Source organism: Rhizorhapis suberifaciens (genome assembly GCF_014200045.1).
Lineage (GTDB): Bacteria > Pseudomonadota > Alphaproteobacteria > Sphingomonadales > Sphingomonadaceae > Rhizorhapis > Rhizorhapis suberifaciens.
This window is the reverse complement of sequence record NZ_JACHOV010000006.1, coordinates 114922-171542: the sequence shown is the minus strand read 5'-3', so window position 1 is coordinate 171542 and position 56621 is coordinate 114922. Positions and strand designations below refer to the sequence as shown.

General features: G+C 59.0%; 54 protein-coding genes, 1 tRNA gene and 1 pseudogene (2 of these 56 only partly in view). 19 read left to right on the top strand and 37 right to left on the bottom strand.

The genetic code is table 11. The annotated features are described in order from the left end of the window. The 3 genes in view from sdhA to sdhC are tightly spaced (each overlapping or abutting the next) and all read right to left on the bottom strand, a layout consistent with a single transcriptional unit that may run on beyond the window. Nucleotides 1-1483: the 5' portion of a succinate dehydrogenase flavoprotein subunit gene (gene sdhA / locus HNQ99_RS09365; protein WP_184475386.1), read on the bottom strand. It extends 320 nt beyond the left edge of the window; the window shows 1483 of its 1803 coding nt (coding positions 1-1483); its start codon is at nucleotides 1481-1483; its stop codon lies beyond the left edge, outside the window. Then, on the bottom strand, nucleotides 1483-1872 hold the full coding sequence (sdhD, locus tag HNQ99_RS09360; RefSeq protein ID WP_184475385.1) for a succinate dehydrogenase, hydrophobic membrane anchor protein: 390 nt from the start codon (nucleotides 1870-1872) through the stop codon (nucleotides 1483-1485). Before sdhD ends, sdhA begins: the two co-directional genes overlap by 1 nt. Continuing rightward, a complete protein-coding gene (sdhC, locus tag HNQ99_RS09355) occupies nucleotides 1872-2267 on the bottom strand; it encodes a succinate dehydrogenase, cytochrome b556 subunit (RefSeq protein ID WP_184475384.1) in 396 nt (131 codons plus the stop codon). Before sdhC ends, sdhD begins: the two co-directional genes overlap by 1 nt. Before the next feature lie 238 nt (nucleotides 2268-2505). Between sdhC and HNQ99_RS09350 the strand changes: the two genes are divergently transcribed. The 4 genes from HNQ99_RS09350 (at nucleotide 2506) to HNQ99_RS09335 (ending at nucleotide 7051) form a co-directional block, all read left to right on the top strand. Continuing rightward, the gene (locus HNQ99_RS09350) at nucleotides 2506-3843 is read left to right on the top strand and encodes a methyl-accepting chemotaxis protein (RefSeq protein WP_246414838.1); all 1338 of its coding nucleotides are present in this window, start codon (nucleotides 2506-2508) and stop codon (nucleotides 3841-3843) included. Between the two features lie 40 nt (nucleotides 3844-3883). Next, entirely contained in the window at nucleotides 3884-4888 is a 1005-nt protein-coding gene (locus HNQ99_RS09345) for a 50S ribosomal protein L11 methyltransferase (protein WP_184475383.1), read from the top strand. A 325-nt stretch (nucleotides 4889-5213) separates the two neighbouring features. Continuing rightward, nucleotides 5214-5471, top strand: a complete 258-nt coding sequence (locus HNQ99_RS09340) for a hypothetical protein (protein WP_184475382.1) — start codon at nucleotides 5214-5216, stop codon at nucleotides 5469-5471. A 5-nt stretch (nucleotides 5472-5476) separates the two neighbouring features. After that, nucleotides 5477-7051, top strand: a complete 1575-nt coding sequence (locus HNQ99_RS09335; RefSeq protein WP_246414836.1) for a L,D-transpeptidase family protein — start codon at nucleotides 5477-5479, stop codon at nucleotides 7049-7051. 68 nt (nucleotides 7052-7119) lie between these two features. On the opposite strand, the gene HNQ99_RS09330 is transcribed toward HNQ99_RS09335, so the two are convergent. Continuing rightward, nucleotides 7120-7638, bottom strand: coding sequence for a DUF892 family protein (locus HNQ99_RS09330; protein WP_184475380.1), 519 nt, complete (start codon nucleotides 7636-7638; stop codon nucleotides 7120-7122). Nucleotides 7639-7829: 191 nt separating this feature from the next. On the opposite strand from HNQ99_RS09330, the gene HNQ99_RS09325 reads away from it, so the two are divergent. Continuing rightward, nucleotides 7830-8372: a DUF4142 domain-containing protein gene (locus HNQ99_RS09325; protein WP_184475379.1), complete on the top strand. Its 543-nt coding sequence runs from the start codon at nucleotides 7830-7832 to the stop codon at nucleotides 8370-8372. A 46-nt stretch (nucleotides 8373-8418) separates the two neighbouring features. Then, nucleotides 8419-8637 carry a KTSC domain-containing protein gene (locus HNQ99_RS09320; protein ID WP_322790350.1) on the top strand — a complete coding sequence of 73 codons (219 nt, stop codon included), beginning with the start codon at nucleotides 8419-8421 and terminating at the stop codon, nucleotides 8635-8637. Nucleotides 8638-8658: 21 nt separating this feature from the next. Here the strand turns inward: HNQ99_RS09320 and HNQ99_RS09315 are convergent, their stop codons facing one another. Next, complete coding sequence (locus HNQ99_RS09315) at nucleotides 8659-9045, bottom strand: group III truncated hemoglobin (protein ID WP_184475377.1); 387 nt, start codon at nucleotides 9043-9045, stop codon at nucleotides 8659-8661. Between the two features lie 140 nt (nucleotides 9046-9185). On the opposite strand from HNQ99_RS09315, the gene moaA reads away from it, so the two are divergent. The 3 genes from moaA to HNQ99_RS09300 all read left to right on the top strand — a co-directional run bounded on the left by moaA (nucleotide 9186) and on the right by HNQ99_RS09300 (nucleotide 11098). Then, a complete protein-coding gene (gene moaA, locus HNQ99_RS09310; protein ID WP_246414833.1) occupies nucleotides 9186-10187 on the top strand; it encodes a GTP 3',8-cyclase MoaA in 1002 nt (333 codons plus the stop codon). Continuing rightward, nucleotides 10184-10960, top strand: coding sequence for an NAD kinase (locus HNQ99_RS09305; protein WP_184475375.1), 777 nt, complete (start codon nucleotides 10184-10186; stop codon nucleotides 10958-10960). The genes moaA and HNQ99_RS09305 overlap by 4 nt, the downstream gene beginning before the upstream one ends. A gap of 63 nt (nucleotides 10961-11023) precedes the next feature. Beyond that, nucleotides 11024-11098 (top strand) — tRNA-Asn (locus tag HNQ99_RS09300). Between the two features lie 125 nt (nucleotides 11099-11223). On the opposite strand, the pseudogene HNQ99_RS16965 reads toward HNQ99_RS09300, so the two are convergent. Continuing rightward, a pseudogene (locus HNQ99_RS16965) lies at nucleotides 11224-11577 on the bottom strand (tyrosine-type recombinase/integrase); the annotation flags it as partial. Here HNQ99_RS16965 and HNQ99_RS16455 point away from each other — a divergent pair. After that, nucleotides 11545-11781 (top strand): hypothetical protein, encoded by a 237-nt coding sequence (locus tag HNQ99_RS16455; RefSeq protein WP_221232641.1) that lies wholly within the window; start codon nucleotides 11545-11547, stop codon nucleotides 11779-11781. The pseudogene HNQ99_RS16965 and the gene HNQ99_RS16455 overlap by 33 nt on opposite strands. A gap of 134 nt (nucleotides 11782-11915) precedes the next feature. Here the strand turns inward: HNQ99_RS16455 and HNQ99_RS09285 are convergent, their stop codons facing one another. From HNQ99_RS09285 to HNQ99_RS09260, 6 genes are all read right to left on the bottom strand, one after another. Then, nucleotides 11916-12932, bottom strand: coding sequence for an NADP-dependent oxidoreductase (locus HNQ99_RS09285; RefSeq protein ID WP_184475374.1), 1017 nt, complete (start codon nucleotides 12930-12932; stop codon nucleotides 11916-11918). Continuing rightward, nucleotides 12925-14214, bottom strand: a complete 1290-nt coding sequence (locus HNQ99_RS09280) for a CaiB/BaiF CoA transferase family protein (RefSeq protein WP_184475373.1) — start codon at nucleotides 14212-14214, stop codon at nucleotides 12925-12927. Before HNQ99_RS09280 ends, HNQ99_RS09285 begins: the two co-directional genes overlap by 8 nt. Before the next feature lie 3 nt (nucleotides 14215-14217). Beyond that, the gene (locus HNQ99_RS09275) at nucleotides 14218-14997 is read right to left on the bottom strand and encodes an enoyl-CoA hydratase/isomerase family protein (protein ID WP_221232640.1); all 780 of its coding nucleotides are present in this window, start codon (nucleotides 14995-14997) and stop codon (nucleotides 14218-14220) included. Nucleotides 14998-15120: 123 nt separating this feature from the next. Beyond that, the gene (locus tag HNQ99_RS09270) at nucleotides 15121-15603 is read right to left on the bottom strand and encodes a tautomerase family protein (protein WP_184475372.1); all 483 of its coding nucleotides are present in this window, start codon (nucleotides 15601-15603) and stop codon (nucleotides 15121-15123) included. A 202-nt stretch (nucleotides 15604-15805) separates the two neighbouring features. Further along, entirely contained in the window at nucleotides 15806-16789 is a 984-nt protein-coding gene (locus HNQ99_RS09265) for an alpha/beta fold hydrolase (protein ID WP_184475371.1), read from the bottom strand. Nucleotides 16790-17183: 394 nt separating this feature from the next. Further along, nucleotides 17184-17903: a GntR family transcriptional regulator gene (locus HNQ99_RS09260; protein ID WP_246414865.1), complete on the bottom strand. Its 720-nt coding sequence runs from the start codon at nucleotides 17901-17903 to the stop codon at nucleotides 17184-17186. 135 nt (nucleotides 17904-18038) lie between these two features. Here HNQ99_RS09260 and HNQ99_RS09255 point away from each other — a divergent pair, with 135 nt between their 5' ends. From HNQ99_RS09255 to HNQ99_RS09240, 4 genes are all read left to right on the top strand, one after another. Continuing rightward, nucleotides 18039-18971 (top strand): BKACE family enzyme, encoded by a 933-nt coding sequence (locus HNQ99_RS09255; RefSeq protein WP_184475369.1) that lies wholly within the window; start codon nucleotides 18039-18041, stop codon nucleotides 18969-18971. Between the two features lie 10 nt (nucleotides 18972-18981). Continuing rightward, nucleotides 18982-19275: a muconolactone Delta-isomerase gene (locus HNQ99_RS09250; protein WP_184475368.1), complete on the top strand. Its 294-nt coding sequence runs from the start codon at nucleotides 18982-18984 to the stop codon at nucleotides 19273-19275. 461 nt (nucleotides 19276-19736) lie between these two features. After that, nucleotides 19737-22049: a TonB-dependent receptor gene (locus HNQ99_RS09245; protein WP_184475367.1), complete on the top strand. Its 2313-nt coding sequence runs from the start codon at nucleotides 19737-19739 to the stop codon at nucleotides 22047-22049. A 337-nt stretch (nucleotides 22050-22386) separates the two neighbouring features. Further along, nucleotides 22387-23223 carry a fumarylacetoacetate hydrolase family protein gene (locus HNQ99_RS09240; RefSeq protein WP_184475366.1) on the top strand — a complete coding sequence of 279 codons (837 nt, stop codon included), beginning with the start codon at nucleotides 22387-22389 and terminating at the stop codon, nucleotides 23221-23223. Nucleotides 23224-23748: 525 nt separating this feature from the next. Here HNQ99_RS09240 and HNQ99_RS09235 read toward each other — a convergent pair. From HNQ99_RS09235 to HNQ99_RS09130, 22 genes are all read right to left on the bottom strand, one after another. Next, nucleotides 23749-24378 (bottom strand): HD domain-containing protein, encoded by a 630-nt coding sequence (locus HNQ99_RS09235; RefSeq protein WP_184475365.1) that lies wholly within the window; start codon nucleotides 24376-24378, stop codon nucleotides 23749-23751. 340 nt (nucleotides 24379-24718) lie between these two features. Then, nucleotides 24719-25699, bottom strand: coding sequence for an acrylyl-CoA reductase (NADPH) (gene acuI, locus HNQ99_RS09230; RefSeq protein WP_184475364.1), 981 nt, complete (start codon nucleotides 25697-25699; stop codon nucleotides 24719-24721). Next, nucleotides 25699-27396 (bottom strand): GMC family oxidoreductase, encoded by a 1698-nt coding sequence (locus tag HNQ99_RS09225; protein WP_184475363.1) that lies wholly within the window; start codon nucleotides 27394-27396, stop codon nucleotides 25699-25701. Before HNQ99_RS09225 ends, acuI begins: the two co-directional genes overlap by 1 nt. A gap of 36 nt (nucleotides 27397-27432) precedes the next feature. Then, entirely contained in the window at nucleotides 27433-28323 is an 891-nt protein-coding gene (locus HNQ99_RS09220; RefSeq protein WP_246414831.1) for an enoyl-CoA hydratase, read from the bottom strand. Next, on the bottom strand, nucleotides 28323-29600 hold the full coding sequence (locus HNQ99_RS09215; protein ID WP_184475362.1) for a CaiB/BaiF CoA transferase family protein: 1278 nt from the start codon (nucleotides 29598-29600) through the stop codon (nucleotides 28323-28325). Before HNQ99_RS09215 ends, HNQ99_RS09220 begins: the two co-directional genes overlap by 1 nt. Before the next feature lie 25 nt (nucleotides 29601-29625). After that, the gene (locus HNQ99_RS09210; RefSeq protein ID WP_322790349.1) at nucleotides 29626-31152 is read right to left on the bottom strand and encodes a CoA-acylating methylmalonate-semialdehyde dehydrogenase; all 1527 of its coding nucleotides are present in this window, start codon (nucleotides 31150-31152) and stop codon (nucleotides 29626-29628) included. A gap of 113 nt (nucleotides 31153-31265) precedes the next feature. Further along, the gene (locus HNQ99_RS09205; RefSeq protein WP_184475360.1) at nucleotides 31266-31661 is read right to left on the bottom strand and encodes a DUF779 domain-containing protein; all 396 of its coding nucleotides are present in this window, start codon (nucleotides 31659-31661) and stop codon (nucleotides 31266-31268) included. Between the two features lie 132 nt (nucleotides 31662-31793). Then, entirely contained in the window at nucleotides 31794-33317 is a 1524-nt protein-coding gene (adh, locus tag HNQ99_RS09200; RefSeq protein ID WP_184475359.1) for an aldehyde dehydrogenase, read from the bottom strand. A gap of 138 nt (nucleotides 33318-33455) precedes the next feature. Further along, nucleotides 33456-34400: a GAF domain-containing protein gene (locus HNQ99_RS09195; RefSeq protein ID WP_246414830.1), complete on the bottom strand. Its 945-nt coding sequence runs from the start codon at nucleotides 34398-34400 to the stop codon at nucleotides 33456-33458. A gap of 109 nt (nucleotides 34401-34509) precedes the next feature. After that, the gene (locus HNQ99_RS09190; RefSeq protein ID WP_184475357.1) at nucleotides 34510-35310 is read right to left on the bottom strand and encodes an aldolase/citrate lyase family protein; all 801 of its coding nucleotides are present in this window, start codon (nucleotides 35308-35310) and stop codon (nucleotides 34510-34512) included. 46 nt (nucleotides 35311-35356) lie between these two features. Then, nucleotides 35357-36214: an SMP-30/gluconolactonase/LRE family protein gene (locus HNQ99_RS09185; protein ID WP_184475356.1), complete on the bottom strand. Its 858-nt coding sequence runs from the start codon at nucleotides 36212-36214 to the stop codon at nucleotides 35357-35359. After that, entirely contained in the window at nucleotides 36214-38031 is a 1818-nt protein-coding gene (locus HNQ99_RS09180; RefSeq protein ID WP_184475355.1) for an IlvD/Edd family dehydratase, read from the bottom strand. Before HNQ99_RS09180 ends, HNQ99_RS09185 begins: the two co-directional genes overlap by 1 nt. A 124-nt stretch (nucleotides 38032-38155) precedes the next feature. Beyond that, on the bottom strand, nucleotides 38156-38911 hold the full coding sequence (locus HNQ99_RS09175; RefSeq protein WP_184475354.1) for an SDR family oxidoreductase: 756 nt from the start codon (nucleotides 38909-38911) through the stop codon (nucleotides 38156-38158). Between the two features lie 290 nt (nucleotides 38912-39201). Next, entirely contained in the window at nucleotides 39202-39603 is a 402-nt protein-coding gene (locus HNQ99_RS09170; RefSeq protein ID WP_221232638.1) for a winged helix-turn-helix transcriptional regulator, read from the bottom strand. Between the two features lie 287 nt (nucleotides 39604-39890). Continuing rightward, nucleotides 39891-40733 (bottom strand): alpha/beta fold hydrolase, encoded by an 843-nt coding sequence (locus HNQ99_RS09165; RefSeq protein ID WP_184475352.1) that lies wholly within the window; start codon nucleotides 40731-40733, stop codon nucleotides 39891-39893. 606 nt (nucleotides 40734-41339) lie between these two features. Further along, complete coding sequence (locus tag HNQ99_RS09160; RefSeq protein WP_184475351.1) at nucleotides 41340-41570, bottom strand: type IV toxin-antitoxin system AbiEi family antitoxin domain-containing protein; 231 nt, start codon at nucleotides 41568-41570, stop codon at nucleotides 41340-41342. 129 nt (nucleotides 41571-41699) lie between these two features. Continuing rightward, entirely contained in the window at nucleotides 41700-42644 is a 945-nt protein-coding gene (locus HNQ99_RS09155; protein WP_184475350.1) for an acetyl-CoA carboxylase carboxyltransferase subunit alpha, read from the bottom strand. 11 nt (nucleotides 42645-42655) lie between these two features. Continuing rightward, a complete protein-coding gene (locus tag HNQ99_RS09150) occupies nucleotides 42656-43552 on the bottom strand; it encodes a tyrosine recombinase (protein ID WP_184475349.1) in 897 nt (298 codons plus the stop codon). A gap of 36 nt (nucleotides 43553-43588) precedes the next feature. Then, entirely contained in the window at nucleotides 43589-46255 is a 2667-nt protein-coding gene (ppdK, locus tag HNQ99_RS09145; RefSeq protein ID WP_184475348.1) for a pyruvate, phosphate dikinase, read from the bottom strand. A gap of 93 nt (nucleotides 46256-46348) precedes the next feature. Further along, entirely contained in the window at nucleotides 46349-48673 is a 2325-nt protein-coding gene (glyS, locus tag HNQ99_RS09140) for a glycine--tRNA ligase subunit beta (RefSeq protein WP_184475347.1), read from the bottom strand. After that, nucleotides 48666-49178, bottom strand: coding sequence for an endonuclease domain-containing protein (locus HNQ99_RS09135; RefSeq protein WP_246414827.1), 513 nt, complete (start codon nucleotides 49176-49178; stop codon nucleotides 48666-48668). Before HNQ99_RS09135 ends, glyS begins: the two co-directional genes overlap by 8 nt. Continuing rightward, nucleotides 49148-50026, bottom strand: a complete 879-nt coding sequence (locus tag HNQ99_RS09130) for a glycine--tRNA ligase subunit alpha (protein ID WP_221232649.1) — start codon at nucleotides 50024-50026, stop codon at nucleotides 49148-49150. Before HNQ99_RS09130 ends, HNQ99_RS09135 begins: the two co-directional genes overlap by 31 nt. 155 nt (nucleotides 50027-50181) lie before the next feature. On the opposite strand from HNQ99_RS09130, the gene HNQ99_RS09125 reads away from it, so the two are divergent. From HNQ99_RS09125 to HNQ99_RS09105, 5 genes are all read left to right on the top strand, one after another. Further along, the gene (locus tag HNQ99_RS09125) at nucleotides 50182-51096 is read left to right on the top strand and encodes a TraB/GumN family protein (RefSeq protein WP_184475345.1); all 915 of its coding nucleotides are present in this window, start codon (nucleotides 50182-50184) and stop codon (nucleotides 51094-51096) included. Nucleotides 51097-51321: 225 nt separating this feature from the next. Further along, nucleotides 51322-51945 (top strand): 50S ribosomal protein L25/general stress protein Ctc, encoded by a 624-nt coding sequence (locus tag HNQ99_RS09120; RefSeq protein WP_184475344.1) that lies wholly within the window; start codon nucleotides 51322-51324, stop codon nucleotides 51943-51945. A gap of 35 nt (nucleotides 51946-51980) precedes the next feature. Continuing rightward, nucleotides 51981-52553 carry an aminoacyl-tRNA hydrolase gene (gene pth, locus HNQ99_RS09115; RefSeq protein WP_184475343.1) on the top strand — a complete coding sequence of 191 codons (573 nt, stop codon included), beginning with the start codon at nucleotides 51981-51983 and terminating at the stop codon, nucleotides 52551-52553. Nucleotides 52554-52690: 137 nt separating this feature from the next. Continuing rightward, the gene (ychF, locus tag HNQ99_RS09110; protein ID WP_184475342.1) at nucleotides 52691-53791 is read left to right on the top strand and encodes a redox-regulated ATPase YchF; all 1101 of its coding nucleotides are present in this window, start codon (nucleotides 52691-52693) and stop codon (nucleotides 53789-53791) included. 2 nt (nucleotides 53792-53793) lie between these two features. Next, nucleotides 53794-54243, top strand: coding sequence for a MaoC family dehydratase (locus tag HNQ99_RS09105; RefSeq protein WP_184475341.1), 450 nt, complete (start codon nucleotides 53794-53796; stop codon nucleotides 54241-54243). Nucleotides 54244-54403: 160 nt separating this feature from the next. Here HNQ99_RS09105 and HNQ99_RS09100 read toward each other — a convergent pair whose 3' ends face one another. The 3 genes in view from HNQ99_RS09100 to HNQ99_RS09090 are tightly spaced (at most 8 nt apart) and all read right to left on the bottom strand, a layout consistent with a single transcriptional unit that may run on beyond the window. After that, nucleotides 54404-54676 carry a DUF1467 family protein gene (locus tag HNQ99_RS09100; protein ID WP_184475340.1) on the bottom strand — a complete coding sequence of 91 codons (273 nt, stop codon included), beginning with the start codon at nucleotides 54674-54676 and terminating at the stop codon, nucleotides 54404-54406. Nucleotides 54677-54684: 8 nt separating this feature from the next. Further along, nucleotides 54685-56325, bottom strand: a complete 1641-nt coding sequence (locus tag HNQ99_RS09095) for a ribonuclease J (RefSeq protein ID WP_184475339.1) — start codon at nucleotides 56323-56325, stop codon at nucleotides 54685-54687. A gap of 1 nt (nucleotide 56326) precedes the next feature. Then, a protein-coding gene (locus HNQ99_RS09090; protein ID WP_184475338.1) for a type III pantothenate kinase crosses the window boundary here: on the bottom strand, nucleotides 56327-56621 show its 3' end. 485 nt of this gene lie beyond the right edge of the window; only the last 295 of its 780 coding nucleotides appear in the window; the start codon falls outside the window, past its right edge — the gene reads right to left on this strand; it ends in the stop codon at nucleotides 56327-56329.

Sequence of the window (56621 nt, the reverse complement as noted above, 5' to 3'; positions counted from 1 at the left end):
CGTAGACCTTGTCCATTTTCTCAATGCCCTCGGCCATCAACTCTTCGGTGCGGAAAACGGCGCAATGGGCCTGCATCGTCTTCTGCATTTCCAAGCGGATCTGCGCTGTAGGCGAACCGCCCTTGGCATTGCGGAAATGATCAAGACGGGTAAGCGCCAGATCGGCCGCATCCTGGGGGAGCGGCTTGTGCGCCGAACCGGGCTTCGTGATTTCCGCGATTCGGTGTCCTGTCGCGCGGCCAAAGACAACAAGGTCAATAAGCGAGTTGGAGCCAAGGCGGTTTGCGCCGTGGACCGAAACGCAGGCCGCTTCGCCGACCGCGAAAAGGCCGGGAACAACGCTGTCCGGGTTCCCGTCCTTCAGCGTGACGACCTCACCATGATAGTTGGTGGGGATGCCACCCATATTATAATGCACCGTCGGAACCACTGGCAGCGGCTGCCGCGTCAAGTCGACGCCGGCGAAAATCTTGCCGGTTTCGGTAATGCCCGGCAGGCGTTCGGCCAGGATATTCGGGTCGATATGGTCAAGGTGAAGATAGATATGGTCCTTCTCCTTGCCCACGCCTCGACCCTGACGGATTTCCATCGCCATCGAGCGCGACACAACGTCTCGCGAAGCTAGATCCTTAGCCGACGGCGCATAGCGTTCCATGAAACGCTCACCTTCAGAGTTGGTGAGATAGCCGCCTTCACCGCGCGCACCTTCAGTGATGAGCACGCCCGCGCCGTAAATGCCGGTCGGGTGGAACTGCACGAATTCCATGTCCTGCAACGGCAAACCAGCGCGCAACACCATGCCGCCGCCGTCGCCGGTGCAAGTATGGGCGCTGGTCGCAGAAAAATAGCAACGGCCATACCCACCGGTTGCCAGCACAACATTATGCGCCCGGAAACGGTGAATGGAGCCGTCTTCCATGCACAAAGCGATGACGCCCCGGCACTCGCCATTTTCCATGATCAGGTCGAGGGCGAAATACTCAATGAAGAAGTCGGCGTCATATTTCAGCGACTGCTGATAAAGGGCGTGCAACATGGCATGCCCGGTGCGGTCTGCAGCGGCGCAGGTGCGCTGCGCTGCTGGGCCCGCGCCCATATTTTGCATCATGCCGCCAAAAGGCCGCTGGTAAATTTTGCCCTCTTCAGTGCGGCTGAAGGGAACGCCTGCATGTTCCAGTTCGTAAACGGCGGCGGGCGCTTCCCGGCAGAGATATTCGATGGCGTCCTGATCGCCCAGCCAGTCGGACCCCTTCACGGTGTCATACATGTGCCAGGTCCAATGATCGGGTCCCATGTTCCCCAGCGAGGCCGCGATACCGCCCTGTGCAGCGACCGTGTGGCTGCGGGTCGGGAATACCTTTGTAATACAAGCGGTCTTAAGGCCGCTTTCAGCAATGCCCATGGTCGCCCGCAGCCCGGAACCGCCTGCGCCTACAACAACCGCATCATAGGTGTGATCGATGATCTTGTATGCTTCGAACATCAGGCGACGCCCCCGGAAAACGCGATTTTGGCTACAGCAAAGATGCCGAGCGCGGCACCTCCGACAGCGTAAAAATTGAGGAGAAGGATAGCGCCGAACTTCAGCCCATCATCATGAACATAATCCTCGATCAGAACCTGCAGCCCCAAGCGCAAATGATAGAAAATGCTGATCAGCATCAATATCATCGGCACCGCGACAAGCGGTTGTCCAAGCCAGCCGGCGACTGTTTCATAATCCAGTCCGGGAAGGCGCACCGCACTCACGATTAGCCAAGTAATAAGGACGAGATTGCCGACAGCAGTAACCCGCTGGTTAATCCAGTGATGCGATCCCGCCCGCGCGGAACCCAGACCGCGAACGCGGCCCAGCCTGGTGCCAGTGCCCATCAAATGCTCCCCGAAAGAATATATAGCCAGATCAGCGCGGTGACGATGACCGCCGCAAACGGAATCGCAAGAGCCCAGCTCTTGTTGGTTTTAAGTTCGTAGCCCGCGCCCGTGTCGAGAACGAAATGGCGAAGGCCGGACATGAGATGCTGGAAAAAGGCCCAGGTAAGGCCGACCATCACGATATAGCCGGGAATAGAGGTCGCGCAGGAGACAAACTGCGCATAAGCCTCTTTGCCCGAAGCTGCAGCGAACAGCCACCAAACCAACCCCATTGCGCCGACAATGGCCATTCCGTCGCCCGTCATACGGTGGAGAATTGAAACCAGCATGTGCGGGCCCCATTTCCAGATGCTTAAATGCGGCGAAAGCGGGCGGCTGTGCGGTCGCGCCATCATGTTACCCCTTGTCCTGTCTCGATTCCGCGCCCGTTTAGCGCAAACTCCGCTACATGCAAATGGTCCCGGAAAATGATCCTCGACGCCATCAGTCATCGACTGATCCTCTATCGGTTAAAGATCGACTTGAAATGCTCGCCCCTGGGAAAGGGTTGGTTAACCATCCGCGCGTATAGCAAAGGGAGATGTCCACGCGCGACGGACAGCAGGCCAAATTTCAGAAGGCAGCCAGACCATGACTAACCGGTTGAAATCCGACGTTTCGATGCGGGAACGGATGAAGGACTTCGATCCTAACGGTAACCTGCGTGAACAGGCTCGGGAGATATTCAATCTGCTTGAGCAGAACGGCACGCTTCTCTCTAATGATTGCTTCTGGCAGCAGTTTCTCGAACAGTCCGGGCTGAAATACACTGTTCCGCCACAAGAATTGGAAGCAGCCATAAAAGGCGGCGGCGACTATGTACGGAAGAAATACACCGAATTCGGCAGTGAGGAATGGGCTGAAATGGCCCGGAACTATGCCCGCACATCACAGAAACTCAACGTTTCCCTGCGGACGGTATTGGCTTGCCTTTCGGTTGCACATGAGACCACGTTGCAGCAGATATGCGAGCGCGTTCACGACGACCCAGCCCTTAGAAGTCGATTGATTGCCGCCTTGATGCGTATCGCCGTGATTGAAGCCGAAATCATGTGTTCAGCCCTTGCCGACGACCGGGCGGAACAGGAATTGCATGAGCGCAAGCACAATAGCGCGCTTTTCCAACAGAAGATCATGGGTGAGATCGACGGCGCTTCCAGTCTTGGGGAAGGACTGCGGGAACAGGCGAAAGACGCCTCGGCCGCAACCAGGGGCATGCTGGGCAAGGCTTCCGAGGTTGCCGCCGCCGCGGAACAATCGGCGCTCGCCATGCGGGAGGCGGCTCAAACGTCGGCAGGCCTGATCCGCGCCATCGAAGACACCCGAACCGAGGTGGAGAGCGCTGCCGAAGTCGCGGCACGGGCCTCCAATCAGGCAAGCGAAGCTGTTGAAATGTCCGCTACGCTTTCGGAACATGCGCAATCGATTGAATCGATCCTTGGTCTCATCAGGGATATAGCCGGCCAGACGAACCTGCTCGCCCTCAATGCCACAATTGAAGCTGCGCGGGCGGGCGATGCCGGGCGTGGCTTCGCCGTCGTCGCTCAAGAAGTAAAAAGTCTCGCCAACCAAACTGCGCGCGCGACGGACGATATTGCGTCCAAGATCAGCACCATCCAGTTCGCGACCGCGCAATCCGTCGATACTAATGAGCGTATCCGTGAAACCGTTGATGAGGTTCAAGCGTCGGCCAATCGCATCAGGCAGGCCATGGATGCTCAGGCTCAAACGGTCACGATGATCACCGCGGCCGTCGATGAGACGGCCCTCGCAGCCGACTCGATGTCGGCGACAGTTGCGGCTATCCGACAGGACACCGACGTGGTCGCTTCGGAGATCGATGAACTGGAACGCGGGTTCAGCAGTGTCGAGGGCAAGCTTTCTACTCTGCGCGAGGCCTCTGCCGAGTTCAGCAGGCGCGTGGCCTGATCAAATTTGACTCAGGCGGCCACTGGGTTAATCGAGCGGCATGATCAACGCTGCTCAGACACCCCGACGTCCCGAAAGCTGGAAACTCAGCCTGCCCTGCACCAGGGCAGAGGCCGAAGCGCTGACGCTGGCCATGGATCCGCTGGCGGAACTCGATCCAACGCCAGTGCTGATGACGAGTGAGCCTGACGAAAATTATCCCGATCAGTGGCTGTTGGAAGCATATTTTGAAGGTCGACCGGCAACGCACGCAGTCAAACAGGTACGTGCGCTGGTTCCGAGTTCTGCGGCTATCAAGCCGAAACTCGAAAAGCTGCCCGACGATGATTGGGTAACGCTCAGCCAGCAAGGGCTGGAACCCGTAACTGCAGGCCGCTTCTTCGTACACAATATGCCGGACGATCAGGTTCCCGCCGGCAAGAGGGCTTTTTGGATCGGCGCGGGCCAGGCCTTTGGCACCGGACAGCATGAAACGACCGAGGGCTGCTTATTGATGCTGGATCGGTTAAAACAGCTGGGCGAGCGCCACGACAATATCTGCGATATCGGCACGGGCACAGGCATACTCGCCTTTGCCGCGCTTCACCTGTGGCCCCGCACTTACGCGACTGCCTCCGATATAGATCCGGTTGCTGTAGCGGTGACTGCGGAGAATGCCGCTGCGAATGCCATAACCCTGGGTATGGGGCCCGGCAAGTTGATCCTGGTGGCAGCCGCCGGGACCGATCACTCAACCATTGAACGCCGGGCGCCCTATGATTTGATCATCGCCAATATACTGGCCGGCCCGCTGATAGAACTCGCCCCTGCCCTCGCGGCCATTCTTGTCGAAGGGGGCACGCTGGTCCTTTCAGGTTTGCTTCAGTCACAAGCTGACCGGGTCCTATCCGCCTATCGACAGCAGGGGCTGCGCCTGGCCGACAGGATCGACAATGGCCAATGGCCTACCCTCCGCCTCCGCAAAAGGCCTAATGTCGGGTGGAAGCGGCCACGGCGTCTTATCCCCGGCCGCGATGGGCAAGCCCCTGGATTTGGCAGCTGGTAACACCAATATGTACTAGGGTGCAGCCATCGCAATTCCGCGGGGCTTCATCGTAGAAGCCGGCGTCCCAAATTGACACGATAGGACGACCTGCGCTCACCCCAGGTTGGGACAAGCCGGACGGCTTTTCGCCTTATCCGGAAAAAAAAAGCGTTAAAAAACATGATGCCGATCGTTCTTTCAGCCTTCTCGAATCGCCTCCCCAATTTCGACCGATCCTCGTTTTTCAAATGCTGTTTCAACAGTGGAACGATTTTGAGGGTACTTCGTTCGGTCATTTGCGAAGCATGGGCTGCCGGAGCCCAGCCGCAATCTCCAGGAGAGGGATATGAAATACAGGTATCTGGCGATCTTGATGGCAGGCACGCTCAGCTTGGGCGCCTGTGCAACCAACCAGGAAGAAGAAGTTGTTCCCTCCCCGCCGGTAGGACCGGGCGCCATCGCAGGGTCGGTAGCTGCCGATCGGGATGGCGACGGAATCGCCGACGGTTACTATTCTACGGACGGCATGTACCATGCCTTCCAGGCTCCCCCATGCCCACCGCCTCCGCCTCCGCCCCCGAGCCCGTCTGGCGAACGAGGCTGACGAGGATGATCGGACAGGCGCGGCCTGATAGCCGCGCCCGTTTCCGTCAGTCCTTTCCTCGAGGAGTTTTCGCCTGGCTTTTGGCCTTTGCCACAGCTTTTCTTCTCACACCATCGGCCGCCCTGGCTCAGGCGTCTGCGGATGCGGTGGCTGCTCAAATCAAAGCATCGGCAGACGGCAAACTTCGGGCTTTCTACAGAACACGCGGCTACTGGCCGCTTTGGATCAGAGATGGCAAGGTCGGCCCCGAAGCCGATCGTCTCATAGAGCTGATATCGACCGCGAAGCTGGATGGTCTTGATCCTGGCCATTATGAGCTGAAGGACCTTCGTAAAGCCATCGACGCCGCGCAAAGCGGCACGCCCGTTCTGCTGGCGAAGGCGGAAATGGAGCTTTCTCAAACGCTGGGCGACTATGTGCGCGACATGCGGGGGCCCTCCACGGTAAAAATCGCTTATCTGGATCAGGAACTTGTGCCTGTGCGCCCCACTCAGGCGGACGTGCTGCGGGCCGCCGCGCTCGCGCCGTCCTTTCACGATTATGTCGAGGAAGCGGCATGGATGAGCCCGATATATGTGCGCTTGAGAGATGCTCTCGCCAATTACCCAAATCAGTGGGGAAGGCTCCCGCAAGTCATGATTCCGGTCGGTTCAAAATTGCTGACGGGAAGCAAGGACACTCGTGTACGGCTGTTGCGTCGTAGGCTGGGCCTGCCCGATGGTACAAAGTTCGACAAGGTCGTCGCCACGAAGGTGCGCGACTTTCAAAGTGATCATGGGCTTCAGGCCGATGGAATAGCAGGAGACGGGACGATTGCGGCCCTCAACAAGGGTCCAGCATATTATATCGGGCTGCTGCGCCTTAATCTGGAACGAGCAAAACTTTTGCCCAGCCCCTATACTCGCCATATCGTGGTCAATGCCGCCGCGGCCCAGCTATGGACCTATGAAAAAGGAAAGCAGCAGGACAGTATGCGCGTGATTGTCGGCAAGCCGGCTGAGCAGACCCCCATGCTGGCGGGAATGATGCGCTACGCAACGCTCAATCCCTATTGGAATGTGCCCTCCGACCTGGTCCAGCACAAAATCGCGCCAAAGGTGCTCGGCGGAGCGTCATTCAGCAAGATGAAATATCAGGCTTTGGCCGACTGGAGCAGCAATCCGCAAATTCTTAATGCCTCTTCCATCGACTGGACTGCGGTGGCCCAAGGCCGACAAAATCTTCGCGTGCGTCAGCTTCCGGGCAAGACCAATGCAATGGGACGCGTCAAATTCATGTTTCCCAACGATCTGGGGATCTATCTGCATGACACACCCGACAAGGCGTTATTCAAGGAAAAGCAACGCTGGTTCAGTTCCGGCTGTGTCAGGTTGGAGGATGCACCCAGGCTAGGAAAATGGCTTTTCGGAAAACCGATACAGGCCGCATCCGATGAACCGGAACAGCATGTGCCGCTTCCCGAAGCCGTGCCGGTATATCTTACTTATCTGACGGCCACACCTACAGATGACGGCATTGCCTTTTTGCCAGATGCTTATGGCCGTGATGCTGAACAGATGCGGCGCTTTGCCGGACGGTAGCATATCCGCTGAGCTTGCCACGGTCCCTGTCGACCAGAAACCGGGGGCAAGCTCAGATTGACTTGACTTCAGGGCGCTGCCGAACTCGACGCCCTTTCTTCGCGGCGCAGATATTCTTCCGTCAGGGTAGGAAGCTGTTGTTCGATCCAGCGATGGAACTCCAATTTCTCGTTCAGCAGCCTTTCACAGACTGTGGCCACTTGGTTCGCTCCGCACGCCTCCGCCGCCGCAATAAGTATTCGATAGGATGATATTTCCATCTCGGCATAGGTTGAGATCGCCAGCGCGGCCTTGATCACTTCGTCGCCAACGACCAGACCGCTTAGTGTTTGTCCTATGGCGGTAACTTTTCCCGTCACCTGCTTGATCAAGGAAGTATTTTCGCCCATGCCGGACAGGCACTGCTCCAGTTGATCCGCTTGCCTGCCGCTTTGTTCCGCATGCTGGCGAAGACCGGCACTAAACTGCGGATAACGTTCCAGCCGGTCGGCGGTGCCCGACAACATGGTCTTGGCTTGCTTTTCGGCGGCATGGGCGTCTCTTAGCCACTCAATAAGATGTTCCTGCATTTTTTCCGTCGATTGCATCGTCACTCACTCCTTATGAAATTCGCTGGTGCCGCGGCGCTGATGCGCGCCTCGTCGAAACAACTCGCGAGCTCCGGAAAATCCGCAGGACGCCTGTTAACTTAGGTTGGGAAAGGCGGCGTTTCTAATTCTCCGTCGGAACCGCATCGATGGCCTCAAGGTTCCCGGGACATTCAAGCAGGAGAGGAAATGTGAAACGATCCATTCTACTCGCGGGCGCCATAGTAATGGCCTGCCCCATGTTCGCCCCGCCTGCGCTGGCTAGCGGAACCAGGGCGGCTGACAGCGCGGCCAAATTGCCAACGACCGCTGCCGCTTATGTAAAGCTCGCGGCGGCCGGGGATTTGTTCGAGATTCAATCGTCGCAGCTTGCACTTAAGAAGGCGCGAAGTGCAGAAGTCCGCCAATTCGCTCAGATGTTAATCGACGATCACAACAAGGCGTCGCAGGCACTGAAGACGGCCGCCGAAAAAGCAAAAGTTGCGGTTCCGGTCCCTCAACTCGACGCCGGAAAAAAGACCCAGATACAGGCCTTGACCCACGCATCGGCACAGGCTTTCGACGATCTGTACCTAGCGCAACAGGTTCGAGCGCATGAAAAAGCCTTGGCTCTGCATCAGACCTTTGCAAGGAACGGCGACAAGCCTACACTGAAGACGAACGCCCAAACCGCCACGACCATGATTGAGAAGCATCTCACGACGGCAAAGCGGTTGGCTGCGGCAGGCGGATGAGGAAATCGCCGGTCCGCCGGAAGGGCACGCAAAACCTCCAAGCCCAATGATCTCTGGACTGCTGGAAATGCCATCAACGGCGATAAGATCCATGGTATACCACCCCGCCGAACACAGTCTCGACATAGAGTTCGTGACCGGGCGGCTCTATCGCTATGCCGATGTACCGGCGAGGGTGGCGGAGGGAATGCGAACCGCGCGCTCGAAAGGCGGATATTTCAACCGCTGCATCCGTGATCATTTCCGCTATCGCCGATTGAATTGACAGGTCGCTCGGCAGGATTGGCTATAAGCGAAAGAAGAGGCCGAGTTTCAGGCTTTCCGCGATGCGAGCGGCCTTTTCCTGAAGCGCGGAGGCAACTTGAGCGGGCAGTAAATCGTCGGTAGTCTCATTCCAAAGTCCCAACCAGCGTTCGAAAAGTTCGGGGGTAATCTGTTCCCCATGCTTCAGATGGGCGGCCATAGGGTTGCCCTTGTACCGACCGCTGGTAAGCATCACCGATGACCAGAATGCCGTCAGCTTTTTCAGATGCTCCGGCCAATCATCTATGGCTGCGTTGAAAACGGGGCCGAGTTCCGCGTCCGCCCGTATCCGCTGGTAAAAATGGTTAACCACCATTTCCAACGCGGCTTCATCTATGTGGTTACTCACTGGAAGTGCCTCATCACTCATGGTGATGCATCTATGACAAGAATTTCAGGATGCAAGGCCCCGCCCCTCGTCGTCAAAATCCCGGCGACCCATCAAATTCCGCGTCGGCAGTTGCGCTCAGCCTGTCCATCGCTTAGCTAGATAATATGGCAAACCCGGATATGAGTTTCTCCCCTGCCATGGCGGATCGCTTCGGCCGCCGCATCGAATATTTGCGGATATCGGTGACGGATCGCTGTGACCTGCGTTGCCGCTACTGCATGTCGGAAAAAATGACTTTCCTACCGCGCGATCAGATTTTGACGCTGGAGGAAATTGCCATCATTGCCGATCGGTTCATCGCGCGAGGGGTGAAGAAAATCCGTCTTTCCGGTGGCGAACCGCTGGTGAGACGCGATTTTGGAGAGTTGGCTCAGCGGATCGGGCGTCATGTCAAGGCGGGCACGCTGCAGGAATTGACGCTCACCACCAACGGAACCCAGTTGGCGGAACATGCCGAAATGCTGGTTGAAGCAGGCATGAAGCGGATCAATGTCAGCCTCGACACACTCGATCCTGAACTTTTCAAACGGATCACCCGGCGCGGCGACATCGGCAAAGTGCTGGAAGGCATTGAAGCGGCGACAAGAGTGGGCCTCAAAGTCAAGATCAACATGGTCGCGCTGAAGGGTCTCAACGATCAGGAATTCCTGTCGATGCTGAACTGGTGCAACGCAGGCAGGCACGACCTTACGTTGATAGAAACCATGCCGCTGGGCATGATCGATGAGGACCGCACCGACCGATATCTTCCTTTGTCCAAGGCGCTTGAACAGATCGAAGCCAGGCACGCGGTAACGCCGATCCCCTATCGGACCGGGGGACCTTCCCGCTATTTCGCCGTGGAAGGCATGACCGCGCGCCTTGGCCTCATCACGCCGCTGAGTGACAATTTTTGCGCCGGATGCAACCGAATGCGGCTGACATGTGAGGGCAAAATTTACATGTGCCTGGGTCATGAAGATCATGTGGATCTAAAGGCAGCATTCCGCGAAGGCGGAGTGGACGCGATTGACGCGCTGCTTGACAAGGCGCTGCGCCTCAAACCGCTCGCGCATGAATTCGCCATAGGTGCCGGTGAAAAGCCCGCAGTGTCTCGTCACATGAGTGTCACGGGCGGATGAGCAACGGACAGCGCCGAGCGTTGCTGGCCTCGCCAGCCGATAATGCGCGTGAAGCCGAGGCATTGTTACGCCAGCAATATGATTTCGTCCCCCTCGAAGAAGCCGATATGGTCATCGCACTCGGGGGCGACGGCTTCATGTTGCAGACGCTACATCACATGCTGGAGGCGCACCGCACTTTGCCGGTGTTCGGAATGAACCGGGGCACCGTCGGCTTCCTCATGAACGAATGGCGCCGGGACGCTCTGGAAGAGCGGCTTGCACGGACCAAAGCTTTCAAGGTCAGCCCTCTGCGCATGACGGTGGATACCGTTGATGGCGAGCAGTTCTCGATACCCGCGATCAACGAAGTATCTCTGCTGCGCGAAACCAGGCAGACGGCAAAGCTGGCGGTGCAAGTCAACGGACGCACCATGCTGACCGAGCTGGTATGCGATGGCGTGCTTGTGGCAACGCCGGCGGGATCAACGGCCTACAATTTGTCGGCCCAAGGACCGATATTGCCGTTGGGATCGGGGATGATCGCATTGACCCCTATCAGCCCCTTCCGTCCCCGCCGTTGGCGCGGGGCCATATTGCCTGAAAAGATGGTAGTGCGGTTCGAAGTTTTAGAGCCGGTCAAACGTCCAGTAAGCGCCGTCGCGGACCAGCGCGAAGTACGCGATGTAGCGCGCGTGGAAGTGGCAATAGACCGCACGTCCCCTCTCACTCTACTTTTCGACCCCGAGCACGCGCTGGATGACCGGATAGCGATGGAACAATTTATCTCCTGACCCCTTGCCATCTTCCAAATCCCGCTGCTATAGGCGCGCTTCGCTTGTTGAAAGACGAGCTGCTCCCCGGTAGCTCAGCGGTAGAGCAACCGGCTGTTAACCGGTTGGTCGATGGTTCGAATCCGTCCCGGGGAGCCACTATTTCCATGTCCAGCCCGTGTCCAGCCCGGACACATAGGTAACAGAATGTACCTAAGACATGGGTGACAACCTCGCGCCAAAGCGGTAATCGCATAGTCTGCGAGCTTCTTCTGATTGGCCGCCGCGGTGTATGTCGCGAGCGTCTTGTCGTTGGTCTGACCGGATAGCGCCTTCATCGGCATGTTGGCCATTTCGAGTTCGTCCATACGGCGCAAAGTCGCCTTGCGCAGGCCATGTGCGGTGCAGTGCGGCAGACCCGCTGCCCGACACGCCTTCTTGAACCAATTGCCGAAGCTCTCTTTGGTGAACGGGCCGCCCTTCTTCGTGATGAGAAAACAGAACGGGCTCGTATCGGCCGATGGCATGGCGATGATCGCCTCAAGTAGCTGCGGCGCCAAGGGAATGAGCCTTTCCCAAGGCGGCGCGGGCAGCACACGGCCTAAATGCACAAGTCGGCGCACGAATTCCCGTCGCATGTCGACGAGTTTGAAGCGGTCGGCCTCGAAAAGGCACCCAGCGTCGTGGTGCGCCCACCGCGCGTCGCGCTCGCCCCGGATCGGTCTGGGCCACTGCCGACGATCGTTATGGCGCCGGGCATGTCGGGCGTGAAGGAAGGCTCGATCATGCAATATGCCGCCTTCTACGCGAGCGGCGCTTCCAGGGCGAGCCGGCCGCGATGATCAAGGTCGTGTCGGACGATCCGACGGAGCCATGCGCGATGGCGGGCAAAGCCGCGTTCGACTATTTTTCCGAACAGGGCCGGATCGCACCCGCCTGGCAGAACAGCATGACTCAGCGATCGATGGATCTTGCTCTAACGAAGCTTGACAAGCAGCTTACCAAAGTTGCTGCCTTTGAGCATGCCGATGAACGCATCGGGAGCCTGCGCGAGGCCTGCCACGACATCCTCGCGATAGCGGATGGCGCCATTCGCAATTCCGGCGCCGACCTCTTCCAGAAATGCCGGATAATATTCCATCAGGTCAGAATTGATGAAGCCGCGAAAGGTTATGCTCTTGATCAGAATATCGCGCATGAAAGCAAGGAATTGGTCCGGTGCGCCGGCAGACTGCCCTGAATAATGGGCGACCAGGCCACACACCGGCACGCGGGCAAATTGATTGAGCAGCGGCAAAACGGCTGCGAGCACGCGGCCGCCGACATTCTCAAAATAGACGTCGATCCCATCGGGGCAAGCCGCGCTCAACCGGGCCTCGAAATCCTCGGCATAATGGTCAAGAGCTACGTCGAAGCCGAAATCATCCAGAAGCGATTGACATTTCGCCGGCCCGCCGGCGATGCCGACCGTCCGCGCGCCGGCTGCCTTGGCGAGCTGGCCAACCATGGACCCAACTGGTCCGCTGGCGGCGGCGACAACCAGCGTCTCACCCGCCTTGGGCCTGCCGATTTCCTTGAGGCCGGAATAGGCGGTGAACCCTGGCATGCCCAATGCGCCAAGATAAGTCGATGCCGGGGCGACCTGCGTGTCTATTTTGCGGGCCTGCGCGGCGGGAACGGCCGCATGGGTCGCCCAGCCGGTGTGGGCCGCGACCATGTCGCCTTCGGCGAAACCTGGTGCATTTGAACGAAGCACCATGCCCACTGCTTCGCCGGTCATAGTCTGGTCTATCTGGACCGACGGAGCATAGGATTTCCTGTCGTCCATCCGACCGCGCATATAGGGATCGAGCGAAAGATAGTCCCCTCGCACAAGGATTTCTCCATCGCCGGGGACCGGCATCGGCATCGGCTCAAGTCGGAAATTGTCCGTTGTGGCCTCGCCCGTTGGTCGAGAGGCTAGCACGATCCGCTGGGGCTGGGCTTCAGGCATCAGTTTGTTTCCTCTCTACAGCGTCGCTATCCTGCGCCCTCTGCAACCTCTCGGCGGCGGCATTGTCGCCGAGAATTGGATCGGCGACGAGCGCACCCGATTGTTCCAGCGCGTCGATCTCGGCGTCGCTGAGTTGATATTCCCGAAAGACCTGCCGATTGTCCTCGCCGCGAAAGGCCGGTCGGCCAAGCGGCTCCAGATGGTCTCGCGAGAAGCGCCATGGCCGCCCCGGCAAGCGATAGGTTCCGCCATGCCGGTCAGGCACCTCCTGGACCGCCCCCCAATAGTCTGCCCAATCCGTGTCGGCAAGTTCGGTCATGGAACGCAGCTCTCCCATGGCGATCTTGCCTTCGTCGAACTGGGCGTCGAGTGTCGCCATGTCCGGGAAGGTATAAATCCAATCCTGGACGATCTGGTGCAGCAAATCCTTATTTTGCAGGCGCGCGCTTGCCGTCGAGAAGCGGGGATCATCCTCGAGATCCGGTCTGCGCATCGCGTGCACGTACCAGGGGAACGTCGCCGAACCCACAAGACTCGCTGCCACGGTGAAGGTCTCACCGCCCGGGCCGGTGAAGAAGGGGGTATCTGTGGCCCCAAGGATCGCGGGTTCGGGCCCCAGGTCGAAATGGTTCAGGTCAACATGAGCGCGTTCGTTCATCGCCAACAGCGTCGCGGCCATCGACACATCAATTGCCTGGCCAATGCCGGTTACGGATCTGCGGTGAAGCGCCGCCAGGATCGCGATGGCGGCCGCCGTGCCGGCGTACACATCCGCATGGCTCAAGCTGTCACTTCGCGGTTCGGCTAGAGCGTCACCATAATGCCGGACGCTGTGGTGGGTAAGACCGACCTCAGCATGGACAGCAGGGGCATAAGCCATGCGGCTGCGCCAGGGGCCCGCTTGGCCGTAGCCAGTGATCGAAGCGTAGATCAGCCTGGGATTGCGTGCCGCCAGGATTTCATAATCGAGATCGAAGAAACCGAGCGTTCCCGCTCTAAAATTTTCCACCACGATATCGGCCTGGTCGCAGAGCTTAAGGACAAGGTCCCGCGCGCCCGGTACGTTGAGATCAATGCTGACATTGCGCTTGCCCGCATTCTGCTGGGCATAATAGCCTGACATGCCCGGTGCCTGGGGAAAGGCAAAGCGCGAAACGTCGGGATTGGGCGGCTCGATCTTGATGACATCCGCGCCCAGGTCAAGCAGCGTTCGGGCGCACAACGGCCCCGCCAGGACGCGCGAAAAATCGACAATCTTTATACCTTCGAGGGGACCGGCCATGGCTCAGCGGCCCACGAACTTGGCGGCGCCAGGACCGGCTTCGTTGAACGCCTTGAGGCCGATCTTGACGTCCTCGGACGTCCAGATGCCCGATTGCACCTCTTCCATCGCGGCATCTGCGGCCGCGACGCCTTCGTTGACCGCGATCTGCGCGAGTTTCTTGGTTGCAGCGTGCGCCACAGTCGATCCGTGGGCAATCTCGTCGGCGATCGTGAACGCAGTCTTTTCAAGCTGCTCATCCGGCACAACCAGATTGATGAGATTCCAGCGCTCCAGCGTCGCCGGATCATATCGGCGCGCCAGGATTGATAGCTCCTTGGCGCGCAGTGCGCCGGCGCGCTGCACCTGGCGTTGCACACCACCCATTAGCGGGTGGAGGCCAAGCGTCGCTTCGACCGATCCAATCTTCGCCGAACTGGCTGCGACGATATAATCACACATCAACGCCAGTTCAAAACCGCCGCCTAGAACCGCGCCGTGCAGCGCGGCGACGATCGGAATGGGAAAGCTCTCCCATTTCTGCATGAAGCCGAGCAAATCAGGGAGTGCTTCGGCCTTTCCGGTTGCAACACGTTGCTCGAACATATTGAGATCCGCGCCTGCAGAAAAATGACGCAGAGAGCTTCGCAGAAGAATGGCGCCGGTATTGGCCTGGTCAACGCGGTCGAGCGCATCACCAAGCGCCGCGATGAGATCGAACCCCAACAGGTTGTATGGCCTGAACGCCATCGTCATCACGGCAACTCTACCGCGCTGCTCAAGCATAACATGTTCTGTCGTCACGATCTCACTCCGCCGCTCTGCCAATCATCAGGATCATTGCCTGAGATAAGGAAACAAAAATATGGACCATGCCTCGCCCGACTGCCAATCAGAAGCAGGGTCTTATCAAGCAACGAAAAGACGTTACTGATTATCATGAACGCCAGGTGTGAACGTCATCACTAGCGGCAGTTTTTCTTCAAATGTGTAGGGGCTTGCCTTGTTCTCATCAATCCAGCGCTTCTCCCCGACAGACTGGAATGGCGGCGGGATTTCACCCTGGAGAGTCCAGAGGTCGAACGGTGTTTCATCCACGGAAACTTCCCATTCGAAACCCTTGGCCCGGAGGAAGGGCGCCAGGGAGGCTTCGATCGTCCTCATCCACCACTCCCGCATGATGGCACCTGGCAGCGTTCTAGCGATGTGGTCGATATGCACTCGAACGAAATTCTCATTCCGCTTGCCACCGACGAACATGTTTCCGGCCGACACTTCCTCGAACATGCACACTACATAAAATCTGGGAATCGGAACGTTGGCATAAATAGAAGTAACTATTTCGGAAAAAGCCTGCTTTTCCTCTTCCGAGTAAGCGCTCGCAGGATGATAAATTCTCCAAAACGGCATTTTTTCTCTCCCTCTTTGTATCTTGCAAGTTTTGAAACTAAAGCAGTTTCGAGATTAATATGGCCGACGGGTGCGCACTTTGAACTTGCGCTTGGGAGTCGGATCAATCGGCAATCTCCCGCGTGATGGGGCACGGGCGAATTTGCTGATCATCGCGACCCTAGCGTGGCCAAACATATCGATCAAGCTCAAAAAGTCGATATTATTGCACTAATGGCGATGCGAGCTGATCGGCGCCGACGCTCGGCCTCCAGGCAATTTTCCGAAGAAAGTCGAGCAAGGCCCCATTCAACAGTTCAGGGGCCTCAAGCTGTGGCCAATGCCCCACTCCGTCCAGCATCAGGAACCCCGTGAGTCCGGGGAGCGCCTCGCGCAATGACTGCTCCGATACATTGAGCAACTTGTTAAGACCGTCAGCGCCACCCATGACAAAGAAGGATGGCTGTTTTACGAGTGCGCGGGAAAAGGGTCTTGATGCAATCGAATAGAAAGTGTCGAGCGCTCGATAATAGTTCAACCCGCCATGAAATCCGGTCCGACTGAAACTGGCAATGAGGTCGGGCAGATGTTCCGGGTCGTTTTCGATCACCATATCGGGCGCTGGACGGAACGGATTCTTGGCAGGATCAAAGGGATCCCAGCGTTCACCCTCAGGAGCCAGGCCCGACGTCCAGTAATATGCCCTTGGAAGGACCGTGGCCACCTCAGCCCAGTCCTGCTCGGCTTCCGGACGCATCCAGTCGAACATGTAGAAGCTGTCCATGCCGGCAGCGCGGAGTTGATCGAGAAAGCTGGGTCCGCCCATCGGCATGAACGGCACGCTGATTCCGAAAACGGCCGAAAACAAGTCAGGGCGCATCAGGGAAGCAGTCCAGACAGCATTCGCGCCATGATCATGGCCTACGAGAATGGCCTTTTTTATCTCGAGATGATGGAGAACCGCCACCAGGTCGCCGACAATTGCAAGCGGCGTGTATGCTTCTGCCTCCGCTGGTGCATCGCTTTCTCCAAAGCCGCGCATATCGAGTGCGACCGCACGATAGCCAGCCTGCGCCACCGCCTCCATTTGAGAACGCCAGAGCGACCAAATGGAAGGAAAGCCATGGCAAAACAGCACGACCGGGCCTTCACCCTGCTCGACAACGTGCAGCTTGACGCCATCATTATCGATATAATGACTCTTCATCGATTTTTCTCCCGATTTTTGCTCCTTCTACAGCCCGCGCTCTGATTTGCAATACGGCTACAATATTATCGGCCCCGGGTAGCGGCAGGCGCGCGCCAGAGTACTGTTGGACGACAGGCCTAAAGTTCTGGGTTTCGAGCAGACGCGCAAAGCCTCGAGCGTCGGTCCTGCCTCGATCTCGCGGGTACGTTTTCACTCATCGGGTGACGCACCCTTGATATCGCGCTCAATGCCGAAGAGTTCGGCGATCCGCACCGCTGCCTCCGCCCAGCGCGAGTTCGGCTACCTTAAGATCAACCGCGCCTCGCGACCCGCTACGAGGCGCTGCTGCGGTATTTCGACGAGCTGGATTGCCGGTGTGTCGGCCTGGGCTTGAGGCGGCCCATTACGGCATCTAGTCCTCTACCGAACTGCGCTGCCTGTTGGAACGCGCCACGCTCTTCGTTCGAATATTAGCTTTAAAGAGACCGTGCCTGAGCAGAACCTCTGCTGTGAACAGAATATGTTCGGTCATCAGCCCGACGGCACGATCTGCATCACGGGCGATGAAGGCATCCGCCATGCGGCGATGTTCGTCATCCAGATCGCGATCAGGGCCGGAAGCAGCTGCGGCAAACCAACGATAGCGATCGCCTTGCGCCGCGAGGGCCTCTCTGATGCGTAACAACCAAGGATTGTCGCACGCAGACACAAATGCGCGGTGGAGTTGGTCGTGAGCCTCTGCCCACTGGCCGGTGACTCTCCCATCTTCCCCGTAATGTTGGGTGCGCGTGAGGCCGTGGAGTGCTGCAACGATAGATTGCTCCCATGCAAGGTCGCCTGAATGGATCGCGCGCCGGATGCACATTTCCTCTATTGGTATCCGCACTTCGGTCAAATGCCGCAGATCAGCCTCCGTTAGTGGCGAGGCGCGAAACCCCTTCTGGGGCTCGGCGATGACTAATCCCTCTGCCGTCAACCTCGCCAAGGCTTCGCGTACCGCGCTCATATTCACATCCAACGATGCGACCAGATCAGTGATCTTAAGCTTAGCTCCGGGAGCGACGCGACCAAAAAGAAGTTCTGCACGCAGGCGTTGATACGCGTCGTGAGTGAGACTGGGAAGGGCTGGCATCGGTTCGGGAGGCATGGAAAATGGCTAACGCCTAACCCAAAAAATATCAAGTGACTATCTAATGTCGATATTAACTTGACCTATCGATATTATATCTGCCATCTCACTTTTCCCGTCAATCGACGGAAAGGAGTTATGATGAAGAACAAGGTTGTGATCACCTGCGCCATCACGGGTTCGGTGCACACCCCCACCATGTCCGACGCGTTGCCAATAACCCCAGATGCAATCGCGCAGCAGGCCATTGGGGCGGCGGAAGCAGGGGCAGCGATTCTTCATCTTCATGCGCGCGATCCCGGTGATGGTCGCCCGAGCGCGGACCCCAAACTGTTCATGTCCTTCCTGCCAAGGATCAAACAGGCAACAGATGCGATTTGCAACCTGACCACCGGTGGAAGCGTCAAGATGACTTTGAATGAGCGTCTCGCCGGACCATTGATCGCGTCACCCGAAATGTGTTCGCTGAACATGGGAACGATGAACTTTGCACTACATCCGATGGCTGACCGGTACAAGAACTGGAAATATGATTGGGAAGAATCCTATCTTCGGGAATCTGACGACGCGATTTTCCGCAACACATTCCGCGATATTGAAAAGATCTATAGGGCGCTGGGTGAAGAACATGGCACCAAATTCGAGCACGAATGCTATGATGTCGGCCATCTCTATAATCTAGCTCATTGCGTGGATAAGGGCTTGTTCAAGCCACCTTTTTTCCTCCAGTTCATTTTCGGCATTCTGGGCGGCATCGGCCCTGATCCAGAAAATCTCATGTTCATGAAGAACACCGCCGACCGCTTGTTCGGCGACCAGTATATCTGGTCGGTGCTCGGCGCGGGACGTTCACAGATGTCGCTCGCCACCCATTCAGCGCTGATGGGCGGCAATCTCCGCGTTGGCCTGGAAGACAGTCTGGGCATAGGCAGGGGGCGCCTGGCCTCGAGCAATGCTGAGCAGGTCGCGAAGATCGTACGGATTGTAGAGGAATTCGGCCTTTCGCCTGCGACGCCTGCGGAGGCGCGCGAGCTTCTGGGTCTCAAAGGCGCTGATCTGGTGCAGTTCTAGAGGGCTCGCCATGTATTACTACTTTGAATTCCATGTGACAGTGCCGCAAGGCGTACCGCCTGAACAATTTCAGATGCTGCGGGATGAAGAGCGGAAAGTTGTGCATGCGTTGCAGGAGACGGGCGAAATGCAGCATCTCTGGCGAGTGGCGGGACAATTTGCAAGCATGGGCATACTCGATGTCACTGATCACGAGCGCTTGCACGCGGTCATTTCGGGATTGCCGCTGTTCCCCTACATGAGTGTCCGCCTAGTACCGCTCGCTCGCCATCAGGCGGCGCTGGATCGCACCTCCGACGCGTAAAGGCGGAGAGGGGGATTCTCACGAAGCCGCAATGTGCGTGAAGCGTTGGGCCGCTCTTGCGGAGGCTTTGGCGCCAAGGCCTGTGTGGTCTCCGATGGCTCCGGCCCCGCGATCGCCTTTGCCTTAGTTTCGGGGCAGGCGCACTAACTGCCAATTGTGCCCCCACCCGCTTGCCCGCCGACCGCCGTGACTCTGTGGGTGGTCGGCGGCAAGCCAGTCCTAAGCTCGTCGAAGTTGGCTACATCGCACAGGGGTTCCTTCCTCGGGGTCTCCAGCTTGCAGGGCCCTCAACAACCAAATCCAGCTTGACAGGAACATTGCTGCGAAATAAATTATCGATAATTCTTCATATATCGACAAAACGACATTATCATGCGACAGAAGAGGGGATACCAATGACCAATCTTGTTCTTTACAGGCGCACCCATAAAAATCGGTGCAAGGCGCTGCATCGTGTCCGCATGGCGGCGCTTGCCGGCGCCTCAGCCGCTATTTTGGTTGCCCCTGCAGCTTTCGCCGCCCCTGCCGACACGGCAGAGTCCGCCCCGGCGCCGCAGGAACAATCACTGGCGGACATCATCGTCACTGCCCAAAAGCGTCAGGAAAGCGCTAATACAGTACCCATGTCGATCTCCGCGGCGACCGGCGAGCAGCTTGCTGCAAGAGGTGTCAGCGAAGTTCGCGACCTTGTGAAGGTCGTCCCCGGGTTTACCTATGCCGATTCCTCGAACGGCTTGCCCGTCTTCACGCTTCGCGGCGTCGGCTTCATTGACAACGCGCTCGGCGGTCGGCCCACGGTCAGCACCTACATCGACGAGGCCCCGATCCCCTTCCCGGTTCAGACACGAGGAACGAATCTCGATCTCGAGCGCGTCGAAGTGCTCAAGGGGCCTCAGGGAACGTTATTTGGCCAGAACGCGACCGGCGGCGCGATAAATTTCATTGCCGCAAAGCCCACATCGAGCTTCGAGGCCGGTGCGGACGTCAGCTACGGCCGGTTCAACGCGTTCGACGTGAGCGGCTTTGTCAGCGGGCCTATCACCGACACTCTGCTTGCCAGAGTTGCTCTTCAGCACGAGGGCGCCGATGGATGGCAGAAGAGTCACACCCACGGCGGCAAGCTCGGGCGTACGGATTTCACCAACGGCCGTCTGCTCCTGGACTGGTCGCCTTCCGATGCATTCAGGGCGCAGCTCAACCTCAATGCCTGGGCGGACCGATCGGACATGCCGGTGGGCCAGTATGTTGCCTTTTCGCCAGGCAATCCTTCTACGGTGCCATTCATACCTGATCTCGTCGCCTATCCGCTGGCGCCGCACACTCCGCGCGCGGCAGACTGGAACCCGGAAGAAGACTATGCGCGCAGCAATGAGTTCTATCAGGCGAATCTTCGACTGGACTATGATCTTTCCGATCAATTGACGATCACGTCACTTACATCTTTCAGCCAGACCGATATCAATCAATATATTGATCTGGACGGAACGGCCCTTCAAAACAACGCCCAGCGGGCGATCGGAGACATTACTACGATCTCGCAGGAAATACGTATTGCAGGACAATTTAGTCGTGGCCAGTTCGTCCTCGGCGCCACCTATGCGCATGACAAGGTTCTTGATGACAACTATACTACGCCTTCGTACAGCACCTTGGGATTCACCTTTGTGCCATTCGGCCTGCCGCAGTTCACAAATTTTCACGGCGTTAACTATCAACGCGTAACCACGAAAGCTGTTTTCGGTAACGTCGATTTCGAGGTGACGGACACAATCAAGCTCAGCGCCGGCGCGCGCTACACCGACAGCCGCAACAAGTTCGAGGGCTGTACGTTCGACTCCGGCGATGGCAATGGCGCATCGGTGTTCGGGCCGTTGTGGGACCTTCTGCGCGGCTCGTCGATTCCCATAGCGCCCGGCGGATGTCTGACGGTGGACGCAAACCTGACGCCCACAGTGGTCCATGACAATTTGAACGAAGACAATGTGTCCTGGCGCGCTGGTGTCGAATGGAAGCCTGCCTCGCGTACGCTTTTCTATGCGAACGTCAGCAAGGGATACAAGGCGGGTGGCTTCCCGTCGCTGGGCGCCACCTCGACCGCGCAGTTCCGGCCGGCGAAGCAGGAATCTCTGCTGGCCTATGAAGCCGGCTTCAAGACACTGCTCCTGGATCGTACGTTGCAGCTAAACGGAGCGGCCTATTATTACCGCTATACGGACAAGCAGATCCTCGGTCGTGTCCCAAGCATACTCGGTCCACTGCTCGCATTGGTGAACGTTCCGAAGGGCGATGTTCGTGGTGCCGAGTTGCAGTTAACCTGGGCGCCGCTGCGTGGCCTGACGATCAACACGGGGCTCTCGTATATTAAATCTCGCATCCTGGACGGGTTCACGAACTATGATCCTGTCGGGACGCTGAGAAGTTTCGATGGCGAAGCCTTTCCCAACACGCCCAAGTGGCAGCTGGTTTCTGACGTGAGTTACAAGACAAGCCTGAGCGACCGTTTCGACGGCTTTATTGGTGGCAACGTCAACCACCAGAGCCGCACGAACAGTGCATTTGGGGAGCTCGCAAATTTTGCTGTAAAGGCATATACGGTTGTCGACCTGAGGGCCGGTATAGAAACGAAGGATGGTGATTGGCGGATCTCGGCCTGGGGTCGAAATATCGGCAATACCTATTATTGGAATGCGGCCAATCTCGCCGTTGATACCGTGGTACGTTACGTCGGAAAGCCAGCGACGTACGGCGTTTCCGTTGCCTATCGGTTCAAATGAATTAGAGGAGTGCCCGCTGAGGGATTCGCGATTGAAAAAGCGTCCATCTTCGAGGCGCTGTTGTGCGATCCGCGTTTGGAGTACCTGTCGTCGGAATGTCGGTATGGGCGAGGCCGGCGCTTAGTGCGCTGGCTCCGCCCGATCCACCTGCGCGGCGTAGCAACCACAGCGCCAGCTCCTCTCCTGCTGCCCTGCTCTTTGTGGACGGCGCTGCCTGCATTTCCGGGCGCATCCGGACCTGTGGCATCTCGGTCGGGCGGCCATTCTGATGGTGATGTCCGCCCGTCCTCGCTTATATCTTTGCTTCGGCACCGGTGCTCGGGAATGAAATATTACAATGCGTTTCGCGAATTTCGACAATAGAGCGGCCTTGATTGTGGAAGGTGGCGTTGTGGATGTCGAGGAGGCGAGCGGTGGTCAATTTTCGGCTGATCCCGCGGGGGCCTTCCAGAATTGGAAGAAGTTTTCTGCTTGGGCAAAGGACATCCCGCAGGCGCCGGCAAAGGCATTGGATTATTCGCTTCTTGGTTGTCCGTCGCCAAGTCCTGCCCAAATTTTCGCAATTGGTCTCAATTATCTCGATCATGCCATGGAGTCTGGCGTCACGGAAACACCGAACTCCCCGGTTGTTTTCACGAAGTTCCGGACGTGCATCACAGGGCCTGAAACGCGGTTGAAATTGCCTTCTGCGAATGTCGATTGGGAAGTTGAATTGGTCGCGGTGATCGGGAAAGAGGCCATTGCAGTCGGTGTTGATGACGCATTGGGGCATGTTGCCGGCCTGTCCGTTGGCCAGGATTATTCCGAGCGCGTCGTCCAGGCTGCGGGCGCTATGCCGCAGTTTTCATTGGCCAAATCATTTCCTGGTTTCGGCCCAGTCGGTCCTTGGCTGGTTTCGCTCGATGAAATTGGAAATCCTGACGATTTGGCGATCCGTTGCGAGATCAACGGCGAGACGATGCAATCGTCCCGGACGTCGAGTCTAATTTTTTCTCTTTCTGAACTCGTCAGTCGGCTGTCACAGGTCTGCACCTTGCTCCCGGGCGACATCATATTCACGGGCACCCCCAGCGGGGTCGGCGGGGCTCGGAACCCGAAAATCTTTCTGAGACCGGGCGATGAAGTCATCAGCACCGTCGAGGGAATAGGATCGCTTCGCCAGATTTGCGAATAACCGGGAAGGGTAAGCTTCTCGGATGACTTGCCGAACGGCATCCGCTTCGGGCGATCTGAACGCGCAATGTCTCGATCAGCAGGTCGCGTGCGGTAAGCTCGGCGCGGGCATCTGCGAGAGCGGCGTCGCGCTCCACCAGAAGTGCTTCCAGCAAACAAACTGCGATCTGTTCCCCGATGAGGTGCGTCCGGGGCGCATACAGGATCCTGACCGTTGCGGTTGGCGCGAATCCCCAAGGTTCACCGCATCATTGGACGTGGCTATGACGTTGCCTTCGCCCAGTCCGTGGCCGTCGGTGCGACACGGGCGCACGGCGCGCACAAGGCCTGCTGCGGATCTGGGCCGCCGGCGGCAACGCAGCTGCAGACGATGCAATGTTCGACATAGCGATGCCGCTGTTCGACACGGAAGACGTGAAAGTCGCGCTGCCCGCTTCGGTCGAGGCGTTCCTCGAGCAGAGGCCCCGCCCGACCTTTTCGTTCACCGGCCACTGATCTCGAGGTGGCGCCCCCCCTAGCCCGCAACTCAGTCGGGCATCATCGCCGCGATCGCAGTATTGCCAAGCTTCATCGTGACGCGCTCGACCATCGGCCGGAAAGCCTCGAGGGGCATAGCCTCGCGTCCCGCGCAGAACGCGAGCGCATCGAAGCTATCGCAAAACTCAAGCGTGCGCTCGAAATGCGGATGCCCACGCCATTGCTCCCGCATCTCCCTTGGAACGCCAATGTGCGGACCCATATGGTACATTTGGAAGAAGCTGTGGTGATACAGCATCCAGTAGTTCGCCTCTGAGATGAACGGCTTCAGAAGCTCGGCGCCAACTTCGGCGTGATTGTCGAATACCAGACTCTCGGCGAAATCATGCAAAAGGGCGCAAACAACGTATTCCTCATCCTTGCCTGCTTGGAAGGCAAGCGTCGCCGTCTGGAGTGCGTGCTCTAATCGAGAGACCGGAAATCCCGTCATACCGTATTGATCAGACATCTCGAGCATCGCGAGGATGCGCACGGCGCGCCCAGCCTGGTACGTTGCGAGGTGCGGCTCCAGGATCTTATAATCCTCGGTTCTGCCGTTCGGCATCGAAAAGTCTGGTCGGGTAATTCGACCAAACTCGGCCTCGACTGCCTCTCTGGTTTTCGCATCGCTCCAAGGCATTATTCCTCTCCTTTTTGCTGGCAGACTAGAACTGCAAGTTATGTGCATATACACTTAATAAGGCTGCTGCAAGCACTTCGTCTGTCCCATCCGGGTGGTCCGGGCTTGATGTTTTGGCGGCCACGCCAGGTCGGAGACCGTCGTTTTGCTATATCCGTAATGTGAGAAATGTATAACCGCCACCCCGATGATCTGAAGACGAACCGTGTGGTCCCTCGGTCCGCGATCACCGACAGCCTCATCGTGGGATGCTGCTATATTCATGTTGGCCACAATCTTCCGGCCCTCCGCTTTGGACATGGCGTTGGCCAGAAAAACGCCTCCCGTTTCGACCAGATATTCAATGGCTCATGGAAATCACGACCCGCCCTCGAATTCGACCTTCCAGAATCTCATGGCCAAGCTGGATAACGTCCTCGATGCCGGCCGTCGTAGTCATGGCGGCGAGTTTCTCATGGTCAAGCTCTCGGGCCAGACGTCTCCAGGCTTCCAGGCGAAGTGCTTTCGGCGCCATGACGGAGTCGATACCGAGCAGACTTACACCACGTAAGATGAACGGCGCCACCGACGAGGGCAGATCCATCCCGCCAGCCAGGCCGCAGGCTGCGACGGCACCGCGATACTTTGTGCTCGCAAGGACGCTTGCAAGCGTCGTGGATCCGACCGAGTCAACGCCCGCGGCCCAACGCTCCTTGGCGAGTGGCTGGCCTGATCCGGCCAGTTCCGCACGATCCAGGATTTCGGTCGCGCCGAGTTCCTTGAGATAGTCCGTTGCACTTGCCCGGCCCGTGGAGGCGATGACATGCCAGCCCGCTCTTGCGAGCAGAGCAATAGCGATCGAGCCGAGACCGCCCGCCGCTCCGGTAACGATAACCGGACCATAGCTTGGTGTGACGCCCTGATGCTCGATCGCCATCAAGGCGAGCATCGCGGTGTAGCCTGCGGTGCCGATAGCCATGGCTTGGGCGCCGCTTATGCCTTCGGGCAGTGGAATCAGCCATTCGCCTTTCACGCGCGCCCGCTCTGCAAAGGCGCCGAGATGAGTCTCGCCTGTACCCCAGCCATTGAGTAGGACGGCATCGCCAACCTTATACTCGGGATTTGAGGATGTTTCGACCACTCCGGCAAGATCAATGCCCGGGATCATCGGAAAGCGGCGGACCACTGGCAACTTGCCCGTAATTGCCAGGCCGTCCTTGTAGTTGAGGCTTGAGTGGGTCACGCGGACCGTGACGTCGCCATCCATGAGGTCGGCCTCATCGAACTCCCTGAGAAGAGCGCTCTGCCCCGCATCATTTTTTTCGATTACGATAGCTCTCATTACGATTTCTCCGTTTCCAGTTGCCGGCGCATCGCGCCTTCAGGCATGACGGTCGTGGCAGGGCCTGGCGACCTACGATCCTCGATCACCATGCGCGCGCCTTTGTCAGCTATCATGATGGTCGGCGTATTGGTGTTTCCCGAGGTAATGGTCGGCATGATGGAGGCATCGATGATCCGTAGTCCTTCGAGACCGATTACGCGCAGGCGCTTGTCGACCACCGCCATCGGATCGGAAGGGAGGCCCATCCTTGCCGTGCCAACAGGATGGAAGATGGTGGTGCCGATATCGCCGGCGGCCTTGGCCAACGAGGTTTCGTCGTCGCCGATTTCGGGCCCGGGAAGATATTCTTCCGGTCGATATGGGCGCAGCGCTTCCTGACGCATAAGACGGCGTGTAACGCGAATGGCGTCGGCGGCCACGCGGCGATCTTCGTCGGTCGAAAGATAGTTTGGGGCTATGATCGGCTTCGCTGCGGGATCGCGCGAACGCAGCCGCACAACGCCGCGCGAGGTTGGGCGCAGATTACAGGCCGAAACGGTGATCGCCGGGAAGCGGTGGAGCGGGTCACCGAACTTGTCGAGCGACAAGGGCTGGACGTGGAACTGGATGTTCGCACGTTCGTGCTCGGAAGAGGAGGTCGTGAAAATCCCGAGCTGCGACGGCGCCATGGTGAGAGGTCCGCGCTGAAAGAAGGCATATTCCAGGCCCATGAGGGCGCGTCGGACCAACGAATGATAGGTCTCGTTCAGCGTCTTGATGCCGTGGACCTTGTAAATCGCACGCTGCTGCAGATGGTCCTGAAGGTTACGCCCGACGCCTGGTTTGTGGAGTACGGTGTCGATGCCGCATTCGGACAGCCACTCTGAGGGTCCCACGCCTGACAGCTGCAGGAGCTGGGCGGACCCGAGCGCCCCTGCCGACAGAATGACCTCCCCCTTCGTCCGCACCTCGACGGCCTGTCCTTGCTCACGGAAGCGGACGCCTACTGCGCGTCGGCCATCAAACAGCACCCGATCCACGCTAACACCGGTCCTGAGGTGCAGGTTCTGGCGCTTCAATGCGGGCTTCAGGAATCCGCGCGCCGATGACCAGCGTACGCCCCGTTTCTGATTGACGTGGAAATAGCCCACACCGCTGTTATTGCCGGTGTTGAAATCCTTCGTCGCAGGAATATCCATCTCCGTCGCAGCCTGCGCCACGGCATCAAGCACGGCCCATTTGAGCCGAGGCTCCTCGACGCGCCATTCGCCGCTCACGCCATGGTGCTCGGTCTCGCCAAGAAAATGATTGTCGAGCCGGCGAAAGACCGGCGCCACATCCTCCCAGCCCCACCCTGCGAGGCCGAGTTCACGCCAGTGATCATAATCCTCAGCTTGCCCGCGCATAGAGATCATCGCGTTGATGGCTGATGAACCGCCGATCACCTTCCCACGGGGATATTTCAGGCTGCGCCCGTTGAGCCCGGCCTCATTCTCGGTCTCGAACATCCAGTCCGAACGGGGGTTGCCGATGGCAAAAAGATAGCCAACAGGAACATGAAACCAGATCCAATCGTCCCGTCCGCCTGCTTCCAGCAGCAACACCCGTATGTTCGGATCAGCCGAGAGGCGGTTCGCAACCACGCAGCCTGCGGACCCCGCACCGACCACGATGTAATCATATTCTTCGTGGAGAAGCTTGACGTCTTCGGTCACCGCAGACTTCCTATCTGATAGCGCTAATGGCGGAGGTCATCGGTTGCGGAAGACAGGCGCGCGCTTGTTGACAAAGGCGTTCATGCCTTCTTTCTGGCCCTCCGTGGCGAAAGCCGCCTGGAAGAGCAGCCGTTCGTGGCGCAACCCTTCGGACAACGGGCTCTCGAATGCCCTATTCACCGCCTCTTTTGCCATTTTAACGGCCGGGGCGTTGTAGGCGGCGATCGTATGAGCGGCCTCCAGCGCGATCTGGAGCAGGTCCGTCGCCGGAACGACGCGGGCAACCAGGCCGATAGCCTTGGCCTCTTGTGCGCCAATGGTGCGGCCAGTGAGCACCATGTCCATCGTCATGGATTTGCCGACGGCGCGGGCGAGGCGCTGGGAACCACCAATGCCGGGCAGAATGCCGAGCTTGATTTCGGGCTGGCCGAACTGGGCGTCTTCCGCGGCGATGATGAAGTCGCATAGAAGCGCGAGCTCGCAGCCGCCGCCGAGCGCGAAGCCGCCGACGGCCGCAATAATGGGCTTGCCAATCAGCGGGACCTCATCCCAGGCGGCGAGGAAGTCATCCGCGTAGAATTCGGCGAAGGTCTTTTCGGCCATCTCGGCAATGTCGGCACCCGCCGCGAATGCCCGAGGCGAACCGGTGATCACGATGGCGCCGATCCGCTCGTCCGCGTCGAAGGCATTCAAGGCGGCCAGCACCTCGTCCGCCAGCTGGCGATTGAGCGCGTTAAGGCTGCGCGGACGATTGAGCGTGATGAGGCCGACACGGTCGCGGCGCTCGACCAGGATGGTCTCCGGCTTTTCCGATTTCCCGGCGGGCTTCGCCTCCGCGCTGGAGGTGGGGGACGGTGCGCGCATCGAGGTTATTTTCGCGGACATGCTATTTCCTTCCGGGATCTCTGGTGGATTGGCGTCGCTCATCACTCGGCTGCCTCAAGCGGAGGTACGCCGTAGATGTCGAGGGTCGCGGGTACGAGTTCATCGCCTTCATTTGCTGGGCTCCCGTAGGCCCAGTCGTCGCCAAGAAGCTCTCTGAGAATGGCTTCACGATGCTGGTTCAATCCGGGTGCCGCAATAGGGGTGCCGATGTCGTTCTCGGCATCGCCAATCCGGATCGGATTGCCGGCCGTTCGCACGGGACGGCCCGACTGCCCCGTGACCTGGATAATCATGTTGCGCGCGCCAAGCTGGGGGTGGTCGAACAGCTTGTCGATCGTGTTGATGGCTGAGCAAGGCACGCCCGCCTCGTTGAGCCTGTCGATCCAGTGCGCCACGGGCTTGCCGACGGTAATGGCCTCGATCGCCTTCACCATCGCCGGCCGATTCCGGCAGCGCAGATCGTTGGTGATGAATTGCGGGTCGAGCGCGAGTTGCGGCGCATCGAGCGCGTCCGCCATGAGCATGAACAACGTGTCGTTGCCCGTTGCGATGATGAACCTGGCGTCGCTCGCCTGGAAGCTCTCGAAGGGCGCGAGCGACGGGTGGCTGTCACCCGTGCGACCAGGCACCACTCCTTCGACGTCATAGCGCGCCAGCGCCGTCTCCATCAGGGCCGCCTGGCAGTCGAGCATGCCTATATCGACACGGCTTCCCTGGGCGTCGCGTGTCCGCTTGTACAGCGACGAGACAATGCCGACGGTGGCGAACAAGGCCGCGCCTAGATCGCCAAAGCTGGTGCCGACGCGGGCGGGCGGGCTATCAGGCCAGCCCGTTACGCTCATCACCCCGCCCATCGCCTGAACCACCATGTCGTAGCCAGGCAGATCACTGAACGGCCCGGTATGGCCAAAGCCGGAAATGGACGCATAGACAATGTGCGGGTGGGTCTTGGCGAGGCGCTCGGCCCCATAGCCCAATCGGTCCATCACGCCTGGACGGAAGTTCTCGACGACAACGTCGGAGACATCGAGCAGGCGCTCGAGCAGTTCCCGATCGCGGGGCGACTTGATGTCGAGGACGATGCTCTCCTTGCCGCGATTGAAGCACATGAAGTAAGCGGACTCGCCACCTTCGACGAAGGGGCCAAAGGCACGGGTATCATCACCCGTGCCGAACTTCTCGATCTTGATCACGCGAGCGCCAAGGTCGGCCAGGATCATGGTGCAGTAGGGACCCGCCAACACGCGGGAGAAGTCGAGCACGGTGATGCCGTCTAGTGGGCCTTTCTTGTGGGCCTCGCCTTCGCTGTTGGCGTCCATCTTGGTTTCTCCTGTGGTTGGGCGCCTAACGGGCAACCGGCATGGCGAACTCGGCTCCTTTGCCGATGCCGTCGGGCCAGCGCTGCATGATCGACTTCTGGCGGGTGTAGAAGCGCACCCCCTCTTCGCCATATGCGTGCATCCCACCGAAAAGGCTCTTCTTCCAGCCGCCGAATCCGTGCCAGGCCATAGGAACGGGGATCGGCACGTTAATGCCGACCATGCCGACCTGGATGCGCCGCCCGAACTCGCGGGCCGCGCCACCGTCGCGGGTGAAAAGACTCACTCCGTTTCCAAATTCATGTGCATTGATAAGGCGGACGGCGTCGTCGAGAGAGTCTACGCGAACGCACGCAAGCACTGGGCCGAAAATCTCTTCGCGGTAAATCTTCATGCCGGGCGTGACATGGTCGAAAAGAGTGGCCCCCAGGAAAAACCCGTTCTCGCGGCCCTCCACACTGAAGCGGCGACCGTCAACCAGAAGCGAAGCGCCTTCCGCCACGCCGGCATCGATGTAACCGGAGATACGCTGACGGGCCGCGGGCGTCACGATAGGCCCCATTTCGACGCCAGGTTCCAAACCATCGTTGACGACGAGCCGCTCGGCGCGCGCCTTCAGTTCCGTGACGATCCTGTCGGCCACGTCTCCCACGAGCACAGCCACCGAGATCGCCATGCACCGCTCGCCCGCCGAGCCGTACGCCGCCCCGATCAGGGCGTCGACCGACTTGTCGATATCTGCGTCGGGCATCACCACGAGGTGGTTCTTCGCTCCGCCCAGCGCCTGCACGCGCTTACCCGTCCGAGCGCCCGTCTCATAGACATAGTTGGCGATGGGTGTCGAGCCGACAAAGGAGACGGCCTGGACATCAGGGTGCTCCAGCAGCGCGTCTACGGCTTCCTTGTCGCCCTGCACCACATTGAAGACCCCTTCGGGCAGACCTGCCTCGCGAAAGAGTTCGGCGACCATCAGCGCGGGCGTGGGATCGATTGGACTCGGCTTCAATATGAAGCTGTTGCCGGCCGCGATCGCCACCGGATACATCCACGCAGGCACCATGACGGGGAAGTTGAAGGGTGTGATGCCCGCCACCACGCCCAGCGGCTGGCGCAGAGTCCAATTGTCGATTCCCGTCGATGCCTGATCGCTGAAGTCGCCCTTCAGGAGGTGTGGAATGCCGCAGGCAAATTCGATCACATCGATGGCGCGATCCACCTCGCCCTGCGCATCCGAGAATATCTTGCCATGCTCAGCCGTGATAGCGCGAGCCAACTCGTCCCGGCGCTGGTTCACGAGGCCAAGAAAGCGGTTCATGATCCGCGCCCGGCGGATGGGAGGGGTATCGGCCCATTCGGGAAAGGCGGCGAGCGCTGAGGCAACGGCCGTATCGATGTCCGCACGCGATGACAGCTGCACGCGCGCCGTCACGATTCCGGCTGCAGGATTGAAGACGTCCTGGGTCCGCCCGTCCGGTGCCAGGTTATGCTCACCAGAGATGAAGTTGCCTATGGTCTGGAGCGGCGCCGGAGACTGTGTTTCAGATCCATTCACAACCCGCTCCCGCTGCTGAAAAAGTGACAAAACGCCCTCCTCAAATAATTCTACCCTATCGCGTCTTCCCGGCCTGCCTCGGAGGCGGACATCCGCAGTCCTCGACACGACCATCAACGTTCAGGCGTAAAGCCCCCGGCGGCCAGGGCCGCATATTCGGACTGGCTAAAGACCCGGCCGCGCGAAAGAAATCGAACCTCGCGGCCGTTCTCCAGGCTGAACATGCCGCCGCGTCCCGGAACAACATCCAGGATGAGCTGGGTGTGTTTCCACGCCTCGCCCTGCGCACGCCCGATGTAAACCGACGTTCCGGCGACCTCGCCGAGCAGGATGTCATTGTCGCCGATGCGAAAGTCCCCGAGCGGATAGCACATCGGCGATGACCCGTCGCAGCAGCCCCCGGATTGATGAAACAGCAACGCGCCATATTCACGCTTCAACTCTTCGATCAGCGCCAGCGCCTTGTCCGTCGCAATCACCCGCCGGCTGTCGAATATCTCTTCAGCCACGATAGCATTCCTTCACTTTGAGCCTGTCGATCCACCTGCATAAGGCGGCCGTCGTGCGATATGGCCGGAATGGAAGCGGGGGCTTTGCACCAAGACAGAGAATCTCGAACGCTCAGCCCCCGCATGATCCCGTCAGAAGAAGCCGAGCTTCTTCGGACTATAGCTGACAAGCATATTCTTGGTCTGCTGATAATGATCGAGCATCATCTTGTGGGTCTCGCGACCGATACCCGACTGCTTGTATCCGCCAAAGGCGGCGTGCGCGGGATAGGTATGATAGCAGTTCGTCCACACCCGGCCCGCCTGAATCGCGCGTCCGAAACGATAGCAGGTATTGGTCTCGCGGCTCCATATCCCGGCGCCCAGCCCATAAAGCGTGTCGTTGGCGATCGAAAGAGCCTCTTCCTCGTCCTTGAAGGTCGTGACCGAAACCACAGGCCCAAAGATTTCTTCCTGAAAGATCCGCATCTTGTTGTGGCCGCGGAAGACAGTGGGTTTCACATAATAACCGCCTGCCAGTTCACCCGGAAGGCTGGCCGCCTCTCCGCCAATCAGCAGTTCCGCGCCTTCCTGCTTGCCGATGTCGAAGTAGCTCAGGATCTTCTCGCGCTGTTCGGACGAAGCCTGCGCTCCGATCATGGTCGCAGGATCGAGGGGATTGCCCTGAACGATCTCGCCGACGCGCTTCAACGCGCGTTCCATGAATCGGTCATAGATTTTCTCGTGGATCAGCGCGCGGCTCGGGCAGGTGCAAACTTCACCCTGGTTAAGCGCGAACATTACGAAGCCCTCGATCGCTTTGTCGAAGAAATCGTCGTCCGCCCGCGCCACGTCCTCAAAGAAGATGTTCGGCGACTTCCCACCCAGTTCGAGCGTCACCGGAATGAGGTTCTCGCTCGCATATTGCATGATGAGGCGGCCGGTCGTGGTTTCGCCGGTAAACGCGATCTTGGAAATCCGGCTGGACGAGGCGAGCGGCTTGCCTGCCTCCAGGCCAAAGCCGTTGACGATATTCACCACGCCGGGAGGCAGAAGATCGGCGACAATCTCCATCCAGACCATGATCGAAGCTGGCGTCTGTTCCGCCGGCTTGAGAACAACGCAATTTCCGGCAGCGAGCGCGGGAGCAAGCTTCCACATCGCCATCAGCAATGGGAAGTTCCACGGTATGATCTGGCCGACCACGCCAAGCGGTTCGTGGAAATGATAGGCCACGGTGTCATGATCGATTTCGCTGAGCGAACCCTCCTGCGCGCGAATGGCCCCTGCAAAGTAGCGGAAATGATCGATGGCCAGCGGCATGTCGGCCGCCATCGTTTCCCGGATTGGCTTTCCGTTGTCCCAGGTCTCGGCGGTGGCCAGCTTTTCGATATTCTCCTGCATGCGATCGGCGATCCGGTTGAGGATCTGCGCGCGTTCTGCAGGCGAGGTGCGGCCCCAGGCGTCCTTAGCAAGGTGCGCCGCATCAAGCGCAAGCTCTATATCCGCGGCATCGGATCGCGCGATCTGGCCAACAACCTTGCCCGTGATCGGCGAGACGTTCTCGAAATAGCGGCCTGCCTTGGGAGCGACCCACTGGCCGCCGATGAAATTGTCATATCGCGCAGCGAACGGCGCTTTCAGCATTGGCGATGACTCTGCGACGAGCATATCCATTATCGCTATCCTTCTATTATCGAATGAGCCACATTGGCGACTTTAGAAGGTGCGTTTTATCAAGACCGCGTCGAGGTAAGAAGGGGCGGGACCCTGCAAGGCGGTCGTTGTGTCTCAGCATTGAGACACTATTCCAAACTATTGACGCAAGCCTGCATGTCGCATCCGCCGATAGAAAGTCGCGCGGGACACTCCAAGCTGTTGGGCTGCTTGCGTCGCGTTGCCCCCAGCCTTCGCCAACGCCTGGCGAATGACCCTCTGCTGACTATCCTCGAACGAAAGACTCTGGTTTAGTCCGATCACCTGAACGACCGGTTGGGGGCGAGCAATCATCTGGTCAGTTATGTCAAGGCGTAGACGCGCAGCTCGTGACGCGCCAATGACCAGATCGTCAGCATCAACCGCCAGTAATTCCGTACCAATGCTGGCCTCCGCCAGAAAGATTACGCGAGAATCATCGAAATGCCGACAGAAATAGTCCCGCTCGATGCGACGCGCCGCTTCTCGTACAATGCCCCCGATCATCTCTGCCATGGCGGAACCGTGATCCAGCCGGCAGCTTGTTACGTCGATGGCGCCCACGAGGCGTCCCGTCGGGTCAAAGATCGGTGCATCAATACAGCTGATGTCGATATTGCGTTGATAGAAATGCTGACCCTTGTGGATGATCACCGGTCTGGCTTCCAGAAGGCATGTGCCGATTCCGTTGGTCCCTTCGATAGCCTCGGACCATTGCGAGCCCTCGACCAAGCCGGAGGAAGCAAAATGATCAGCGTCGCCTGCCGCGACGCGGCCCTCGAGAATGATGCCATCCGCGTTGGTCAGAGCAACACCGCAGCCTGATCGACCGACCGACCTTGAAATTTCGTCGAGAACCGGGCGGGCGGCCAAGAGGAAGGAGGAGTGCAAATCGCGCAATTCATGCAGCTTGCGCTCGCCGATGAGTTCGCGCGGCCGCGTGGCGGCGGGATCAAGACCATGATGCAGCGCCGAGCGGAACCAGGAGGCCTTTACCGACGAAAGGGCAGCTGCGTTCGGTGTCTGCAATGTATCCAGAACGATATCGACGTGATTCGCCGCCATGCCCATCATTTTCTCTCCGACCGAACACTATGACATATTGGTGATATGTGTCCCAATAATCTTTCCGGAACCCAAGCCAAAATCGACCAGTGCCCCCACAAATACTAGATCAATATGTTGCTTGTGATGTTGTTAGGTCCGCCGCGCCGCCGCGCCCATAGCGCGCGCTTAGCGTGCGAAGAGCTCTGCTGAGTTCTGCGACGTCAGCACCGACAGCGACAAAGGTCGCCCCCTGATCAATGAAATTCTTGTTCAGTTTTTCGTCGAACGTCAAAATTCCGGCGGGTCTGTTTGCCATCCGGATCTTCTTGATCGCGTTGCCGATTGCAGAGAGCACAATTTCACTATCAAAAGCACCCCCCATATCCGCCGCCAAATCCGCTGGGCCGATAAATATGCCGTCGATGCCTTTAACGCGGGATATGCGTTCAATGTCGGCCAAAGCGCGCTTGGTTTCCACTTGAATCAGCAAGCATATTTCACTTTCGGCGATATCGACATAATTGGAAATAGCGCCGAATTGGGAGGCCCTGGCGGTCATCGCCCCCATTCCGCGGTCGCCCTTGGGCGGATATCGAACGGATCTGACGAGTTCTTCGGCCTCCTCCGCCGAGTTCACCATGGGGATAAGGAGCGTGCGAGCCCCGATGTCCAGCATCTGCTTGATCATCCATTTTTCACCTACGGGCAGCCTGACGACAGCCTCGGCATCAGATGATTCCAGGACCTGGAGTTGAGCAAGGATGCTTTTGAGGTCGTTGGGTCCGTGCTCCCCATCAATGACCAGCCAGTCAAATCCAGCGTGTCCCGCGACATCCGCCAAATAGGGCTCGCCCGTCGAAAGCCACAGGCCGATTTGAATTTGCCCCTGCTTCAGGCCGGCTTTGAATCTGTTCGGCTTGTGCACCATGCTTTATGCTCCATCTTTTCTCAGGCACATATCAGGACGTCGCACGTTATCCGCCGAACTTGAGCGTAGGCAGTCCCCGGCAACCGGGATCGACCTCGAACAGCGCTCCGCCATGCTCTTCCGATACATTTTCGGCGGCGGAGGTGACGAACATGCGATCCAGATCCGCTCCTGCGAACACCATACTGGTGATCTGCGAGGCTGGAAGCCTGATCGCTCGCTCGCGGCGTCCATCGGGATCGAAGCGACTGACCTGTCCGGTTCCCCAATGCGCTACCCAAAGGCATCCATCGGCGTCGAATGTCATGCCATCGGGAAGCCCCCAATCCTCATCGAAAATGATGTGGGGCTTACGTGGTCCGAGGCTACCATCACTATGGATGTCGATGCGGTAGATTATCCGTTCCATGGTGTCTGTGTGGAACATCATGGCGTCGGCGCGATCGATCGCAGGGCCATTGGGGATGGTATAAGGGCCGTCAACCCTGGCACAATTACGATCGGGGTCGAGGCGGTAAAGAGAGCCACTGGCACCGGCGCCCCGCCAATCGAAGGGCATGGTCCCGCACCAGATCCGCCCATGGGAATCCGCTTTAGCATCGTTCATGCGATTGCCGGGCTTGTCCGGCTCTGGATCGTGGAACGGCCTGAGGTCGAAGGGATCGAGATCGAGATCGGCAAACCCGCTGGCGAGCCCGACGAGGAGCCCCGGATGATTTGCGCGCTCTATCACCCATCCGATTGCTTCGGGCATATTCCAGCCCGTCACGGTTCCGTCCTCGAGAGATAGTCGATTGAGGCGCTTGCCGAGAATGTCGGTCCAAAAAACGGCGTTACGTTCTTCGGACCAGATTGGTCCCTCGCCCAATACAGAATGTCCGCTGCCGGGCACGACTGTAACCATCAGTGATTCTCCCGTGGCAATCCTTTTTCGGCGATGCGTTGATATTTGACCGCAAGTTCGATCACCGCGCCGCCGTCGAATTGTCCGACGGTCTGCCTATGGATCTCCTGCCATGGCGTCTGCGAGGCGACCACTTGGTAAGGGGTTGCGTCCTGCGCCGCCCGGCGGCGTTCGAGTTCCTCGTCCGAAATGAGCATGTCGACGCGTTTGCTTTTCAAGTCGACACGAATGCGATCGCCAGTCTCCAGTAGCGCAAGCCCGCCGCCCACGGCAGCTTCGGGCGCCGCATTCAGGATCGATGGACTGCCGCTTGTGCCCGACTGGCGCCCGTCCCCTATGCACGGCAGGGCATGGACACCCGCCTGGATCAACGCCGCCGGAGGCCCCATGTTGACCACCTCCGCTCCGCCTGGATAGCCAATTGGACCCGCGCCGCGCATGATCAGAATGGTGCGAGCATCAACATTGGTTGCAGGATCGTTGATCCGGGCATGATAGTCCTCCGGGCCATCGAAGACGAGCGCAGTGCCGACAAAGGCGTCCGGATCGTCGGCGTCGCTGAGGTAGCGCCCTCTGAATTCCTCGGAGATGACCGAAAGCTTCATCACCGCTGCGTCGAATACATTGCCGGACAGCACAGTAAGCCCGGCGTCCATCTTGAGCGGCTGATCTATTGGCCGGATCACATCGGTATCATAGACCTCCGCGGCCGCGATATTTTCGCCGATGGTACGGCCGTTGACGGTCAGCACGCTTTCGTCGATCAGCCCGACGGAGCGCAGCTGACCCATGACCGCCGGCACCCCACCGGCACGATAAAAGTCTTCGCCAAGATACTCGCCTGCCGGCTGGAGATTGACGATCAGCGGCACCTTGGCGCCATATTCCTCCCAGTCCGCCAGCGTCAGTTCGACACCTATGTGCCGGGCAATCGCGTTCAGATGGATGGGTGCATTGGTCGATCCGCCAATCGCTGAATTGACGCGGATTGCGTTCAGGAATGCAGCCCGTGTCAGAATATCCGAGGGTTTGCGATCGGCGTGGACCATGTCAACGATCGTGCGCCCGGTTTCCCACGCGCATTGTTGACGATCTCGATGCGGTGCGGGAATTGCGGCGGAGCCGGGAAGCGACATGCCGAGTGCCTCGCAAAGCGAGTTCATCGTCGTCGCTGTGCCCATCGTGTTGCAATATCCCGTCGACGGCGCGGAGGACGCCACCAGTTCGACAAACCCTTTGTAGTCGATCTTGCCCTGCGCCAGCGCCTCGCGCGCCTGCCAGGCGACCGTGCCCGAGCCGGTGCGCCGCCCCTTGAAATTACCGTTCAGCATCGGCCCGACCGAAAGCGCGATCGCCGGGATATTCATCGTGGCCGCCGCCATCAGGCATGCGGGAGTCGTCTTGTCACAGCCTATGGTGAGCACGACGCCATCAATGGGATAGCCGTGGAGTACTTCGACCAGGCCAAGATAGGCAAGGTTCCGATCTATACCGGGCGTCGGGCGCCTGCCCGTTTCCTGAATCGGATGGATCGGGAATTCGAGCGGAATGCCCCCTGCTTCGCGAATGCCTTGTTTAACGCGATCCGCCAGAACGACATGATGCCGGTTGCAGGGGACGAGATCGCTTCCCGACTGGGCAATCCCGATGATCGGGCGATCCGACTGCAGCTCCTCAAGGCTCAATCCGAAATTCAGATAGCGCTCGATATAAAGCGCTGTCATTTCCGGGTTGGAGGGATTGTCGAACCATGCCCGCGAACGCAGGTTGCTCAGATGTCGCGGTCGATAATGATCATCCCCGGATGGATGTGTCATTGTGCGGGCCTTTGATTTGGCAACGGCAAGGCCGTCGGGTAGTAATGCGGCGGCAAATGTTGAAGTTTAGCTGACGGGTTCAGCCCAGAGGCTGACCTGCGGACAGGTAAGCGCTTCAGATCCATCAGGAGAAGATCATGCCGCCATCCATGATCACAGTCTGGCCGCTCATGTAATCGGACTCGGGCGATGCAAAGAAGGATGCGAGCTTTGCTACGTCTTCAGGCTGCTGCGCGCGACCAAGCGGAATTGTCGGGACAATATGATCGAACAGATCGCGAGCAGTATCCCAGAGCGGGGTATCAACGACGCCGGGCGCGTAGGCGTTGGCGGTGATGCCATACTTCGCAAAGGCCTGCGCTGCGGCCTGGGTAAGGCCGCGCACGGCCCATTTGCTACACGCATAAGCCGGCAAAATATCCGTCGCGCGAAAGGCATTCTGGGAGGCCGCAGCGATCAGCTTTCCGCCATGACCCTCGGCGATCATTTGGCGCGCAGCCGCCTGCCAGGTCAGGAACACCCCTTTGGTGTTGACGGCGAAGGCCTGGTCCCAGGATTCCGCCGTGATATCGAGGAAGTTCTCGATACGGGCAATCCCGGCATTCGCTACGGCCACGTCGATCCGGCCGAGCCCTTCGACCGTCGCCGCGACCATTCCGGCCACGGCCTGCGGATCCGTTACGTCGGCAACCACGGCGACGGCCTGCCGTCCAAGCGCCCTGATTTCCCCCACGCATTCCTCAACGCAGCCGATCGCCGATGGGATGTCATTGACTGCGACATCAAAGCCATCCTGCGCAAGCCGGAGAGCGATAGCCCGACCGATCCCACGAGAACCCCCGGTCACAAGGGCGACTCGGTTCGTTGAAGGTGCAGACATTTTAACTCCCCATCACATGCCCGGCCCCATTCTGGGCCCTCCATATGTGGAGTAAATTAGTGGGTTTGAAAACACAACCATTAAAATTGATATATTGCGATGCTATGGATGTTTCGATCTTCGCACCAGCTTCTAGATTGCCTTGCACAATACGCGAACCACCCGCCGTTCGTCCCGAGCGAAGTCGAGGGACCATGCCGAGCTCATCGAGGCTTCTCGGCTACGCTCGAAGGGGTGTCTCGACTTCGCTCGACACGGACGGAATATGATCACATCTAATGCAGCCCGCTCTAAACGCCGTCCTCGACAACGCACGGCGCTATGCTGTCTGCCGAGAGGCGCGCTCCACATCCTTTGCAACGCACTTCAGCCTCCAATTCAGCCCCACAGCCATGCCGGAAACGCGCGATATGCTCCGGATCGCTTCTCATGAAGCGATCGCCCCATTCGCGAATGGCATGCATGATACCACATAGCTGCTCGCCTGCGTCAGTAAGGTGATATTCATAGCGCGCCGGCCGCTCCTGATAAAGCTCGCGGCGAACGACGCCGCCCGCCTCAAGAGACTTCAAGCGAGCGGCCAATATGTCGCGTGGCGCTCCTGTGTTGAATGCGATATCGTCAAACCTCAACTGGCCAAAGCTTATCTCGCGAAGGGCCACCATCGCCCATTTCTGCCCGAGCAACTTCATGGCTGCGTCGATCGAACAGTCTCGGGGCTGGGGAATGCGTGGGTTTCTCATGTCGGCAACATAAGTTTTCCGTGAAGCGCTTGCAACGGTCTTGGCAACCGCCTCGCCAAGGCAACAACGCCGCGGTCCAAATATCTGCCGAGTCTGAGGCTGAAGCCAGTATCCGGCTGAAGTCGGAGGGTTTGCTCCTCATCGGGGACTCCAAATGGTAGCGCCGTGGTCAGGGACTGGACCACGGTGCGGTGGTCCAGATTGCCGCAGCAACTTCTGTACGCGGAGCTTTCGGTTCATTTCAGAAAATCAAGAATGATCTTTCCAAAGTCTTCGTAGTGCGGGAAGAGAAATCCATGACCTCCGTCTCCGTAGATGACCGTGGTCACATTCTTCATGCGCTTGGCCATTGCGAACGAGTGTTCCGATGGCACCATTACGTCGTGCGCGCCATTGGCCACGAGGACAGGCACTTGGATTTCCTCAAGGCGGTCCCATGCTGCGTCTTCACCCCCCATGAATTTCATGCAGGCTCCTAGCTGACGACCCCATGCTTCGGCCGTCACGTCCGCCTGCGACTCGAGCAAGCGGGTATCCAGCCGGCGAAGTGATTCCAGTCCGAGACGGCGTCCTTCTTCATGTTCCCCGAAAAACAGAAAGATATAATCTTCATCGGTACTAGTCGGCGACGTCATCACGTCGAACACACGCTGGTTTGGCTCCTGCGGATCAGGGAGACCGCCTGGCGTGCTGCCCAGGACGAGGGCACGCCGCACGGCGGCAGGATAGTTTAGCGTCGTGAGCAGCGCCGTCATACCGCCCATCGACCAACCGAGGAGGTCGACCTGTTCAATGCCCAGAGCGTTCAGAAAGTCCATGACGCCATCCGCTGCACCCGCGATCGTGTCGGGAACCTCTCCCGTGCTCGCGCCCACGCCGGCATTGTCGAAAATGATTACACGCCTCTCGGAAGCGAGAACTTCCAGGAAAGCCGGGTCCCAATGATCCAATGTCCCCCTGAAGCGCTGCAGGAGAAGGAGCGGCGGCGCCGAATTATTGGCGCCAAAATCGCGGTAGGCGAAAGTTGCCGATTTACCTTTGATCTTGAGCGTCTCGACTGTGTCTGAAACATAGTTCATTCAAGCATCCTTCCGCGCAGCGGGTTTGAGTTTCCAACCCGCTAAAAAGCACAAGTCCATTACCCTGTCAATCAACGCGCCAAGTCGGGATTGCATCGCCCGGCAAAGCGGAACCAGACGGCCTATTGCTCTACAATACCTTTATATGGGGCAACTGGGCTTCTACGCTCCGGTGGCCTGTTTATCCGGCGTACCGGCCGCGGGGTGTGACGGCGCTGCGCACAACCGTTCGTGGCAATCCTGTGGTATGGCGCAGTCGCGCTTTCGGGCGATGACGACCCCCAGGTCAAACTACTGTCGTTCATAATCAATGGTGAGAGCGATAGCGCGACGATTACGGGCCACGTTGAGGATGGCGGTGGCGTCGTGTCGGCGCGGCATTCCCAGAGCGTCTCGGCGTCGCGCCAGCGGATCCCGAAGAAGCATCGCTCTTCTGGCTCGAGGAGAATGGCGATCGTGCCTATCCGGCTTTTCAGTTGTCCAAGGAAGGTCGCCCGGCACGGAAATCCGAACGGTATCAGCGCACCGATTTTGCGCCATAGCCTCTACTTGCGCGATCTGCGCGACGCGGTCTTGCCAACGCGTGGAACACGAATCAGGCTCAAGTTATGCCGCATCGCGCGCGGCGGCGCGATAGAGTCCGTGACTGACCTTGATGAGCAGACCCTCATCGCACATCCGGGTCAGGTAGCAGCGGGGAATGCCAATGTCTGACAGATCATGCGTTCGCACTACCCCTCGTTGCCGGGCGAGCGCGACAGCCTGTTCCCTCAACGACGGCTTCGGTCCGCCGGAAAGGCGAAGGGCTTCCGCGCAATCACGGTCGCGCTTGCGCATTCTTGTCGGTTGTGGCGTCGGCTGGCGTAGGGCGATGGCGAATTCGTAGTTCTCAGTTTCGTCGACCCAGGGGAGCCACTATTTCAAGGCCTGTCCCGGACAGGCTTTTTTACATGAAACTCCTCGAGCTTAAGCGCCCATCGCCAGGAACTTTTCCTGCCGCGCTACCCGCAGCTTGTCCGGCTTCAATGCGGAAAGCTGTTCCAACTCCTGGGTGATGGCGTCGCCCAATGATTGGATAGCCGCCGCGGGATTGCGATGCGCCCCGCCTACAGGTTCCTTGACAATCCGGTCGATGACCCCAAGCCGCAACAGGTCCGACGCAGTCACTTGCATTGCGGTCGCAGCGTCGCTTGCTTTCTCGGCCGTTCGCCAGAGGATGGAGGCACATCCTTCTGGTGAGATCACGGAATAGACGGCATGTTCGAACATCAGGACCCGGTTTGCCGCCGCCAATGCGACCGCGCCGCCAGAGCCACCCTCGCCCACCACGGCCGCAATCATCGGAACGCCCAACGCCAGGCATTGTTCGGTTGAGCGAGCGATCGCTTCAGCCTGACCGCGTTCCTCCGCCTGCACTCCCGGGAATGCGCCCGATGTGTCGACCAATGTGACAACCGGCAGTCCGAAACGATCCGCGAGTTGCATCAGCCGAATGGCTTTGCGATAGCCTTCGGGCTTACCCATGCCGAAATTATGCTTCAAGCGGCTGGTTGTATCGTCGCCTTTTTCATGGCCGATCACCATCAGCCGACGCTGGCCCATGCGAGCGAAACCGCCAATTATCGCCTGATCATCCGAAAAAGCGCGGTCGCCCGCCAAAGGCATGAACTCGTCAAATATCCCTGCGATATAATGTTTGAAGTGCGGCCGTTCCGGGTGGCGCGCCACTTGCGTCTTTTGCCAGGGCGTCAGCTTTGCGTAGGTGTCCGCCAGCATCTTTTCCGAGCGGGCCTGAAGCCGCTGAATTTCCGCATCTATATCGAGCGAGCCCTCATTGGCCGTTTCGCGGAGTTCCGCTACGCGAGCCTGGAGTGCCGCTATCGGTTTTTCGAAATCGAGAAAGCTTACCATGGGCGATGGCGTTAAGGCGCTCCGCGCTTAAGGTCAACGAGAGGATGGCGCGCATTTACAAGTTCGATCAGACGACGGCTATCGACATGCGTGTAGATTTGCGTTGTCCCGATATCGGCATGTCCAAGCATGGTCTGCAACGCCCGCAAGTCCGCGCCTCCCTCCAGCAGGTGCGTCGCGAAAGCGTGGCGCAGGACATGGGGGCTGACCCGCTGAGGGGGGATACCCACCATCGCCGCCAACTCCTTCACCAGCTGATAAAGGCGAATGCGGGAGAGATGGCTCTTTCCCGAAGGAAAAAGCCAGGGGGCATCCGTCGACACATGCTCCGCCCACCGAGCGACTGCAGCACGAGCGCGATCGGAAATCGGCACCAAGCGTTCACGCCCCCCTTTGCCGCTAAGGATCAGGAATGGCCGGTCGGGGGCCACGGCCTGACGCGGAAGCGAAACCAGTTCGGTAGCGCGCATCCCGGACCCGTAAAGCAGCTCCATCAACGCGGATAGTCGAAGGTCCAGCGGGGAAGGAACGGCAATGTTCGTCCGCTCCTCCAATTCCGCAAATATCCAGTCCAGTTCCTCCCGGCTCAATATCCTGGGAAGCGGCCTTTGCTGCGCTGGCCGCGGCAGAGCAACGGAGGGATCATCCTCCCGCAATCCCTCTTCCTGGAGGAAGGCGTAGAAACGCCGAAGCGCCGATGCCTTGCGGGCCGCGCTGGCAGGAGCAAGCTGGGCCCATTCGCCACTAAGTCCCGATAGCTGCGCCGACCCTGCGGTTGCCAGGCCGCCGGGGAGAAAGGCGGAGGCCATCAGCAGGTCCGTTTGATATGCGAGCAAGGTGTTACGGGCAGCTCCACGCTCGGCGGCCATCATCTCCAGAAACCGGTCGATGAGAGCGCGGTCGTTCATCGACTCAGCCGACCACCGATCGCGCGCAACGGCGTTTCAGCCCCGCGCCTTCAACGCCGCCTGCGCAGCCGCAAGTCGAGCGATGGGGACGCGATAAGGCGACGCGCTCACATAATCGAGTTCGATCGCCTCACAAAAGGCAATGGAGGCTGGGTCGCCGCCATGTTCACCGCATATGCCAAGCTTGATGCCCGACCGAGTGGCCCTGCCCCGTTCGGCAGCAAGTTCAATGAGTTGGCCCACGCCTTCAATATCCAGACTGACGAAAGGATCGCGGGGGAAAATCCCCTTGTCCACATATTGGGTCAGGAACCGGCCGGCGTCATCGCGGCTGATCCCGATAGTGGTTTGGGTCAGGTCATTGGTGCCGAAAGAGAAAAATTCACCCACCTCAGCAATTTCGCCAGCCTTCAATGCCGCGCGTGGCAGCTCGATCATGGTGCCGACCAGATATTCGACCTTTCGGCCTTTTTCCGCGAACACCGCTTCAGCAGCCTTGTCGACCACGGCCTTCATAAGCTCCAGCTCTTTCCGGGTGGCGACGAGCGGTATCATGACTTCCGGGATCGGCGCTTCGCCCGATTCGATGGCGACGTCGATTGCCGCCTCGAAAATGGCCCGCGCCTGCATCTCGTAGATTTCAGGATAAGTAACGCCCAGGCGGCAGCCGCGATGGCCGAGCATGGGATTGAATTCGTGCAGCTCGGCGGCGCGGCGCTTCAACGCCTCGACGCCGACGCCGGCGGCTTCGGCCACTTCCGCAAACTCCGCCTCGCCATGAGGGAGAAATTCGTGCAGCGGCGGATCGAGCAAACGAATGGTGACGGGAAGGCCCGCCATCACGCGGAAGATCTCGGTAAAATCGCTGCGCTGTTCCGGCAACAGCTTGGCGAGCGCCTCCCGCCTGCCCTTTTCCGTGTCGGCCAGGATCATCTGGCGGACGGCAGTAATGCGTGCAGCGTCGAAGAACATATGCTCGGTGCGGCAAAGGCCGACACCCTCAGCGCCGAATTCCCGCGCGGTGCGGCAATCCAGCGGCGTTTCAGCATTGGCGCGTATCTTCAGGCGGCGTACCTTGTCAGCCCACACCATCAGCGTACCGAAATCGCCCGCGAGTTCCGGCTGAACCGTCGGAACCTCGCCCGCCATGACTTCGCCGGTGCTGCCGTCGATCGTGATGGTATCGCCCTCCACAAGCCTGCGACCGCCAACATTGAGCACGCCGCTGCGCGCATCGATGGAAAGGCCGCCTGCACCAGAAACGCAGGGACGCCCCATGCCGCGAGCGACCACGGCCGCATGTGACGTCATGCCTCCGCGCGCTGTCAGGATACCCTTGGCCGCGTGCATCCCGTGAATATCTTCCGGGCTGGTTTCGATGCGGACAAGAATGACGGATTCACCGAGCTCCGCGCGACGCTCCGCAGCGTCAGCATCGAATACGATGATTCCGGAAGCCGCTCCTGGAGAGGCCGGGAGTCCCTTGGTCAGCACATCGCGAGGCGCATTGGGATCGAGCGTGGGATGGAGGAGCTGATCAAGCGCGGCTGGATCGACACGAGCGATGGCCTCTTCCTCCGAAATGAGTTCTTCATTGGCCATGTCCACCGCGATCTTCAGAGCCGCCTTGGCCGTGCGTTTGCCCGATCGGGTCTGAAGCATCCAGAGCTTGCCCTGCTGCACAGTGAACTCAATATCCTGCATGTCCCGGTAATGGGTTTCCAGGATGTGGAAGACCTTGGCGAGCTCGATATAGGTTTCCGGCATCGCCTCTTCCATGGACAAGGCCTTCGCCCCTGCCCGCTCACGCGCTTCCTTGGTCAGATATTGCGGTGTGCGGATACCGGCGACCACGTCTTCGCCCTGCGCGTTGATGAGGAACTCCCCATAATAGCAATTCTCACCCGTCGCCGGATCGCGCGTGAAGGCAACGCCGGTGGCGGAGGTGTCCCCCATATTGCCGAACACCATCGCCTGTACGTTGACCGCGGTGCCCCAATCGCCGGGGATATTGTTCAAACGACGATACACCTTGGCTCGGTCGGCCTGCCAACTGCCGAACACGGCGCTGATCGCGCCCCAAAGCTGATCATTCACATCCTGCGGGAAAGGCTTGTCCCACTGATCGGCCACAATCGCCTTATATTCTGAAACGAGCGCCTTCCAATGTTCAGCCCCCATCTCTGTATCGAGCGTGAAGCCATTATTTTCCTTGGCGATTTCCAGAGCCTCTTCAAAGGCTCCATGGTCGAGGCCAAGGACGACATCCGAATACATCTGGATGAAGCGACGGTAACTGTCCCAGGCGAAGCGTTCATCGCCCGAGGCCGAGGCCAGGCCCTGCACGGTTACGTCGTTGAGGCCAAGGTTGAGGACGGTGTCCATCATGCCTGGCATTGAAACGCGCGCGCCGGAGCGGACCGAGACGAGCAGCGGGTCGGTGGGGTCGCCAAAGCGCTTGCCGGTGACGCCTTCGATATGCGCGATGCCATTTCTTACTTCTTCGTGCAGGCTATCGGGATAGGTCTCGCCATCTTCATAATAGCGGGTGCACATTTCGGTCGTGATCGTGAAGCCTGGAGGGACCGGCAGGCCGATGGAGGCCATGCCGTCCAGATTGGCGCCCTTGCCGCCGAGCAAGTTCTTGTCGCCATTGCCCCCGTCGGAAACGTCGCCGCCGAACCGGTACACATATTTAGTCATTCTTCTCTTTCATCCTGCACTGATGATCGGGCTTTTGCCCCGAAGTTCACGCCGTTGCTGGGTCGATTTGCGTGGACCTGACTTGGCCGCCAATCAACCCTCAATTCTAGAAAAATCAGCCACTTCATGCACGGCATTACGAACACGCATGAGGAGGCCGAGCCTTGCCGTCCGCTTTGCCGGATCGGCATCATTCACCGTCACCTTGTCAAAGAAGGCGTCAATGGGCGCACGCAGCGAAGCGAGCGCCGACATCGCGCCTTCAAAATCCTCCGCACTAACCGCATCCGCCGCCCTAGGTTCCGCCACGTCCAGCGCGGCGATGAGGGCAGCTTCTTCATTTTCCGGGTCATAGGAAAGGGAAATTGCGGGTGAGCCGTCAAACTGTTCCTTTTTCAGGATATTCGCGGCGCGACGATAGCCGATGAGGAGGTTCGCACCATCCTCCGTGGCGATAAAGGATTGCAGCGCCTTTACGCGGGCGAGCAGGCGGACGAGGTCGTCCTCTCCGCCGAGGGCGAAAACGGCGTCGATGAGGTCGTGGCGGACACCTGCCTCGCGTTGCTGGACCTTGAGGCGGTCGGCGAAGAAGTCGCCTAAAAGGGAGACCGTCTTCACTACATTCACTTCAGTCTGTGGAGCCCAACTCACCCCATTTGCACTAGCCTTAACTTTCTGCCGTTCTTCTTGCGTCAGATCGCGATAGCCCCAAATCCATCGCTCTCCTTCCTCATTCTTAGAAGCGAGATTATCGAGCGCTTGAGCGACCACAGCACCCAAGGAAAAGCGCAGGCCCGATTTCTCGGTTAAGCTTTGCACACCAAGCATCGCTCGCCGCAGAGCGAAGGGATCTTTTGAGCCGGTTGGCAGCATGTCAGCAGCAAAAAATCCGACCAACGTATCCAACTTATCCGCCAGACTCACCGCCACCGTAACCGGATCGGTGGGGACGTCATCGCCCTGCCCGACCGGCTTGTAATGGTCGCGGATGGCGTTGGCGACTTCCTCCGGCAGGCCTTCGGCGCGGGCGTAATAGCCGCCCATAAGGCCTTGAAGTTCCGGGAATTCCCCGACCATTTCGGTGACGAGGTCGGCCTTGCAGAGGTAGGCGGCCTGTTCGGCGAGGTCGGCGAGTTCCTCCCCGCTATGGGGAGGGGGACCGCCAGCCAAAGGCTGGGGGTGGAGGGGGCTTTCGGCAGGCGCGGCGGTTTCTGAGGGCGCATTGAGAGCCGAGCCCCCTCCACCATCGCTACGCGATGGTCCCCCTCCCCGTGCCGGGGAGGATATGATCCCCTCTTCGACCAGCCATCTCGCCAGCTTCGCCACGCGGTCGACCTTGTCGGCTACCGTGCCCAGTTTTTCGTGGAAGACGATGCGGTCGAGCTTCTTCGCATGCTCCTCAAGCCTCGTCTTCCGGTCCTGTTCCCAGAAGAAACGAGCGTCGGAGAGGCGGGCCGCCAACACTTTCTGGTTGCCCGCGACAATCGCTTTGCCGCCGTCATGCGCGTCGATGTTTGCCGTGCAGATGAAGGCGGGCGCAAGCTTGCCGTTCGCATCCTGAACCGCGAAATATTTCTGGTTGGTGCGCATGGTGAGCTGGATCACCTCGGGCGGAACCTCAAGGAAAGCAGGGTCGAAATGGCCGAGCAACGGGATTGGCCACTCAGTAAGGCCTGCATTCTCCGCGACCAGCCCCTTGTCCTCGACCAGCGTCAGGCCAGCGACTTCCGCGGCTGATTTCGCCTTTTCTTCAATAAGTTGCTGGCGCTCCTTCTGATCCACGATTACATGGCACAGACGCAGCTTTTCCGCATAATCGCCCGCATTGCCGATGGTGATCTGGCCCGGATGATGGAAGCGGTGACCAACCGTGGCGTTGCCCGAACGGATGCCGTCGATCTGGCAGTCCACCACATTGTCGCCCAGCAGCGCGACGATGCCTTGCAGCGGGCGGACCCAGCGGAGGCTTTCGGTGGTCTGGCTCGATTTGCCCCAGCGCATCGATTTTGGCCAGGGAAAGGCCCGGATGATCGCCGGTATGATTTCCGCAATCACGTCCGCCGTTTGGCGACCGGGCTTTTCTATCACAGCGAAAAGGATCGCGTTGCCCTTATTATCCTCACGCATGACAAGTTGGTCACGGGTAAGGCCGGTGGAGCGGAGAAAGCCTTCGAGCGCCTGCGCCGGGGCGTCAGCGCGAGGGCCTTTGCGTTCTTCGGTCACCCCTTCGGTCTGAAGCGGAAGGTCGTGAGCGATCAGCGCAAGGCGGCGCGGCGTGACATAGCTCGTCAGCCGCTCGGCCTTCAGGCCCGCCTCGGCCAGTTTCTCCGTAAACATACGGGCAAGGTCTTCCGACGCCTTGGCCTGCATGCGGGCGGGGATTTCTTCCGAAAGGAGTTCGAGGAGGAAGTCAGTCATGACTTAATTCTCCTCCCCGGGCACGGGGAGGGGGACCGCCAGTCGCAGGCTGGTGGTGGAGGGGGCTGGCGGCAAACGTTGCGATGGCCGCAACGACCGCATCCATATTCTTCAAAATATCGGAAGCGGCAAATCGCAGCACCTTATACCCGTTCTCATTCAGAAAAAGGTCGCGGGAGGCGTCTCGCGCCGGCCGACCCCCCATATTATGTGCTTCACCATCCACCTCGATCACCAGACGCACAGGGCTGCAATAGAAATCGGCTATATAGCTGCCGGTGGGGTGCTGGCGGCGAAATTTTATCCCGAGCTGGCTAGCCCGCAAGCGCTGCCAGAGTAGCACTTCGGGCAGGCTCATTTCCCGGCGGAGTTTACGGGCTGTGTAGGTTTCGGGGCGACGCAGGGGAGGCGAGCCCCCTCCACCATGCTTTGCATGGTCCCCCTCCCCGTTCCGGGGAGGAACTTCGGCTCCCATCATTCCGCCCACCCGTTCTTCTGCATCCATGCCTCGCAACTGCCTTTGGCAAGATCGCGGACGCGGCCCATATAGGCGGCGCGTTCGGCAACGGAGATGACGCCGCGCGCTTGCAGCAGGTTGAAAATATGACTGGCTTCGATGGCCTGGTCATAGGCGGGTAGCGGCAATTCCTGCGCGATGCAGTTCTTGCACTCAGCTTCGGCATCGCGGAACCATTGGAACAGCTTTTCAGTGTCCGCGATCTCGAAATTCCATTTGGAGAACTGCTTCTCATTCTCCAGGAAAACTTCACCATAGGTGACGCCTTGATCGTTGAACCGCAGGTCATAGACGCTGTCGACGCCCTGAATATACATGGCGAGGCGTTCAAGGCCGTAGGTAAGTTCGCCCGCTACGGGCTTGCAATCAAAGCCGCCCATTTGCTGAAAATAGGTGAACTGCGTCACTTCCATGCCGTCGCACCAGACTTCCCAGCCCAGACCCCAGGCACCAAGCGTCGGGCTTTCCCAGTCATCCTCGACAAAGCGTATATCGTGCAGCAGCGGGTCGATGCCGATTTCCGCCAGGCTGCCCAGATAGAGTTGCTGCAGATCCGGCGGCGATGGCTTCATGATCACCTGATATTGGTAATAATGCTGAAGCCGATTGGGATTTTCGCCATAGCGTCCATCGGTCGGACGGCGGCTTGGCTGCACATAGGCGCAGTTCCAGCGATCAGGGCCCAGCGCGCGCAAAGTAGTCGCGGGATGGAAGGTCCCGGCGCCGACGCGCATGTCATAGGGTTGCAGAATCACACAGCCCTGTTTGCTCCAATAGGCATGGAGGGTGAGGATCAGGTCTTGAAAACTCAGGGGTTTATTGTCGCTCACCCGCATTCGCCTTCGCATCTGCAATAGAAATGACTTTTCGCGCGCCGCTTTGGCCCATGGCGGGCGGCGGGTCAAGAAGACCGGCCCAAAAGGCAAGATTTGGCTTGATAGTTGGAAGCCCGCCATGGAGAAGGACTCCCCATTGAATGGAGCCTTATATCATGCTGTTTCGCCTGCCCGCCTTTTTGCTGGCGCTTTCCTTTAGTCTTGCTGCCTGCGCGAACCCGCCGAGCAGCCGCCAGGGCACCGTCGATCTCGCCAGCGCCGATCCGGCGCTTTGGGTGGTGAAGGACGAGGATACGACCGTCTATCTTTTCGGCACGGTCCATGTCTTGAAGCCGGGAACGGTGTGGCTGGACGATGAAGTGGGGGCCGCCTTTGCCAAGGCGGATCGGCTGGTGCTGGAAATCGTCACTCCGGACCAAAGTGAAATGGCGCAGAAGGTCGCGATGATGGCGGTCGATCCTGCCGGCAAACCGTTGCGGGACAAGTTAGGTAAGGAGGCTTACGCGAAATATATTTCGGCTATGACGCAGGCCGGTATTTCCTGGCAACCCTTTGAACGGCTTAAACCCTGGATCGCGGCGATCACCCTGTCTCTCGCTCCGCTCGGGAAGCTTGGATATGATGACCAGCTGGGCGCGGAAAAAGTGCTGACCACGGCCGCGAAGGCGAGCGGCAAATCCATAGGTGCGCTCGAAACGCCCGAGCAGCAGCTTGGCTATTTCGATAGCCTGCCGGAGAAGCAGCAGGTCGCCTTTTTGAACGCGACAGTGGATGGCATGGCCGATGTCGAAAAGGACTTCACCAATCTGGTGAACAGCTGGGCGACCGGAAAGCCAGAGGCACTGGCGGACGAGATGAATGAATCGCTGGAAGCCACTCCCGATCTGGCGGAAACTCTGCTGTTTCAGCGCAACCGGAACTGGGCCGGACAAATACAGGCGATGCTGGAAAAGCCGGGAACCGTCTTCATCGCCGTCGGCGCCGGTCATCTTGCGGGCAAGAAAAGCGTGCAGGATTATCTGAAGAAGCGGGGCATTGTTACCGAGCGCGTACCGCATCATGAAGAGTAGCCGGCGATAAGGCCGACAAAATCGGGTCGTCACTCCCGCGAAGGCGGGAACGCTGGACGCAAGGCTGTGAGATGGATCCCTGCCTTCGCGGGATGACGACATTATAAATCAAACTGCGTTCATTCTTGCTTTTTACCGGACAGATGCTAAAGGCCCGCATCCCGCTATGGTCATCCCTGGAGGCGTGGCGGGTCTGTTGTACATCAAGCTTTTGGAGACATGCATATGAGCGATCAGCTTACGCTGTCGGCCGAGGCGCGCGAACGGGCTGGCAAGGGAGCCTCCCGTGCCCTGCGCCGTGAAGGTCGCGTACCCGCCGTCATTTATGGCGACAATCAGGAACCGGTCATGGTTCATGTGGAAGAAAAGGCGCTGAACAAGCTGCTTGGCACCGGCCACTTCATGAACAGCGTGATCATGGTGGACGTTGGCGGCAAGGCTGCCCGTACCCTTCCCAAGGATGTCGCTTTCCACCCGGTTACGGACCGCCCCCTGCATGTCGATTTCATGCGTGTTTCCAAACATGCCAGCGTCACTGTGCAGGTTCCGGTGGTTTTCCAGAACGAGGAAGCATCTCCGGGCATCAAGCGCGGCGGCGTGTTGAACGTCGTCCGGCACGAACTGGAGCTCGTCTGCGATGCGGCAAGCATTCCTGACGATGTGGTCATCGACCTCACCGGCCGCGACGTGGGCGACAGCATTCACATCAGCGAAGTAAAGCTGCCCGCTGGCACCAAATCGGCCATCGAGGATCGCGACTTCACCATCGCGACCATCGTTGCCCCGTCGGCGCTCAAGAAGGCCGAAGGCGAAGCAGCAACTGAAGGTGAAGGCGAAGCGGAAGCCTGATCTTCCCTACCCTTCAGTCAGAGGCTGCGGGCGTCATGCAAATCTGGGTAGGCCTGGGCAATCCAGGCACTCAATATGCACTTAACCGGCATAATGTCGGCTTCATGGCCGCAGATGTTATCGCGGAAATGCATGGCTTTACGCCGCCGAAGAAGCAATTTCAGGGCTGGGTCGCCGAAGGGCGGCTTGGCCCTGAAAAAATTATACTGCTGAAACCTGCGACCTATATGAATGAAAGCGGCCGGTCGGTAGGTGCTGCCATGCGCTTCTACAAACTGGAACCCGAGGACGTCACCGTCTTTCATGACGAACTGGACCTGGCGCCTTTCAAGGTAAAGGTGAAGCGCGGCGGCGGAACTGCGGGGCATAATGGCCTGCGCTCTACCGACGCGCATATCGGCAATGCTTTTCGCCGGGTACGGATTGGCATCGGACATCCCGGAGACAAAGCGAAAGTGCACGGCCATGTGCTAGGCAACTACGCCAAGGTTGAAATGGACCCGCTGTCCGACATGCTGGGGGCTATCGCGGCCGAGGCGGAATGGCTCGCGCGCGAAGATGATGCGCGGTTCATGAACGACGTGGCGTTGCGTTTGCAAGAGGATTAGGGCCCTGTTCTTGAGCTGCGCCAGAGCACGGCCTAGCGATGCTTTGGAAGTGGGAACAGGGTTCCTTGAATTAGATGGATAAGGCCGGGATGGGTTCTCCGGCCGCTCCCCCTGATGGGGAGAGGGAGATTTGAAAAATGGGTTTTCGTTGTGGTATCGTGGGGCTTCCCAATGTCGGCAAGTCGACGCTTTTCAACGCGCTGACCGAGACGCAGGCGGCGCAGGCGGCCAATTATCCATTCTGCACGATCGAGCCCAATGTCGGGCAGGTCGCCGTCCCCGATCCGCGGCTGTATGAGATCGCCAAGATTGGCGGCAGCGCGAAGATCATAGAAACGCAACTTGCCTTTGTGGATATCGCCGGCCTGGTGCGCGGCGCATCCAAGGGCGAAGGTCTGGGCAATCAATTCCTGGCCAATATCCGGGAGGTGGATGCCATCGTCCATGTCCTGCGATGCTTCGAAGATGACGACATCACCCATGTCGAGGGCAAGATCGATCCGATAGCCGACGCGGAGACGGTCGAAACCGAATTGATGCTCGCCGACCTTGAAAGTCTGGAAAAGCGTGTTCCCAACCTGCTGAAGAAGGGGCAGCAGGGCGACAAGGAGGCAAAGGCGGGCGCTTCAGTGCTGGGGCAGGCGTTGGAGTTGCTGCGTGCAGGCAAGCCGGCCCGGCTGACGCAACCCAAGGATATTGAAGAAGAACGGCTGTTCTGGCAGGCGCAACTGCTGACATCCAAGCCCGTCCTCTATGTCTGTAACGTCGATGAGGCGAACGCCGCCGCCGGTAATGCATTCAGCGCGCGCGTGTTCGAAAAGGCGGCTGCCGAAGGCGCGAAGGCCGTTATCGTTTCAGCCGCCATCGAAGCGGAAATTGTCACCATGCCGGTAGAGGACCGCGCGGAGTTCCTGTCCGACCTTGGGCTTGCCGAGACCGGTCTGTCCCGGATCATTCGCGCGGGATATGAGTTGCTGGACCTAATCACCTTCTTCACCGTGGGGCCCAAGGAAGCGCGGGCGTGGACCGTACACAAGGGGTCCAAGGCCCCGCAGGCGGCCGGCGCCATCCACAGCGATTTCGAGCGGGGATTCATCCGGGCCGAGACCATCGCCTATGACGACTATGTCCGTCTGGGCGGCGAGGCCGGCGCGCGCGAAGCCGGAAAGCTGCGCGCCGAGGGCAAGGAATATGTGACCCAGGATGGTGACATCATGCTGTTTCGGTTTAATGTCTGACCATGCAGTATTTCGAGGATATTGAAGTCGGGTCGAAAACCAATTTCGGCAGCTACAAGGTTACCCGCGAGGAAGTGGTCGAATTTGCACGAAAATACGACCCGCAGCCATTCCATCTGTCAGACGAGGCAGCGGCGCAAACGCACTTCGGCCGGTTGTCCGCCAGCGGATGGCATACATGCGCCATGATGATGTCGATGCTGGTCAAGCATTATGAGGACGTCGATCATGCCGGACTGGGTTCGCCGGGCTTGGACGAAGTACGCTGGATCAAGCCGGTATATCCCGGCGACATCCTGCGGTGCGAAACGGAGGTGATCGAGAAGACGCCGTCCCGCAGCCGCCCCGAAATGGGCAGCTTTCGCAGCCGCATGACCGTGCTGAACCAATATGACGAACCGGTGATGAACATCATTTCCATCGGCTTGGTTCAGCGCCGACCGGCGGAGTAGACCCAGCCTCGCAGCCGTTCGTGTCGAGCGAAGTCAAGACACGGTTGGATCAAGCCCACATCCCTCAACTTCAGTCTTCGGCTGAAGTTTATCCCGAACGCCTGCCTTACGGGCGGTCGAGGGGCCCGGGAAAAGCGGTTCAACCTGAGATGATCATTCTTTAGGCTGGCGGCTCGCCGAAGAAATTCAGGTCTTGTGCCTCAATCCAGCCATTTACATAATTGGCATAGTAAAGGCCAAAAAGCACCACAGACAGTACCGTTGCCCGCAGCACCACAGCGCCCGGCCGGAAGTTGCTCGGCGCGCTGTGGGATTGGCCTGGTACTATCTTCTCGCCGCTTTCGTCGGGTGTCCTGACCCCGAAAGGCAGAACGAGAAAGGCCGACAGAACCCAAAAAAGCGAATAAATTGCTATGATGGACGTAATACGCATCGGCCGGACTATTGCGCGATCAGCAAGACGTCGACAACCGGTTTCTTTCCGGTCCACCGCGTAGCCGTACGACGGACAGCCAAGCGGATTTTCTCGCGGAGCTTTTCAAGGTCCGCAATGCCTTCTGCCACCACATCCTGTGTGGCCTCTGTTGCTTCGATTAGGAAAGCGCCCTTTTCCTCTTCAATCGGCACACCCTGCATGCGAATAGCCGGCGCACCGATAATGTCACCGTCGGCATCCATCGCGACGGCAACGCTGATCTGACCATGAACGGATATTTTACGTCGTTCATTCATGGTAGCGCCGTCGGCAGGCAAGATGACATCGCCGTCGAGAATGAGACGGCCAACCGGTTCATAACCGATGATTCCCGGCCTTCCGGGGGCAAGCCGGACGAGATTGCCATTGTTCTGAAACACTGCGTCAGCGACGCCAGCTTCAAGCCCAAGACGCGCTTGTTCCGCCATGTGGCGCAACTCGCCATGGACGGGAACGAGAATCTTCGGCCGGATCCAACCATACATGGACAACAGTTCAGGACGTCCGGGATGACCCGATACATGGACATGGGCCTGCCGGTCAGTTGTCATTTCCACGCCCTTGGCGGCAAAAGCGTTCTGAATCTTGCCAATGGCAATTTCGTTGCCTGGAATCTGTTTTGAGGAGAAGACGACCAGATCGCCCATTTCCAGCTTCAACCGGTGAGTTTCGCCCGCGATGCGTGACAGAGCTGCGCGCGGTTCGCCCTGCCCCCCTGTCGCAATGATCATAATCTTGTTCCGGGGCAGATCCATGGCTTGGTCGAAATCGACCGGAGTGGGGAAATCCTTGAGATAACCCGACGCCTTGGCGTTGGCGATGATCCGGTCAAGTGAGCGCCCGGCGACGCAGACCGCCCGCCCCGTCTCCTTTGCAATGATGCCCAGCGTTTGCAGTCGCGCGGCATTGGAGGCAAAGGTCGTCACCAACACACGCTGCTTCGCCTGCGAGATCACGTCTAGCAGACCTGCGTGAACGTCCCCTTCCGATCCGCTAGGTTCAGGGTTGAAGACGTTGGTGCTATCGCAAACAAGGGCGAGCACCCCTTCGTCACCGACCGCTGTGAGTTGTTCGGGCGTGGAGGGTACACCCAATAATGGCCGCTCATCGAGCTTCCAATCGCCCGTGTGAAAAATGCGGCCATAAGGCGTTTCTATAAGAAGTGCGTTTCCTTCCGGGATGGAATGAGCAAGCGGCATATAGCGGAAGCCAAAAGGCCCAAGCGCGAAGCTGCCTTCATTGTCGATTATATTGAGGTCGATTTCGTCAAGTAGACCTTCCTCTTCCAGCTTGCCCCGAATGAGGGCCGCGGTGAAAGGCGTGGCATAGAGCGGCACGTCCAGATCGGCCGCCAGATAGGGAATCGCTCCGATATGATCTTCATGCCCATGTGTAAGCACGATGCCGAGCAAGTCTTCGCGGCGCTGTTCGATAAAAGAAAGGTCCGGCAGAACCAATTCCACGCCTGGATAGGCCGGATCGGAAAAAGTCAGACCCAGATCGACCATGACCCATTTGCCGTGGCATCCGTAAAGATTGACGTTCATGCCAATTTCGCCCGACCCGCCCAGGGCCAGGAAAAGAAGTTCGTCGCCGGGTGTGGTCATGCTATTTCTTCAAACTCCGCTGATGCAGCAATGCCAGTCCCTGCAAAGTCAGGTCGGACGCAACCGCATCGAATATGGTGGTGTGCTGATCGAACAGAACGGCGAGGCCGCCCGTTGCAATAACGCGTACAGGCCGGCCGATTTCCGACTTAAGTCGGGCGACAAGGCCCTCCATCATGGCAACATAGCCCCAAAAGACCCCGATGTGCATCTGGTCCTCCGTATTGCGCCCAATAACCGAAGCGCTTGAGGGAGGCTCGACCGCAATGCGAGGGAGTTTGGCGGCCGCCATGACG

Excerpts from the sequence above, each read along its gene's own strand:
- HNQ99_RS09100 (WP_184475340.1), bottom strand. The coding sequence starts at position 54,676 with ATGCGTATTACGTCCATCATAGCAATTTATTCGCTTTTTTGGGTTCTG.
- sdhD (WP_184475385.1), bottom strand. The coding sequence starts at position 1,872 with ATGGGCACTGGCACCAGGCTGGGCCGCGTTCGCGGTCTGGGTTCCGCG.
- HNQ99_RS09285 (WP_184475374.1), bottom strand. The coding sequence starts at position 12,932 with ATGCCTGAAGCCCAGCCCCAGCGGATCGTGCTAGCCTCTCGACCAACG.
- HNQ99_RS09170 (WP_221232638.1), bottom strand. The coding sequence starts at position 39,603 with ATGAAGTTGCTCGGGCAGAAATGGGCGATGGTGGCCCTTCGCGAGATA.
- HNQ99_RS09260 (WP_246414865.1), bottom strand. The coding sequence starts at position 17,903 with ATGCCAGCCCTTCCCAGTCTCACTCACGACGCGTATCAACGCCTGCGT.
- HNQ99_RS09175 (WP_184475354.1), bottom strand. The coding sequence starts at position 38,911 with ATGTCTGCACCTTCAACGAACCGAGTCGCCCTTGTGACCGGGGGTTCT.
- HNQ99_RS09330 (WP_184475380.1), bottom strand. The coding sequence starts at position 7,638 with ATGCAATCGACGGAAAAAATGCAGGAACATCTTATTGAGTGGCTAAGA.
- HNQ99_RS16455 (WP_221232641.1), top strand. The coding sequence starts at position 11,545 with ATGCACAAGTCGGCGCACGAATTCCCGTCGCATGTCGACGAGTTTGAA.
- HNQ99_RS09315 (WP_184475377.1), bottom strand. The coding sequence starts at position 9,045 with ATGAGTGATGAGGCACTTCCAGTGAGTAACCACATAGATGAAGCCGCG.
- sdhC (WP_184475384.1), bottom strand. The coding sequence starts at position 2,267 with ATGGCGCGACCGCACAGCCGCCCGCTTTCGCCGCATTTAAGCATCTGG.
- HNQ99_RS09215 (WP_184475362.1), bottom strand. The coding sequence starts at position 29,600 with ATGGACGCCAACAGCGAAGGCGAGGCCCACAAGAAAGGCCCACTAGAC.
- HNQ99_RS09345 (WP_184475383.1), top strand. The coding sequence starts at position 3,884 with ATGATCAACGCTGCTCAGACACCCCGACGTCCCGAAAGCTGGAAACTC.
- HNQ99_RS09335 (WP_246414836.1), top strand. The coding sequence starts at position 5,477 with ATGATCGGACAGGCGCGGCCTGATAGCCGCGCCCGTTTCCGTCAGTCC.
- HNQ99_RS09190 (WP_184475357.1), bottom strand. The coding sequence starts at position 35,310 with ATGGTGCACAAGCCGAACAGATTCAAAGCCGGCCTGAAGCAGGGGCAA.
- HNQ99_RS09265 (WP_184475371.1), bottom strand. The coding sequence starts at position 16,789 with ATGAAGAGTCATTATATCGATAATGATGGCGTCAAGCTGCACGTTGTC.
- HNQ99_RS09340 (WP_184475382.1), top strand. The coding sequence starts at position 5,214 with ATGAAATACAGGTATCTGGCGATCTTGATGGCAGGCACGCTCAGCTTG.
- HNQ99_RS09195 (WP_246414830.1), bottom strand. The coding sequence starts at position 34,400 with ATGGCGGCGAATCACGTCGATATCGTTCTGGATACATTGCAGACACCG.
- HNQ99_RS09240 (WP_184475366.1), top strand. The coding sequence starts at position 22,387 with ATGCGTTTCGCGAATTTCGACAATAGAGCGGCCTTGATTGTGGAAGGT.
- HNQ99_RS09305 (WP_184475375.1), top strand. The coding sequence starts at position 10,184 with ATGAGCAACGGACAGCGCCGAGCGTTGCTGGCCTCGCCAGCCGATAAT.
- HNQ99_RS09235 (WP_184475365.1), bottom strand. The coding sequence starts at position 24,378 with ATGCCTTGGAGCGATGCGAAAACCAGAGAGGCAGTCGAGGCCGAGTTT.
- HNQ99_RS09165 (WP_184475352.1), bottom strand. The coding sequence starts at position 40,733 with ATGAACTATGTTTCAGACACAGTCGAGACGCTCAAGATCAAAGGTAAA.
- acuI (WP_184475364.1), bottom strand. The coding sequence starts at position 25,699 with ATGAGAGCTATCGTAATCGAAAAAAATGATGCGGGGCAGAGCGCTCTT.
- HNQ99_RS09135 (WP_246414827.1), bottom strand. The coding sequence starts at position 49,178 with ATGGATGCAGAAGAACGGGTGGGCGGAATGATGGGAGCCGAAGTTCCT.
- HNQ99_RS09320 (WP_322790350.1), top strand. The coding sequence starts at position 8,419 with ATGATCTCTGGACTGCTGGAAATGCCATCAACGGCGATAAGATCCATG.
- HNQ99_RS09150 (WP_184475349.1), bottom strand. The coding sequence starts at position 43,552 with ATGAACGACCGCGCTCTCATCGACCGGTTTCTGGAGATGATGGCCGCC.
- HNQ99_RS09220 (WP_246414831.1), bottom strand. The coding sequence starts at position 28,323 with ATGAGCGACGCCAATCCACCAGAGATCCCGGAAGGAAATAGCATGTCC.
- HNQ99_RS09160 (WP_184475351.1), bottom strand. The coding sequence starts at position 41,570 with ATGCGCAAGCGCGACCGTGATTGCGCGGAAGCCCTTCGCCTTTCCGGC.
- HNQ99_RS09280 (WP_184475373.1), bottom strand. The coding sequence starts at position 14,214 with ATGGCCGGTCCCCTCGAAGGTATAAAGATTGTCGATTTTTCGCGCGTC.
- HNQ99_RS09250 (WP_184475368.1), top strand. The coding sequence starts at position 18,982 with ATGTATTACTACTTTGAATTCCATGTGACAGTGCCGCAAGGCGTACCG.
- adh (WP_184475359.1), bottom strand. The coding sequence starts at position 33,317 with ATGGATATGCTCGTCGCAGAGTCATCGCCAATGCTGAAAGCGCCGTTC.
- pth (WP_184475343.1), top strand. The coding sequence starts at position 51,981 with ATGCAAATCTGGGTAGGCCTGGGCAATCCAGGCACTCAATATGCACTT.
- HNQ99_RS09120 (WP_184475344.1), top strand. The coding sequence starts at position 51,322 with ATGAGCGATCAGCTTACGCTGTCGGCCGAGGCGCGCGAACGGGCTGGC.
- HNQ99_RS09255 (WP_184475369.1), top strand. The coding sequence starts at position 18,039 with ATGATGAAGAACAAGGTTGTGATCACCTGCGCCATCACGGGTTCGGTG.
- HNQ99_RS09185 (WP_184475356.1), bottom strand. The coding sequence starts at position 36,214 with ATGGTTACAGTCGTGCCCGGCAGCGGACATTCTGTATTGGGCGAGGGA.
- HNQ99_RS09270 (WP_184475372.1), bottom strand. The coding sequence starts at position 15,603 with ATGCCGTTTTGGAGAATTTATCATCCTGCGAGCGCTTACTCGGAAGAG.
- HNQ99_RS09155 (WP_184475350.1), bottom strand. The coding sequence starts at position 42,644 with ATGGTAAGCTTTCTCGATTTCGAAAAACCGATAGCGGCACTCCAGGCT.
- ppdK (WP_184475348.1), bottom strand. The coding sequence starts at position 46,255 with ATGACTAAATATGTGTACCGGTTCGGCGGCGACGTTTCCGACGGGGGC.
- HNQ99_RS09095 (WP_184475339.1), bottom strand. The coding sequence starts at position 56,325 with ATGACCACACCCGGCGACGAACTTCTTTTCCTGGCCCTGGGCGGGTCG.
- moaA (WP_246414833.1), top strand. The coding sequence starts at position 9,186 with ATGAGTTTCTCCCCTGCCATGGCGGATCGCTTCGGCCGCCGCATCGAA.
- HNQ99_RS09105 (WP_184475341.1), top strand. The coding sequence starts at position 53,794 with ATGCAGTATTTCGAGGATATTGAAGTCGGGTCGAAAACCAATTTCGGC.
- glyS (WP_184475347.1), bottom strand. The coding sequence starts at position 48,673 with ATGACTGACTTCCTCCTCGAACTCCTTTCGGAAGAAATCCCCGCCCGC.
- HNQ99_RS09245 (WP_184475367.1), top strand. The coding sequence starts at position 19,737 with ATGGCGGCGCTTGCCGGCGCCTCAGCCGCTATTTTGGTTGCCCCTGCA.
- HNQ99_RS09180 (WP_184475355.1), bottom strand. The coding sequence starts at position 38,031 with ATGACACATCCATCCGGGGATGATCATTATCGACCGCGACATCTGAGC.
- HNQ99_RS09130 (WP_221232649.1), bottom strand. The coding sequence starts at position 50,026 with ATGCGGGTGAGCGACAATAAACCCCTGAGTTTTCAAGACCTGATCCTC.
- HNQ99_RS09350 (WP_246414838.1), top strand. The coding sequence starts at position 2,506 with ATGACTAACCGGTTGAAATCCGACGTTTCGATGCGGGAACGGATGAAG.
- HNQ99_RS09125 (WP_184475345.1), top strand. The coding sequence starts at position 50,182 with ATGCTGTTTCGCCTGCCCGCCTTTTTGCTGGCGCTTTCCTTTAGTCTT.
- ychF (WP_184475342.1), top strand. The coding sequence starts at position 52,691 with ATGGGTTTTCGTTGTGGTATCGTGGGGCTTCCCAATGTCGGCAAGTCG.